At 41.2% G+C, this 41,320-nt stretch carries 35 protein-coding genes, 1 pseudogene and 1 CRISPR repeat array (1 of these 37 running past the window's edge); of the genes and pseudogenes, 28 read left to right on the top strand and 8 right to left on the bottom strand.

Annotated elements, in window-relative coordinates; all coding sequences use genetic code 11:
- The first annotated feature begins 167 nt into the window (after nt 1–167).
- The 7 genes from ICL16_RS11205 (at nt 168) to ICL16_RS11175 (ending at nt 8,140) form a co-directional block, all read left to right on the top strand.
- A complete protein-coding gene (locus ICL16_RS11205; protein ID WP_190827393.1) occupies nt 168–1,343 on the top strand; it encodes an ATP-binding protein in 1,176 nt (391 codons plus the stop codon).
- A gap of 1 nt (nt 1,344) precedes the next feature.
- On the top strand, nt 1,345–2,547 hold the full coding sequence (locus ICL16_RS11200) for a TniQ family protein (protein WP_190827391.1): 1,203 nt from the start codon (nt 1,345–1,347) through the stop codon (nt 2,545–2,547).
- 129 nt (nt 2,548–2,676) lie between these two features.
- Nucleotides 2,677–4,246: a CRISPR direct-repeat array (repeat unit 35 nt; unit sequence CTTTAAACTTCTTCGGAAGTTGAATTAATGGAAAC).
- A 1,269-nt stretch (nt 4,247–5,515) separates the two neighbouring features.
- Nucleotides 5,516–6,601: a CRISPR-associated endonuclease Cas1 gene (cas1, locus tag ICL16_RS11195; RefSeq protein ID WP_190827389.1), complete on the top strand. Its 1,086-nt coding sequence runs from the start codon at nt 5,516–5,518 to the stop codon at nt 6,599–6,601.
- Nucleotides 6,601–6,879 (top strand): CRISPR-associated endonuclease Cas2, encoded by a 279-nt coding sequence (gene cas2, locus ICL16_RS11190; protein ID WP_190827387.1) that lies wholly within the window; start codon nt 6,601–6,603, stop codon nt 6,877–6,879. Before cas1 ends, cas2 begins: the two co-directional genes overlap by 1 nt.
- A gap of 168 nt (nt 6,880–7,047) precedes the next feature.
- Nucleotides 7,048–7,317 (top strand): hypothetical protein, encoded by a 270-nt coding sequence (locus ICL16_RS11185; protein WP_190827380.1) that lies wholly within the window; start codon nt 7,048–7,050, stop codon nt 7,315–7,317.
- A gap of 95 nt (nt 7,318–7,412) precedes the next feature.
- The gene (locus ICL16_RS11180; protein WP_190827378.1) at nt 7,413–7,715 is read left to right on the top strand and encodes a hypothetical protein; all 303 of its coding nucleotides are present in this window, start codon (nt 7,413–7,415) and stop codon (nt 7,713–7,715) included.
- Nucleotides 7,716–7,948: 233 nt separating this feature from the next.
- Nucleotides 7,949–8,140, top strand: coding sequence for a hypothetical protein (locus ICL16_RS11175; RefSeq protein ID WP_190827376.1), 192 nt, complete (start codon nt 7,949–7,951; stop codon nt 8,138–8,140).
- 124 nt (nt 8,141–8,264) lie between these two features.
- Here ICL16_RS11175 and ICL16_RS11170 read toward each other — a convergent pair whose 3' ends face one another.
- Together ICL16_RS11170 and ICL16_RS11165 are read right to left on the bottom strand one after the other, a co-directional pair.
- Nucleotides 8,265–10,988, bottom strand: a complete 2,724-nt coding sequence (locus tag ICL16_RS11170; protein ID WP_190827374.1) for a tetratricopeptide repeat protein — start codon at nt 10,986–10,988, stop codon at nt 8,265–8,267.
- A gap of 81 nt (nt 10,989–11,069) precedes the next feature.
- Nucleotides 11,070–13,151, bottom strand: coding sequence for a WYL domain-containing protein (locus tag ICL16_RS11165; RefSeq protein WP_190827372.1), 2,082 nt, complete (start codon nt 13,149–13,151; stop codon nt 11,070–11,072).
- A gap of 422 nt (nt 13,152–13,573) precedes the next feature.
- Between ICL16_RS11165 and ICL16_RS11160 the strand changes: the two genes are divergently transcribed.
- The 7 genes and pseudogenes from ICL16_RS11160 (at nt 13,574) to ICL16_RS11130 (ending at nt 21,552) form a co-directional block, all read left to right on the top strand.
- A complete protein-coding gene (locus tag ICL16_RS11160; RefSeq protein ID WP_190827370.1) occupies nt 13,574–15,157 on the top strand; it encodes a Cas10/Cmr2 second palm domain-containing protein in 1,584 nt (527 codons plus the stop codon).
- Nucleotides 15,142–16,182, top strand: coding sequence for a type III-B CRISPR module-associated Cmr3 family protein (locus ICL16_RS11155; protein ID WP_190827368.1), 1,041 nt, complete (start codon nt 15,142–15,144; stop codon nt 16,180–16,182). The genes ICL16_RS11160 and ICL16_RS11155 overlap by 16 nt, the downstream gene beginning before the upstream one ends.
- Entirely contained in the window at nt 16,182–17,027 is an 846-nt protein-coding gene (locus tag ICL16_RS11150; RefSeq protein ID WP_190827366.1) for an RAMP superfamily CRISPR-associated protein, read from the top strand. The genes ICL16_RS11155 and ICL16_RS11150 overlap by 1 nt, the downstream gene beginning before the upstream one ends.
- Nucleotides 17,024–17,428: a hypothetical protein gene (locus tag ICL16_RS11145; RefSeq protein ID WP_190827364.1), complete on the top strand. Its 405-nt coding sequence runs from the start codon at nt 17,024–17,026 to the stop codon at nt 17,426–17,428. The genes ICL16_RS11150 and ICL16_RS11145 overlap by 4 nt, the downstream gene beginning before the upstream one ends.
- Nucleotides 17,418–19,094: a hypothetical protein gene (locus ICL16_RS11140; RefSeq protein WP_190827362.1), complete on the top strand. Its 1,677-nt coding sequence runs from the start codon at nt 17,418–17,420 to the stop codon at nt 19,092–19,094. Before ICL16_RS11145 ends, ICL16_RS11140 begins: the two co-directional genes overlap by 11 nt.
- 2 nt (nt 19,095–19,096) lie before the next feature.
- Entirely contained in the window at nt 19,097–20,713 is a 1,617-nt protein-coding gene (locus tag ICL16_RS11135; protein WP_190827360.1) for a hypothetical protein, read from the top strand.
- An 88-nt stretch (nt 20,714–20,801) separates the two neighbouring features.
- A pseudogene (locus ICL16_RS11130) lies at nt 20,802–21,552 on the top strand (IS1 family transposase).
- On the opposite strand, the gene ICL16_RS11125 reads toward ICL16_RS11130, so the two are convergent.
- Nucleotides 21,541–23,859: a type III-B CRISPR-associated protein Cas10/Cmr2 gene (locus ICL16_RS11125; RefSeq protein ID WP_190827358.1), complete on the bottom strand. Its 2,319-nt coding sequence runs from the start codon at nt 23,857–23,859 to the stop codon at nt 21,541–21,543. The pseudogene ICL16_RS11130 and the gene ICL16_RS11125 overlap by 12 nt on opposite strands.
- A 288-nt stretch (nt 23,860–24,147) precedes the next feature.
- Here ICL16_RS11125 and ICL16_RS11120 point away from each other — a divergent pair, with 288 nt between their 5' ends.
- The gene (locus ICL16_RS11120) at nt 24,148–25,188 is read left to right on the top strand and encodes a DUF5895 domain-containing protein (protein ID WP_190827356.1); all 1,041 of its coding nucleotides are present in this window, start codon (nt 24,148–24,150) and stop codon (nt 25,186–25,188) included.
- 95 nt (nt 25,189–25,283) lie between these two features.
- Here ICL16_RS11120 and ICL16_RS11115 read toward each other — a convergent pair whose 3' ends face one another.
- From ICL16_RS11115 to ICL16_RS11105, 3 genes are all read right to left on the bottom strand, one after another.
- Nucleotides 25,284–25,925 (bottom strand): hypothetical protein, encoded by a 642-nt coding sequence (locus ICL16_RS11115; protein WP_190827354.1) that lies wholly within the window; start codon nt 25,923–25,925, stop codon nt 25,284–25,286.
- Nucleotides 25,926–25,935: 10 nt separating this feature from the next.
- Nucleotides 25,936–26,457, bottom strand: a complete 522-nt coding sequence (locus ICL16_RS11110; RefSeq protein WP_190827352.1) for a hypothetical protein — start codon at nt 26,455–26,457, stop codon at nt 25,936–25,938.
- Nucleotides 26,458–26,570: 113 nt separating this feature from the next.
- The gene (locus ICL16_RS11105) at nt 26,571–28,949 is read right to left on the bottom strand and encodes a M23 family metallopeptidase (protein WP_202895494.1); all 2,379 of its coding nucleotides are present in this window, start codon (nt 28,947–28,949) and stop codon (nt 26,571–26,573) included.
- Nucleotides 28,950–29,256: 307 nt separating this feature from the next.
- Here ICL16_RS11105 and ICL16_RS11100 point away from each other — a divergent pair, with 307 nt between their 5' ends.
- The gene (locus ICL16_RS11100; protein WP_190827350.1) at nt 29,257–29,982 is read left to right on the top strand and encodes a hypothetical protein; all 726 of its coding nucleotides are present in this window, start codon (nt 29,257–29,259) and stop codon (nt 29,980–29,982) included.
- Nucleotides 29,983–30,528: 546 nt separating this feature from the next.
- On the opposite strand, the gene ICL16_RS11095 is transcribed toward ICL16_RS11100, so the two are convergent.
- Entirely contained in the window at nt 30,529–30,795 is a 267-nt protein-coding gene (locus ICL16_RS11095; protein ID WP_190827348.1) for a hypothetical protein, read from the bottom strand.
- Between the two features lie 779 nt (nt 30,796–31,574).
- A complete protein-coding gene (locus ICL16_RS11090) occupies nt 31,575–31,877 on the bottom strand; it encodes a hypothetical protein (protein WP_190827346.1) in 303 nt (100 codons plus the stop codon).
- A gap of 263 nt (nt 31,878–32,140) precedes the next feature.
- On the opposite strand from ICL16_RS11090, the gene ICL16_RS11085 reads away from it, so the two are divergent.
- The 12 genes from ICL16_RS11085 to ICL16_RS11035 form a co-directional block, all read left to right on the top strand.
- Entirely contained in the window at nt 32,141–32,704 is a 564-nt protein-coding gene (locus ICL16_RS11085; RefSeq protein ID WP_190827344.1) for a DUF3768 domain-containing protein, read from the top strand.
- 202 nt (nt 32,705–32,906) lie between these two features.
- Nucleotides 32,907–34,655 (top strand): bifunctional 3'-5' exonuclease/DNA polymerase, encoded by a 1,749-nt coding sequence (locus ICL16_RS11080; RefSeq protein WP_190827342.1) that lies wholly within the window; start codon nt 32,907–32,909, stop codon nt 34,653–34,655.
- A 201-nt stretch (nt 34,656–34,856) separates the two neighbouring features.
- On the top strand, nt 34,857–35,183 hold the full coding sequence (locus ICL16_RS11075) for a hypothetical protein (protein WP_190827340.1): 327 nt from the start codon (nt 34,857–34,859) through the stop codon (nt 35,181–35,183).
- Between the two features lie 134 nt (nt 35,184–35,317).
- Nucleotides 35,318–35,605, top strand: a complete 288-nt coding sequence (locus tag ICL16_RS11070; RefSeq protein WP_238360723.1) for a hypothetical protein — start codon at nt 35,318–35,320, stop codon at nt 35,603–35,605.
- 74 nt (nt 35,606–35,679) lie between these two features.
- On the top strand, nt 35,680–35,802 hold the full coding sequence (locus ICL16_RS46765) for a hypothetical protein (protein WP_273038635.1): 123 nt from the start codon (nt 35,680–35,682) through the stop codon (nt 35,800–35,802).
- A 47-nt stretch (nt 35,803–35,849) separates the two neighbouring features.
- A complete protein-coding gene (locus tag ICL16_RS11065) occupies nt 35,850–36,464 on the top strand; it encodes a PD-(D/E)XK nuclease family protein (protein ID WP_238360722.1) in 615 nt (204 codons plus the stop codon).
- Nucleotides 36,465–36,544: 80 nt separating this feature from the next.
- Nucleotides 36,545–37,009, top strand: coding sequence for a GNAT family N-acetyltransferase (locus ICL16_RS11060; protein ID WP_190827338.1), 465 nt, complete (start codon nt 36,545–36,547; stop codon nt 37,007–37,009).
- A 155-nt stretch (nt 37,010–37,164) separates the two neighbouring features.
- Nucleotides 37,165–38,250: an alpha/beta hydrolase gene (locus ICL16_RS11055; protein ID WP_238360721.1), complete on the top strand. Its 1,086-nt coding sequence runs from the start codon at nt 37,165–37,167 to the stop codon at nt 38,248–38,250.
- Between the two features lie 51 nt (nt 38,251–38,301).
- The gene (locus tag ICL16_RS11050) at nt 38,302–39,186 is read left to right on the top strand and encodes an SDR family NAD(P)-dependent oxidoreductase (protein WP_190827336.1); all 885 of its coding nucleotides are present in this window, start codon (nt 38,302–38,304) and stop codon (nt 39,184–39,186) included.
- A 109-nt stretch (nt 39,187–39,295) separates the two neighbouring features.
- Nucleotides 39,296–39,712 carry a hypothetical protein gene (locus ICL16_RS11045; RefSeq protein ID WP_190827334.1) on the top strand — a complete coding sequence of 139 codons (417 nt, stop codon included), beginning with the start codon at nt 39,296–39,298 and terminating at the stop codon, nt 39,710–39,712.
- A gap of 168 nt (nt 39,713–39,880) precedes the next feature.
- On the top strand, nt 39,881–40,729 hold the full coding sequence (locus tag ICL16_RS11040) for an AraC family transcriptional regulator (protein ID WP_190827332.1): 849 nt from the start codon (nt 39,881–39,883) through the stop codon (nt 40,727–40,729).
- 338 nt (nt 40,730–41,067) lie between these two features.
- Nucleotides 41,068–41,320 carry the 5' portion of a bleomycin resistance protein gene (locus tag ICL16_RS11035; RefSeq protein WP_190827330.1) on the top strand. The gene runs 110 nt beyond the window's last position, so only the first 253 of its 363 coding nucleotides appear in the window; its start codon is at nt 41,068–41,070; its stop codon lies beyond the right edge, outside the window.

Genomic DNA, 41,320 nt, shown 5'->3' with positions numbered 1-41,320 from the left:
CTGCGTGACCTGGAAGCAAAAGAAATTTTATCTGTAATTAATCCAAGTCAAAATCATGAGTATTTTTCTCAAACCGGGGAGCTACTTATACTGACTATCAATACAGAAACAGCAGAAAAACAACAAAACTTAGTTGAAGAGATCAAACCTTATGAGGAGTTTTGGTAATGTATCCTACCGCGAAATTTCCTGTAGAACTATTAACAGCAACCAATGCTGAAAAACTGAACTACTTCAGTAATTTTACTATTGTACATAGACGATTAAAACAAGCATATGAAAAATTTATAGATGCGGTGAATAATCCAGGTGGAGCATCCTTAATTATTTTATTTGGTCCAACTGGTGTTGGTAAAACAACATTATTGCATCAAGTGGTAAAGGTATTAATTGAGCAAAATCAAGCGAACATGATGTTAGATAGCGCTCATATTCCTGTTGCAACTGTGGAAGCAAGGTCTCCAGATAATGGTTCTTTTGATTGGAAAGATTACTACAAAAGTGTTTTAATCGCGTTAGGAGAACCATTCACAGATTATAAAATTAAAACGGGAAGCAGCAGAGTATATGGTAGCGGCGCTCAACAAAAAACAGTCAAATTAAAACCAACATTAGCAGATTTAAGGGCTGACGTAGAGCAGATTATTAAACTGAGACAACTAGTCGTTTTTCTTGTCGATGAAGCTCAACGTTTTACAAAAATAGCATCTGGACGGCGGCAACAAGACCAAATGGATGCAATTCAATCAATGGCAAGCTTTACAGCTACTAGATCCGGTCTTTTTGGTACTTACGAACTATTACAATTCCGTAATTTAAGCGGGCAATTAAGCCGGAGAAGTATAGATATTCACTTTCCTCGCTATCAAAATCATACGAGTGAAGATATTACAGATTTTCAACGAGTACTAAAAAGTTTTGCTCTGGCGATGCCTTTGGAATCAACACCTGATTTTGAGAAGGATTGGGAGTATTTTTATGAGCGCAGTATTGGATGTGTTGGAATAGTAAAAGACTGGTTGACACAAGCTTATAGAAAAGCATTATCGGAAAATTCTACTTCTTTAAAATCCGAGTATTTAAATTATTATGCGCCTTCTGTATCGAAGTGTATGCAAATGTTAACAGAAGCGATTGAAGGTGAAAAAAGTCTAGTAGAAGACGAAGTAATGCTGGAAAAGTTACGTCAAAAGCTCGGAATGAAAAACCCAAATGGACATCACAATAATCCCAAATCCCCACCGGCTCAAAATTCCAACGTAAATAATACCGAAGCAGCAAGAAAAAAACGTTCTCAACCTGGAGAGCGAAAACCTTACCGAGACACCGTAGGGGGTGGATAACATGCATCATGAATATATTTTGAGTGAAAGCTGGCTTCGGGAAAGTTTATCGTTACCAAAACGTAGCCGTTTATATCCCTTAAAGCCATATGGTTTAGGAACTCCTTGGGTCGAAAGTTTGAGTAGTTACATAACACGTTTAGCTGCTATTCATCAAGTAGCAACTGGTGTTCTATTATCTCAAGAATTAGCTCCTTTTCTCAATAAATGCGATCGTGAGCAACGTTTATCAACAAAATATTATCAGACATTTTTTAGTCAAACTGGTGCCTGGAACGGAACCGGGATGATGGCAACTGAACCGATGTCAGTTTTACAAAAACTAACTCAGCAGCCATCTTTAAGATTTTTAACGTTGATAACTTGGTCATCTGTTTTATCAACAAAAAATTTACTCCGCCCACATAAAGCATGGTGTCCTTTATGCTACGAAGAATGGAATAAAAATACTCAGATTGTTCATGACCCACTCCTCTGGTGTATCTCGGCAATTACAACATGTTCGCGACACAAGCAAATATTATTAAATTTATGTCCTAATTGTGGAGAAATGATTTATGAGTTATCTTGGAATTCCAAAGTCGGTTTTTGTTGTCGATGTCACTACTGGCTAGGTAACAATTGTCGTGTTAACAATAATATAAATATAAAATTAGATGATTGGGAGTGGCAAAATTTTATTAATCAGCAAATTGGAAGTATTTTAGCCAATGCTCCTTACCTAATACAATTACCTTGCCTAGATAAATTAGCTAATGCTATCGACTTCTGTATTCAAACTTATGGACGTGGGAATGCTTCTTATTTTGCTGAACAAATGTTTTTAAGCCCCACGGTACCTTTAGATTGGCGTCAGGGTCGCACGCTTCCATCTCTGAATCTACTTTTACGTGTATGCTATCGACTATCAATTCCTTTAATTGATATTTTAACTGGTAATGTTAAAGTACTGGAGCCGCAAGCTTTGAAAGAGCTACCACTTTGTCAGCAACAGAGAAAAACTAACCGCCCATTTACTTTAAATACAGTACAACAGTTGTTAGAAAACGCACTAATTGAAGAACCACCGAAGTCTGTTATGGAAGTTGCTGCCGCTATTTCTTATCATAAAACCGAACTATACCGACACTTTCCCGATTTGTGCCGTCAAATAACTACACGTTACAAACTATACCGTTATCAATCTCAACGAGAACGTGTATAATATTTAATATGGTTCTCAACACTTATACTTTCTAGCCTATATGGAATCATAAAATTGCACAACCTTAGTGGAAGCATAAAATTGCAAAAATGCAAATTTATGATTCAAGTAACAGTACTTGTTGTAGTACTTTAAACTTCTTCGGAAGTTGAATTAATGGAAACTCAGCCTCCTTGTCAGGAGATCCCGACGTGCCTCCTTTAAACTTCTTCGGAAGTTGAATTAATGGAAACTTTTATAGAAGCCTACACAATAGATGTAGGCAAGTTTATCCTTTAAACTTCTTCGGAAGTTGAATTAATGGAAACTTGACCGTCTGGCCCTTTCATTAAAGTGACTATTAAACTTTAAACTTCTTCGGAAGTTGAATTAATGGAAACAAGTAGTCTTTTACATCCTCGATCAACTCATCATAATTCTTTAAACTTCTTCGGAAGTTGAATTAATGGAAACTAGCTTGTTAACGTCAATAACCGAATGGAAAGCGTCAACTTTAAACTTCTTCGGAAGTTGAATTAATGGAAACAATAAAACCGGGATCGGAAAGAATAGTCATGGAAACTTTAAACTTCTTCGGAAGTTGAATTAATGGAAACGTGACATGGATCCTGCGCGAGATGGCAAGGATCAGAAACACTTTAAACTTCTTCGGAAGTTGAATTAATGGAAACGTTCTATAAGGAACAGAGCGAGAAACAATTGTCAAAGACTTTAAACTTCTTCGGAAGTTGAATTAATGGAAACTTGCTTGTGTCAAACCCCAAGCATGCTCTTACTTGGCTAACGCTCTTTAAACTTCTTCGGAAGTTGAATTAATGGAAACTCGGTCACACAAATGTGTATCTCTTCTTATTTGTCTCTCTTTAAACTTCTTCGGAAGTTGAATTAATGGAAACTTTTGGTCGCGGGAGGTTTTACGGCTTCCGAAGCCGGCTTTAAACTTCTTCGGAAGTTGAATTAATGGAAACGAACAGGCACATTATGATAACCAGATAGAGCAGCACCGAACCTTTAAACTTCTTCGGAAGTTGAATTAATGGAAACGTCTCCATCAGGCACGGGATCGTGCCCGGTAAAAATCTTTAAACTTCTTCGGAAGTTGAATTAATGGAAACGAACCGTCGTTGTAGGTTTGTCCGACGACGTTGCCCGTGACAGCTTTAAACTTCTTCGGAAGTTGAATTAATGGAAACTCTTGGAGGTTTGTCCGTTGATCAAGTTATTATCAACTTTAAACTTCTTCGGAAGTTGAATTAATGGAAACAATTGCTTTCGCGAGATCGGTACCAGAGTCTGGCTCAGCTTTAAACTTCTTCGGAAGTTGAATTAATGGAAACTTGCTTGGGAGCGGCGAGCCCTGCACAATTTGCGTACTTTAAACTTCTTCGGAAGTTGAATTAATGGAAACCCAAACATACAAGAACGAAGACCAGGTGGATCATAACACTTTAAACTTCTTCGGAAGTTGAATTAATGGAAACTTTGTTTACAGCTTGCGTAACTAATGGGTCTATACTCTTTAAACTTCTTCGGAAGTTGAATTAATGGAAACTTTGTTGGCCCAAAAATAACCGTAAAGACCAATGAAGCTTTAAACTTCTTCGGAAGTTGAATTAATGGAAACGTTCAACCGAACCCTTTTGGGGGTCGGTTTATCAGGGACACTTTAAACTTCTTCGGAAGTTGAATTAATGGAAACTTTTTCGGTACTCTTCGATGAAAAGTTATGTTACTTTACCCATAAATTTGCACAGGCGAGAAGGATAAATTTGCACAACTATGTTACTTAAAAGATAAGATGGCAGAAATTAAAGAATAAAATGGCAGAGCCTGGAGAGCTAGAACGCTTATTTTCCCGTTGTACTTGATTTACAAGCGATGTCTTCTCCTTCGGAGACGCTGCGCGAACGACAACCCCTTCGGGGAACGCATTAAAATCTCTCAAATACACTTCCATCTTAGGTTTTTGACTACTGCCACTTTATGGTTTTAAAACTGCCACTTTTTACTTTAAGTTACAACTGCTGCCACTTTATGGTTTTAAAACTGCCACTTTTTACTTAAGTTACATGTCAACTCTAACAGCAGGCTATTGTTAACCCGACAATTGCCTAGTGTAAACCCGATAATTGCCTAATGTAAACTCAATAGTTAGCTATTGTAAACCCGACAGTTGCCTAATGTAAACTCAATAGTTAGCTATTGTAAACCCGATAATTGCCTAATGTAAACTCAATAGTTAGCTATTGTCAACCCAACATTCCCAAATCTTTGTTTGACAGTTAGCTATTGTCAACCTGACAGTTGTTTAGTGTTAACCTAACAGTTAGCTATTGTTAACCCAATAATTCCTGAATGTCTGCCCGACAATTGCCAGGTGTAAACCCTATAGTTACCAGGTGTAAACTCAATAGTTAGCTATTGTTAACCCGGTAGCTGACTATTGTAAACCCAACATTCCCAAATGTTTGTTTGACAGTTAGCTATTGTCAACCCGACAGTTGTTTAGTGTTAACTTAACAGTTGGCTATTGTTAACCCAACAATTTCCGAATGTCTGCCCGACAGTTGACTAGTACATCATGGCGGAAATAAAACTACCATTCAAAATGCCGCAAAAGCTGAAAATATAAGACTTTTGACTTTTGACTTTTGACTTTTGACTTTTGACTTTCGCGAAGCGGTGCTAGTGTAAACCCGACAGTTCTATCTTGAAAAGCAACTAAGTATAATTTTTTATAAGGCGATCGCCTTTTATACCAGCGATATCAGTTCCGCCTCTTGAGTAAGTTCAAGGAAAGAGTAGAAGAAATTTAAGTCATATACAAAGTCATATACACCTATCTTGTACGCATATAAGAACTCATATACCAGCTTGAGAACATAAAAGTATCAAGTCAAAAGTAAAAAGTTAAAAGAATGAAATTTAACTTCTTTTGACTTTTGACTTACTTCTCGTAGGTGAAAATATGACCACAATATACGTAACAGAACCGGATTCACATCTGCAAATCAAAAACCATCAATTACTTGTCTTCCACCAACACAAACTAGATTACCAACTACCAGTTAATCAGGTCAAGCAGATTATCTTATTTGGTTCGTCACATATTGAGCGCGAAGTTAGCTCTTTAGCAATATTTCGCCGCATCCCTATCTTGATGTTAGATAAAAATGGCGAATACATGGGGTGCTATTACCACCTCTCAAAACGCCAGCCCAAACAATTCAAACGCCACTTTGACGATGAATTTACCTTCGCCACTGCCCAGAGTATGATCCGGGCAAAGCTGCACAACTCCTGCATTGTTCTCCAGCAGTTGACTTCAAAATATGCTGCAGTGGTGGCTAAAAGCGTTTTTAGTATGATTTCGCTACAAACCGCACTGGACGTGATGAAGCTGTTGATAGACGATTTATCAATGGCGACTTCTGTTGCAGAACTGCGGGAGTACGAAATCATGGCAGCAACTTTATATTACCCTGCATTGGGTTCTTTTCTGCCTAAAGAATTCGACTTTCAGCAGCGTAGACAGCAATCACCTACTGACTCAATTAACACCTTAATGAACTTAGGTTATACCCTTTTGGGTCAAACTATTTATAATACAATGCTGCAATTTGGATTGCATACTGATTTTAGCCATCTCGACCATTTCTGCACCCATAATTCACCTATGGTATGTGATTTTATGGCAGAATTTCGTTCCCCATTGGTGGATGAATTAGTAGCAAATTTGGTAATTTCTCAAACTTTGACTCCTAATGATTTTACTTTACCAGATACCATCTCAGGAGGATATTTATACCCAAAAGTACTGAAGATTTTTCTCAAACATTGGGAGGAGAAGTTAGACACACAGATCATTCATCCATACGCGGGAAAGGTAAGTTATCGCCGCGCTTTAGAATTGCAAGTGCAGGAGTATATTGCTTGCTTGCACTCTGATGTTAAATTCTACCGTCCAATGCTTTTACCACTGAATACGCCTTCACTAGTAGTTCATACCACCGATAAGCAGAAAACAGAACAACTAATGCTAGTAAAGCGGTAATGTTCTATCTCATTTGCTATGACATTGTAAGCGATCGCCGCCGCTACAAAATTTCTAAATTACTAGAAGCTTACGGCTTGCGAGTGCAAAAGTCAGTCTTTGAGTGCGTGCTAGACGATAAACAATACGAACATCTCTCAAAACGTTTACTCAAGCTGCTAAACAAACGACAAGACCAAATTCGATTTTATCCCTTATCTGCTCACTGTCGGTGCAAAGTCGTGGTGATAGGGATGCAGCCTGAGTTTGTAGTGGATGACGCAGCGTTTATCATCTAATCAAATTGGCATTTTCACCCTATTAAGTATACCAAAATGACTGCACCTGAAAAAGTGCAATTGCGCAGGCAGCGTCCTTGCGGGCGCTCGCCACCACCTAATTAGAAATTCCACGCTTCGGTTGGGGTGGGGTTTGTCTTGCTCTATCGGATGGTAAGGAACTGTTGAATGCAGCCTCAATTTTTTAAGTTCCATCTCATCTTTACGCCAAAAGTCAAACAACAACTTGACTCTCTATCACCTAAAGACCGTAAGCAATACGACAAAGCTTTCCAGATTTTATCAAAATCTGGACCTGCCTATAGAAGTTTAAGAACTCATCGTTATAAACATTTTGACTGTGATACTTGGGGTTCTTCAGCTTCTATGTCTAAAAGGTTCTATTGGCATTATGTGGAGGTACAAAACATCTTAGTGACAAATTTAGATTCTCATTAACAAACTTCCTTTCTCGTTCCTTGTCTAAAACAAGGAATGAGAAAGAATCATTCGGATGAACACAGCGTGAGTTAATGATTTAGAGAGGTTTGATTATGCCTAATCCTCGTCCTTTACAAACGCGAGAACTACACCTAATCTCACTCTATAGTAATTGGGAATTCGGCATGACACCACAACTATTCTATGCAAAATGGGCTGTCAGTTATGAACAAATTGCCTTTATTTGTTCTCGTTCTGATTCTACAGTAAAGGGCTGGTTTAAAACAAGTAGTAACAAACGATATCCCACCCGTAATGATTTACGCCACCTAGCATTGATGGATTTTTTGTTAGAGCATTTTGAGGAAATACCCGAACAGCTTTGGCGCTTGCTGTGTCAAGGTAATTCTGAGTAATACCATTTCACAAAAAATTTGATACAAATACAGACGGTGTAGAGACGCGAAATTTCGCGTCTCTACAGGGTTTAAATGTATCACGATTAACGTGAAATGGTATAAACACAAAAATATTAAATTGTCAATATCTACTAGACCTGTCTTTATAAATGCCTCCTCAACTAAGGTAATGATAGGCAATTTCAAAGCGCATTACAAAATTAATCAGTAACGCTTGTAAGGAGGCTAAATTGACTTACTGTAAGCAATTGCACCCGTGGTGCATTATTCGCACTTTGGACAACAAAGAGAGAATTGTTGTGGCACGATTTCGTCGTCGTGATGATGCGGTTGCTTATTTGTCAGTCTTACGACAGCAAGTCAAAAATGTCAAATTTCTGATATTTTTTGACAACCAAACCAAGCGTAAGCCTGATGAATGACGCTTTTAGCTTATGACTTCATTAGAAGTCGAATTAATGGAAACGTCTGCATTTTAATAACTTCTCTCATTCATCTCCAGCTAGCAAGTTTCTGTAGCTGGAGATTTTTTACTGATTAAATTTACTATCCCAAAAGTTCTTTGAGATATTCTCTCTCTCGTAGAGCATCAATGGAAGCAGGAGCAATTTCTAGACAGCGAGAAAACGCCTTATCAGCAGCAATCCACCTCAATAATGCATCCTGAATTTGAGATAAACTGGCGTATAAATCACCTAACTTTTTAAGTACCAGTCCTTGATTGTAGTGAGCATCGATAGAATCAGGGGCAAGGTGCAATGCTTGGTTGTAAAGTGCGATCGCACTTTCGTAACTCTCTCTAGCCAAATCCACTTGAGATTGCAAAAATTGCCAATCACCCAGACTGTGCAGTGTCCTGCCCTTATCATTATAAGCATATATATAGTTTGGCGCTAAACAAAGAGCTTGGTCAAAAGCTGAAAGCGCATCCTGGTAACTTGAGTAAGCATCATCGTACTGGAATAAAGCCAAGTGCAATTCAGCTAGTCCTTTTTTGGCTTTGCCTTGATTGTGATGGGCATAAACAGAGTTAGAATCGATTAACAAAACTTGTTGTGATACTGCCAGTGCTTGCTGGTAACTTTGCCAAGCCTCCTGATATTGACGAAGCGAAAACAGTAGCTCTGCCAAACTAAGACTGGTGTTTACCTTGTTGTTGAGAACATTGGTATCATCAGGACACAGACGTAAAGCTTCCTCATAAACTGCAAGTGCTTGCTGATAACTTTGCAACGCTTGATAGTGTTGAGACAATTTGCTTTGCAACTCCCCTAGTCTTTTCAAAGTTATCCCCCGATACTTGTGTATCAAGAAATCATCAACAGCCAAGCTCAAAGCTGCATTTGAAGTATCTAAAGCTTGGTTGTAACTCTCCAACGCCGCCTGATATTCACATAACCTAGAATATAATTGACCCAACCGCGCTAGTGCAATTACCTTTTCCTTATACGAATCAACGCAATCAGGAGACATTTGTAGACTGCGGTTAAAAGCAGCAACTGCACTTTGACATTGTTGCAATGCCTCATCATATCGCGCCAAACGTCCAAAATAATGACCTTCTACTTCTGCCACCTTACCTAAATGAAAGTCACTACCAATAATTAATTCATTTCTCACCTCTAGCAACTGACGGCATAGATGGTACTGACTCAAACGTAAGGCAGTTTCCATCACATCCACCCATTCATTCACACCAGCTTCCCAGTCTAAACGATTGGCGTGATAAATTGCCTCTGCTATTTCTTGCCGTTGTCGGTAGTGCTGAGCTAACACTCTATGGGCGTTACAAGTGGTAAGATTGCCCCTTTCATAGTCCAAACGGCGGAGTAAATTGTGAATGCTATACCAATTTTCTCCCCGCTGTTTGTCTTGCCACACGAAAGAAAAGCGGATGAGAATGCGAAACACTGGTGCGGTAGCATGGAAGTAGAGAGTTTGACCAAGTTTCAGGAAAAGCTGTAGATCAAAAGTGCGACAAGCACTCAAAGCGTGAACTGCTTCTCTTGTATCAGCATCAACATACCGCAACAAACGATCAATTAATTCTCTAGACTTGTTGGCAGTTTCTGGAATACTGGCAAAGTCCGCAGCATTAATGGTTATATTGTGCTTTGCCGCAGCTAACATTACATCGACACACAAGCCCAGGTAAAATGGATGCACGCGATCGCTCTCCACGCTAGCATAATTAATTAAAGATTCTGCTAGAGCCACATCGCTAATTCCAGCATTATGCAAATATACACTTGCTTCAGCAGTAGTTAGTTCCCTAACAAGTTGCTTATCAAGGTATTTCTGAGCAATAGGAAACTTTGGTGCTTCATCCCAGCGGGGTTCTTCTCGCCCCGCCACCACCACTACAATTCCTAATTGTAAATCTAACGCTCTAAGTAAACGTCGCAGCCATTCATCTTGGTAGAAAAATTTTTCCTCTGGTAGAGAATGCTGAGAACCCCAAAATGCCTCGTGAGTGTCGAAAAACAGCACGATTCGTTCTGGTGCATTCTCCCCTTTCATTGCTATATTCAAATCTTGGGCAAACCAGCGGGGTAATTCATCAATTAACTCAGTGTCTAACGCCATGCTCTGCAGTTGCTGGAACCACTGTTCGTCCAATCCTCGTTTATTCCAAGCAATCATCAATGAATCACTCAGATGCTTCGCCAGACTTTGCACTACAAGTCGCACTAAGCTTCCCCAAATACTTTGACTAACAGCATCGAACAAAGTGCTGATTAATTCTACTTCTTCCGAGGGAAAAAGTTTTTGAATTTCTTCCCGTGAATTACCTTTTCTGTACAAATACCAAAAGCAGGCAAAGTCATAGAGGGGAAATTGTAATCTGTAGCCCGATTTTGACGCTGATGTTGCTATATCGCGTCGCAACATCAGTAACCCATAAAACTGATCCTGCGGTTGGTTTTCTCCTCTTGGTTGTTGTCCGAAATCCAAAAGTACGGAAGGAACTGGCACACTATTCCAGTCATTCGCTTTCTGGATTTCAATCACAATATCATCGGGGTGAGATTTTAATTTAGTCCAAGTAGGTGCATTAAAGCGCTGACAACATTTCTCTTGCAAGAATTTTAGTAATAAAGACTTACCATTTCCTCCATCTCCATAAAAGTACAAAATGGTTGGTATAAATTCACTATCATTGAGGTATGCTGCAAATAAGCGGCGTAGTTCCAATCTGCCAGTGAATAATTCTATTTGGCGACTTTCTGGTTGAGATTCCCAGTAGAAATCGTTGTCGTCAATAGTCATGTTTGTTCAGTATAGAGTAAACTATTATAGCAGTGAATTTTCTGTATAATTTTATCTTATAGACTCAATTGTTTTTACTTTTTACTCCCCATAAACATCTACAATATCCTTACCAATTCTCTTAACTTTCTCTATTAACTCAAAAGGTTGCACTACTTTGACATTTCCTCCAAAACCAACAATCCACCGCAGAAATTCCACATCACCTAATGACCATTTAGGTAATATTACCTGAAAGCGATTACCAAACTGCTTATCCTCTGTCCTAGATAAACAAAAAATCTTTTTGGGAGTTCTGAACAGAGTACTTTGCACAGGCGGAGACATCTTCATCTGATTCGGTGGAAATCTTTTCGTACCCTCACTAATAAATTTGAACATGGTATCATTGAACCACAGTTCAACTGTCATACAAACTTGAGAACGTTCTTGTTTATCCTTGCTGAGAAACTGACGCTGGTCACTAGTATTATAACCTAAAAAAATTCCCGTACTTGCTGTAAAAAGTTTCTGCAACTTATGCAAAGACTTTTCTTGTTCTTCCTTACTTTGCACCCTTTTTTGCTGTTGACCAATAAATAGTCTATCTAAACGTTCAAATCTAAACAACCCTGAATACTTCCCGCTTTCACACTCAAATCCTAAATACCAAGCCGAGTTACAAAACACGATTTGCAAGGGAAATGCTAAAAAGAACCCTTCCTCATCAAGAGTGAATTTAGCACTGCCAGAAAAGCGATTGAATTCCAATAATTGTCTGTTGGCTATTGCTTCCTCCAACTGCTGTAAATTATTTGAAAGGGCATCTTGAGGAAGAAACTCAGGATCAACCATACAGCGATTCGCGATCGCTCGCACCGGATACACGTTACTTACTCCTAATTTACTCCGTGTCATCCGCTCGGTAAATGTCTCATAAATATCTAATGCTACTGGATCATTGAGACTTTTTGCCTGCGACTGGAGAACGTCAAAAACTTTTAGTAGTTCTTGTTGTGTCAAAATCGCCGTTCCCATAAAGTAGCCATCCCGTAGCGGAAAGTTAGGCAATATTTTATACGGCTTGAGAACTTTTTCAATATCCTTGCGCACAGTATCCAAGCCATCACCCTGAATAATCCCATTTTCTAACAAAGCAGTAACCAGAGTTTTCAGACTTCCCGAACCAGAATTTTGTAAAAATGGATGATGCAGAATAAACCGAATTACCTGCACTAGGCGTTGGAAAGTGTCTAAGTCGGAATAGGCGTGCGTACAAGTAAAAGGTAAAATTTCTTTTGACGTTTGAGTTTCGACTTTTAGCTTTTGATTGTAAGCTATAGTTCCGACACCAATAAAACCGTTTTGTTCTAACCAGTTTAAATCAGATGCGATCGCATCTCGATCTGCATATATTCCTCCGCACAACTTACCCATGATAGCGGTAACTTCCTCTACAGCACAAGCAAACTGGGGAACTGTGCCAAAAATACTTTCGATTAGACTAGGGTTATTAAATTGCAAATTTCCAATTCCCGGATAGTGAATAATCAGGGAAATCAGGTGCATCAAACGTTCAAAGTCTCGCAGTTTGCTGTAGGAATGTAAAGTAATATGACGATGTAAGGTACGGTTAGTGCGGTTAATAACGCTACGGGAAAGGCGTTTGATTTGAGTTTGGATTTGTTGAATGTCAAATTGTGGAGAGGTGACATCAATTTCTTTTACCGCTGCAAATCCTTCTGCTGGTATTGGTGGGAAGTCTTGCAGGGATTTGGACATCTTCTCAATGATGTTGTCGGGAACTATCCTGGTTCGGTTTTGGTTCCAAGTAAAGCATGTTTCTATAGGGGTTTGCAAGTGCCACGCCATCCATTGCACTTCATCTTCAACCCCTTTTGAATTCAGCTTCATCAGCAAATCCATTCGCCACACACGTTTGGCATTAGTAGCATCATAGATGACGGAATAACCACAAGCGATCGCATCTCTTATTTGTGCGAGCGCAATTTCTTCTATCTGACTCCACTCACCTTGAATAGCTGCATCGCCATATAAAGATGAACGAATTTCATCAGTAGAGACGATGCGATAATTACCTAGTGTAGCTAGGAGTACGGCAAAGGTAGATTTACCGCTACCGGGGACACCAATTAAGAAGTGGCAGATTCGAGGAGTGGACATTAGGCGGTGGTAGTGTCAGGATGTCTTGATTCTAGAATTACCCTGCTTTCTAGTCTAGTAAGTTCATGCGAACGAGAAAGTTGATGGGTGATTGAAATGCCAAATTTCGTCATTCGCATGGTAACTCATTTACATTCTTGTCCTTTAAGGCAAGATAAAAACAACTGCTTCTGTAATGTCATACCATAACTTGTAGCATATTTATCTCTATGCAACAGGTTTCAAGTTAGCGCTGGGATGCCGTTTCGCATAGAGACAATCTTTTTGTGTAAAACACATACAAGACTACTGATATGTTTTTTCTCTAGAAAGATCCGGAAAGCAAGTCTAAACTAACGAATATCTGACTATAAGCCTACTCAGTAAAAATACTTAATTATCAAAAATTATTCTACTCAGTAAACCCTTAATATACAGTGACTATGCCTAAATACACAGCTATTACTTTTTCACCAGTCCAAGGGTTTATCGAGAAATCCCGTAAACTTAGAGATTTATATGGAGCATCGCAGCTTCTCTCTCATCTTAGTAGAGAACTAGTTGAAGCTGCCCTTAAATCTAAAGTTGAAGTTATTTCTCCAGGACTTATTGAGGTAGAAAAGGGTATGCCTAACCGCATTCTTCTTAATGGGGAATTTAGCGAAGAACAAACTAGAAAAGCCCTGTTAGAAGCCTGGAAAAATGTCTTAGATGTCTGTCGCGTTTGGGTGGAAGATAATTTGCGTGAGTTTCGTCCCTACCACTGGGATAGAGAATGGAGAAACTGGGTTAATTACAGCTGGGAAATCTTTTGGGGGCAAGGGAATTCTATACCAGAAGCAATGCAGGATTTAGAAACCCTTAAACTTTCTCGTGATTGGATAGCAATTAACTGGATTGGGGAAAGTTCTAGCCTCACGGGTACGGATGCGATCGCTTGGCCTGGATTAGGTGCGGAAACTCGCAATCCTCAATATATAAAGTATAGTGATGAAAAGCTATACATGGAAAAATTTTATGAACAACTTGCCGGAATTATAGAAAATTCTGAGGAGCCGAAACCTGAAGGTAAATTTATCGCCCTTAATGAAAAACTAAGTATCCCTGAGTTAGTTAAACGTCTTGTTACTTTACCAAAAATAGCTGGAAGAATCGGTATACAAGAACCTTTAGAAGAAGGTTTTAGAGAAATTGAACGCAAACCAACCAAAGATACACCTGGACAATGGACAGGTTGGTTTATGGGAGATGGGGATAGAGTTGGCAAGCACCTTAAAGAAGTTGCCCAGACACAAGGGGATGAAGGTATTAAAAACTTTACTCACGCCATGCGGAGTTGGGGAAAAGATTTTTCTGATAACTTCCCCAAGGATAAAGGACGAGTCATTTATGCTGGCGGTGATGATTTTCTCGGTGTTATTTACAGCAATAATCCTGCAAAACCCATTTCACCTTTAACCGCATTTGAATGGTTAATGACTTTGCCAAAGCAATGGGAAAAGCATAAGCAGGATATTACCCTAAGTGTTGGTTGTGTCTGGGTAGCTGGTAGTGTTCCCCAACGGGATGTGCTTCAGCATTGCCGAGACGCGGAGAAACGGTCAAAATTGTTAGATCGGAACAGAGTAACAATTAGAGTAGTATTTAATAGCGGACAATACTTACAATGGACTTGTCCTTGGAACTATTTGCATATAGTGAAAAAATATTGCGATCGCGATGGTAAAACCTACGCAAAATGGGAGTGCAGTGGTAGAGATCCAAATCAGAAGCCAAACTGGAGTCATGTTTATAATGACTTAGCGCAACTCAAAGCTCGTCATGCTATCAACTTTGATACCGATGAAGATGTAGACGAAAGGCTAGCTTTGGCTCTCTTTAATATTTACTTTAATGACAAAGCATATTTAGAGGATAACTGCGAATACATTGTTGGAAAATACTCTTCTAAAGATCTACCCAAGCAACTCATTCGTTGGATTAATGACTTAATTAATGTAGGTTGGCAGCTATGTTCCAATACTTAATTATTATCAATCCTTTAGGTTTCATGTATGGTAGTGCAGGAGCCTTCCTTTCACCAGAGAACCTTGTGGGACGTTCTGGTGCAAAATTTCCTCCGGATGCTGCCACCCTATCTGGATTGTTTTTTAGTGCTAATAAAGTCAAGCGATTCATAGAGCATGAAAAACTGAGAGAAAATCTTTATGTCGCTGGTCCATTTTGGGCAGAATGCGATGATCCAGAATACTTTTATATACCTATTCCCTGGAGCAAGATTATCACTGAAGAGGTCAAAAAGTTAGATGAATGGAGTATTAAAGATAGTAAATGGTATCGTTCTCCTGAAACTGAAGAATTTAAGCCAGATTATCGCTGGCAAAAGGTGAATTCTTGGGAAAATACGCCAGATGAAATTAGAGATAATAAAGACGCAGCAAAAGATCCTTGGAAATACATACCTATCTTGCATCCCAAGATGAAAGACGACGAGCGCCATGTCCAAGAAGAAGACGGCTTGTTCCTAGAAAACTCAGTGCAGATGAGTTTCCATAAACTGGATAAAAGGCGTAAAGATACCTGTTTAGTTTATTTGTCAACACATGCGCTACCTGAGGGTTGGTATCGCTTCGGCGGCGAAAATCATCTAGTCGAAATTAGCAGTATGGAGCTTCCTGAAGACAGTCCCATACTAAAACTTTTGGGTCATAAAAAGAAAATTGAGCGTACTTTTGCCTTAATTACACCAGGAGTTTGGGGTTCCACCCGCTTTTCCTACCGCTATCCACAGCACCCAACTTTTCCCAAACCCACACATATCCTTACCGACCGACCTTCACCCTATCGCTACCGTGCAGGAGATGGCAAAGGACGCGGTCGTTTGGGACGGGGACGCTATGCTGTTCCTGCTGGTAGCGTCTACGTTCTCGACCAACCCTTAAACAAATCTTGGTGGGAGTGGGATGAGCAATGGTTTCCTAATGAAGGATACAGCCTCAAAAAAGTAGGATGCGGTCTGTGTCTACCAATAAAGATCGAAGGAGTTACCTAATGTATAACAAAGCTTACGGTATTATCAAAACCCTTGCCCCCCTTCATGTGGGAGCAACAGCGGGAGAAGAAAGTGGCAATTTAAACTTAATTTTCCGCGACCAATTTACTCAAACTGGCATTATACCTGGCAGTTCCATTCGGGGTCGTTTGCGAGCAGAGATGCGTCGCCAACAAGGAGAAACTCTGGCAAACAAATGGTACGGTGATGATGCAAAATCAGAACTTTCAGACAGTACCAGCGAGTCTCTTGTCAAACTTGAATACGCCTCTATTGTCTGGTTGCCAGTATTCTGTCCAGGTCAACCAATTGTTTGGGTAAGCTGTCCTCGCTTACTCAAACGTTACCAAAGACTGGCAGGAGATTTTATTAAGTTAGAAGATAATACGTTACTCAGAAAAGCGAAACCCCCTGCCGAATACACTAAGTCACAAACATTAAATGCTTTGGGAATAAACGGGGAAGAAAAGCTATTTTTCAACTTTGGCTTTTTAACCATTGAACATACTGCTGATTTATCCCCTTGGTTTCCTTTAGGAGAAGAACTGCCAGCAGTGGTAGTAAAAGACGATGAAATTGCCATGATACATGATATGGCATTGTATCGTCAAAGTCGAGTGGCATTGGAGAAAGACCAGAAAAAGGTGGCTGACAAGGCGTTTTTTAATACTGAAGCATTGCCAGAAGAAACTATTTTAGCATTTCCCATTGCTCTCAAGGATGATAAAGAAAACAAGAAATGGCAACCATTTAATGGAGATGAAACTACAGATATTTATCTGGGAGGACTTGAATCTATTGGTTTTGGACACTGCCAGTTAACATTTAAGGGGATATCAGTATGAGTTGGGAATCTTATAGTTTAGACCAACAAGCTCACGATTTAGTCATCAAATACTGCAACCAAAAAGAGGCACTTAATCAAGCTTATAAAATGCGTATTACTGTAGCATATGGCTTAGAGCGTTTCTGGGGAGAACAGCTACGCTTAGAGGGGGCAAAATCCCAATATTGGCGAGATACTTGGACAGCCCTAGTAAATATTATGGCGAGATCTGGTATTGAGATCCCTAACGATGATGTTAGCAGAGATAACACTCCAGCCATTAAAGATATGGCAGACAAACTATGGAGTTTCCCTCAAGATCAGCGCAAAGTTTCTTTAGCTGTCCTAACTCAACTATGTGACAGCATCGTTTGGTGGACTCAGCGTTATAAAAAATCTGGAGGTGGAGATGACGAGTGATCGAGTTCCCCTAATGTTTCAGGCACAAATAGAGGGGCGGGGGCAAATTCAGTATATCGGAGATTCAGATAAGGCTTATCAATGGGTTGACCAATGGATTAAAGGTACTTCTAGCCAACAAGTGCCTCAATTTGACCCCAATGTAAAAACTGATAAGTACAAAATCACCTGGCGAGTTGTTTCTAATAGTGGACAAGATGAGGGAGTCATTCGACCTATTATTGGTGCAAAGGGTTTTCCTTTTTACCCTGGTGCTAGTATGAAAGGAGCATTTTTGAGAGCTTGTACTGAAGAAGAAGCCCTTAAGTATTGTGGTGGAAAACTATCTAAAAATGTTACTCAACCAGGCATTTTGCGCTTCCACGGCGGGTATCCTAAAGATTGGAATAACTGGACTCAAAAGCCACTAGTGGATGTTGTTCACCCTCAGGAAGATTGGCAAGTTAAAGATAATAGCAAGCACAGCGCTTTTATTCAGATATCTTTGTATCAACCCATATTAGTATTTGGCATTTCCAGCATTGTAGAACTGAGTAAAGATGAATGGGATACTATTTGGAATATTTGGAAAAGAGCGATGGAGCGTGGTATCGGTTCTAGAACTAGTGCTGGCTATGGTCAAACTACTAAAAATCACGGTGAAAGTAATTTACTGAGTGTTTATCTTCAAGGTCAAGGTTTGGCATCTCTATTACCTAATAAAATAGGCGATCGCCCTAAAGGGGAATTTCGCCCAAATATGTTTAAAGCCGCGCTGCGGGGTCATACTTTACGTCTCTTTAGTGGTGTAACCGATCAAAAGACGGCTGAGGAATTAACAAAACAACTATGGGGAGGTATTAAAGGGGAAGGTGATGCAAAAGGTTCTACTGTGGGACTTTTTGGTATTGCATTTACTTTTACTCCTGACAATCTAGATATAGGTAGCTATGAATTCAGAAATAATTCAATGCCAACCTATGAATTAATAAATGGTACTCTCAATCTTCTCTGTATGCAAAGAGTTCCAGATAAACAGAGAAACTATTTGCGTTCATTGGCAACTCAACTGGTAAAGTTTTCCCTACTTATTGGTGGCTTTGGTAAATCTTGGCGACGAGTTGACCATAAGCTTTTCTTCGAGCATTACCTAGATGGTAATGACAACCCCATGATAGGGTGTCACTGGCAGTTTACTATAAAATCCAAGCGTTTATACGTTCCCGTCAATGACCTGAGTGACATTACAACTTTCCTAAATAATCTTCGCAATAATATTTTACTTCCCTGGCTTAAATTAAAGAAGAAAACTCAGAGTAATACAACCAGTGATTGGCGTGAAGCATGGCATCCTAAAAAGGTTCAAGTGTGGGGTCGAATTGCTATAAATCAGCAAGATAGTAAAGCGGTTAGATGGTTTCATAGTTTCTATATAGGAACTAAGTCAATTAAAGAAACAGATTTAACAGGTAGAATAGCTCGGCAAGGTCTTCCTACACAAATTGGTCGCATTTGGCATCGGATGTATCCACACTACATTACAACCGCAATAGGTGATCTACAAGCGACAGGGAAGTATGTAGAACTGTTGACCATTTTTCCTGATAATTCTGATACGACTAAAGAGTTTCTTGATTTTTTACTTGGTAACAATAGTGGATTTACAAAACTTTGGGGAGAAGAATAACTATGACAATATGGGTTGTAACTATAGGTAGCAATGATGTTCAGCTACAAACAGAGGACAGATGGAATTCTCTGTATTCGACAGTTAGGAACCAATTCAACAACCTTAGATTTATGCCTTCCCCAGTAGATGAGGAAAAACGTTTCACAGTACCTGCAAGAGTGATGGGGATTGTTTACGGAAATCAACCTGACTTTAATAATTTAGTATTCCCTCTACTGGATACTTTTTCTGAAAAACTTTTAGAGACAAGTAAAACTATTCCTGACAAAATTATAGTGCTTCTCACTGACCAAGAGGAGTTATTTGCTGAAAGCAGCAATAAGCGGTTAAAAAAATGTCCCTATTGGAAAGATACTTGTACCCTAAAACCCATTTTGCAAAGGTACTTTCAGGAAAAGTTTCCCAAAGCAGAACAAATTTACAAAATTCTCAAACCCGAAGAGGGAAGTAAAGGTTTAGACCATTGGGACAAGACACTCAAGCTAGTTCAAGAAACTCTATCGCATTTGGAATTTAACAAGTTGGAAGATATTTATGTTAGTCATCAGGCAGGAACTCCCGCTATTTCTTCAGCGATTCAATTTGTAAGTCTTGGCAGATTTGGTAAAAGAGTAAAGTTTTTGGTAAGCAATGAGTATAAACAAGACTCAGCGGAGGTGATTAAAAGTTCTGATTACCTACGAGGAATACAAATTCAACAAGTCAAGGGGTTAATTACTTCAGGTTCTCCTGGTGCTGCCAGGAAACTCATAGAAGTAGAGAAAATAGATGTTTCGGCGATTTCTGAACTAGATAACTTGGTTAATTTCTTTAACCTCAATCGTTCGGGTGTTAATAGTGGAAGTGAATTTGAGGTCGAATCAGCTACTCAGCGAATTGTTGATGCTCTTGATCTAATTGGTAAATTTCTTAAAAATAATAGTTATCTGCAGGGAATAACCCTCCTTACTGCTGCTCAAGAAACCTTTTTAAAGGCGGCAATTAAAAATGAGATTTCTGGGATAAGGCTTTCTTTATCAATTAATGGTAAACATCAGGAGTTTAAGGCTGAGGATTTGATTCAATGGCAACAAGCCGGCTTACTTTTTATTAAAAATACGAAAGACAAAGACAAATATCAAGATAATCTTTTGAAGCAAAGATTAAAAATTACTGGCACTGACGAGCATGAAGTAACTAGAATTAAGATAGAAGTCTTAAAACAGTTAAAATTCCCTGTTTCTGATTTCGATAAAAAATTTAATAAAAGAGACTTTAAAGTAATAAGTAGTAATTCTGGGTTACTAAAATGGTTGCGTCAACTCAGACCTGATTTTCAAGAAAAAGATAAAGCTTGGGCGATGTTAGAATGGACTTGTATTCTAAAAGATGATAATAGTCAATATGATGATGACATACGTAATCAGCTAATGCATAATTTGCTAGGGGTGGAAAAGGATGAGGTGATTAAATACTTGCTTGGAAATCAGGAGAATCCTACCGTAATTGAAGTTACCCAAGCTTATAATGACTATGTGAAAACACCATTTCTTGAGGCGCTAAGATTTTTGGGTCTTACATATAAGAGGGAGAAAGTAGACCAGAGATTGCAAGAGGTAGCAGATGCGATTCGTTGAAGCTGGAGATGTACTAAACTACTTGGTAGTCCTAAATATGTAATGATGATGTAAAATAGTATATGTTTAGTATGACTGGGAATCTCCTATGGCGATTTGTCCCGACTGTGGCTCTAATCAGACTGTAAAAAATGGTCATATCCACAATAAAAAACAAAGATTTAAATGTAGTGATTGCGGTCGTCAATTTATTGAGGCTCCAACTAAAAAAGTGATTTCACAGTCTATTAAATCTTTAATAGACAAACTTTTATTGGAGAGGATTTCTTTAGCCGGAATAGCAAGAGTGACAGGTGTTTCTGAAGTTTGGCTACAACAATACGTAAATGCCTTACATGAATCGGTTCCGCAACAAGTTCAAGTTCGCGCGAAAAAAAGGGTAAGCTGACGATTCAATGTGATGAGGCATGGTCGTTTGTAGGTGATAAAAATCATAAACAATGGATTTGGTTAGTAATAGATGTAACTACTAGGGAAATCGTCGGAGTTTACATTGGTGCTCGTAACAAAGATGCTGCTAGAGGACTATGGAATTCCTTACCTGCAGTCTATCGCAAAGTCTGCCGGGAAGAGAATCTTCCCGGCAGACTTTGCGTCAATGTGCCGTTTGTTATACAGATTTTTGGTCTTCTTATGAAGAAGTTTTCCCACAATCTAGACATAAAGCAGTTGGTAAAGAGACTGGTAAAACTAATTACATTGAGAGATTTAATAATACAATGCGTCAACGAATATCACGATTAGTTAGAAAAACTTTGTCTTTTTCTAAAAAGTTGGAAAATCATATTGGCGCTATCTGGTATTTTATACATCACTATAATTCATCATTACATATTTAGGACTACCGAAAAATCTAGCAAGGCACGGTTAAGTCCCACATGAGTAGCTGGTCCCATACGCTTTGTAGTTTCTAGCAGTTCCTCCCACCCCTGCTCTGGGTAACTGGCTAGTTGCGATTCGACAATGTAGTGCTTGTATTTCTTCAATTTTGCGCCAGACACATACTTGCCCATTCCATCGCCATCGGCAAGGACAATTACCCACCAATCAGCTGGACTACCGTCACCAAAGCCACTTTCTTTGTGAGCTTGTTCTACAAGCGATCGCAGAATTTTAACTTCTTCTTGGTGTAAATCCATGTCCTCCGCTAGCCACTTACTGGAGAACATAACACCGTTATAATCTTGACCATCTTGATTCTTAGGGTTGATTTTGGCATCAATTTTGGGTATTTGAAAGGAGCGACCACGAGTGCGGGAACCAAACTTAAGCTTGTACTTTTTTGGTACGTTGTCTCTAATCAATCCTGCTAGTACTCGCCAATACTGGCGTACTCGTTGCTCGTAGTTATGGGCAAACCTAGCGGCGGCGATGGAACTGAGGTTAGGAAAGCGAATCAATCGTTCATAGTAAATCTCTGGTGGGGCAATGATAGTAGCAGGTGTGCCTAGTGCTTCGGCATCTTCAACGTTTAACTCTAAGTTATTAGTCAGTTGTTCACTAGTACCCTCAACAACTACCTTAATACCCAACGATTCAGCCACTCCTCCATACACCCAAGCCATGCGCCTAGTGAGTTCCAAGGCATTGAGCTTTTCTGAACCGTTGAAAAGTCCTGGGTACGCTTCAGCCATCACCAGCCAGAAGAGGCGCATTGAACCTGCTGATACACCTGCACCTTCAGTGAACCTACCTTCGTAATGTAATTGGGGATGCACGGCACTAAATTGACCAGAAAGGGTGGAACGTTCTCCTGGCGCTGTAGGAATTTGCCAAGTACGAGTATTTTTGACTGATTGAATCAATTGTCCGAGACGAGATTGCACATTACCCCACCACGTCCCAACGTTAAGGGTTCTGTAAGCTATTTCTTCGGCTTTTGTTGGGGTAGGTTGAGCATTACGAGAGGGTGCGATCGCTTCCTGCGCCTCTTTCCATATATTATCAAAGCAACCTTGGTTATCTTTCTTGGTAGTCACTAGTTCTTCGTCTGGGTTGCCCAAAGGAACTGCTGTCCAGTAACTCTCCCAAGTGTTACTGATTTGGGCATCCCAAAGCTTGTTCCACTCCCAACAACCCCCAGAAAGCCATTTTTCTAAGTCTCGCTCACAAGCATGGCGATCGGCATCGGGAAACTCAGCTAAAATTGCGGATCGCTGTTCCTGTTTTTCAGGGTTTTTCAGGAAGTTCTTCACCTGCTGCTTAATCTCTGACCTCAATTTATATGCAATCTGTTTCCACTCACATCTAAGCTTTTGTGCTAACTTATCTCCTAAATCTTTAGCTGCTTTCTCTCCCGGCACTAAAACTGTAATAACATTTGGAAATCCAGCGGTACTCAAAGAAGTGGATTTTTTATTCTGAAAACGACCAACAGGATCTACCCCATCTTGCAACCGGGCAAAGTATGCAGCAAAATCTGGATATTTTTGGACTAGCAGCGCGTCAATAATTTCTTGACTCCAAAGCGAGGGAGTAATTACTGCATCTGGTCCATAAGTTTCAGCAATGTACCAACACAGCTTTACACTCAAATAGTGCAGCAGATAGGAACCCGCCCAGAAATCCAAAAACTTGCGTGACGACTTAATAAACTCCTGAACTGGTGAAAAGGTGAACAGCAACAAATAAGGATGTTCAGGTTTTTCTAACTGCCATTGTTCGGGAAACATGGCACCTACAAGAGCAGAAACAGTACTTTTATAACTGTGAAGCGGACAATCTGGGAGAATTTTGTGAGCGGGAATTAAAAGTGCATCAGGTTGTTGACTTGCCTGCGCCTCTGGATAAAACCGCCAAAACCACCAAAACACCTTTTCCACATCTGGTTCTTTAGCTATCTGGCTGATCTCAAATGCTGTATCAAATTCCTGTTCTGTAATTTCTTGAGACTCACCACTAATTGGATGGCGCACCTGTACATTATTACTTACAGCTAGTGATTTCAATTCCAGGTTCACTCGGTCGGAAGAACTGCCGATATCAGCCGCCTGCTCACCCAGTTTGCTTCCTTCACTCCACCACCAAGTGTCCAACTCGACTAAATGCTGTTGTAAGCATTGTAGCTGTTTGCACACAACATTGCACCGAACAGGTTTCGTTGGTTCGTGCAGTAGAGCATACAGCTTGCGGTGATAGACATTCATGCCCATGTATCCTTAGAGACTCTCCAAGTTTATAACGCCAGTATTTGAAAACAAGTAGTTTTCATGCGAATGACAAAATTATTACCATCATTGAATGCTCTTAAAAGTACATTTATTTATATAAGTATATAAAATTACATACATGCAAAATGATAGCCATCCGGATTTTTTTGCCCGTTGTATTCGCTTTTCACAAAATGCCTACGAGTTAACCAATATTATCTTGTTAAAATTTAATATCTGTGGCTACCGCCACGTTTGAGGGCAGAAACTTTAACTCTCACCCTCATGGTTAGAACTAATAACAAATCTACTAAATCTAGAACCAAATCAACTGAACAAGAAGTCACCCAAGAGGCAACTCAAGTTCAAGATCAAGATTTGGATTTCGATATTGACCCCGAATTACTCGGAGCAGAATACAATCAAGTTCGCCGCCCTGTTTTGCCCTATGGGATTGTCATCAATGATAACCCCGCAGGCATCCTCATTCCAGAAGATCAACTGGAAAAGGCGAATTGGTTAGCCATGCCTGATGATGACGATCTAACTACTGTCACACTTAGTGAAGACGTGACTGGTTTGCTACTTACTAAAGCCCGAATTCTCGTCTTAGGCTTCATACCTGAATACATTCGCTATAAAAGCGATGTCCCCGATGTCGGTGGCACTGTTGTTGGACTTTACGATGAGTACAAACTAAACCTCGACAAGAAAACAATGGACGTTGTAAGCGAACACGCCCTGGTGTTCCTGGACGAAAACAATCGCCCAATGCATTCAACTCCCATCGTCATCCGCTTTAAAAACGTGGCGCTGTGGAGCTTCAAAGCAGCTCGTGACGAGTTTTACCGACTGCTGGAAAAAACCTTTTCAGATTACTTCAAAGTACCATTTAGCGGTAAAAATGACAAATGGCGCTCATTGGGGGTGATCGATTGCCAGTTCAAAGCTGTCAAAGAAGGCGAAGGAAACAATAAATCCTACTGCTGCAAAACCGTCAGCTATACAAAGCCAACAATTAATAATCTACCGCAGCTTTATCTTGGCAAACCCCAACACAAAAATAGTATCTGGAATCTGCATGACACGATCGCTGGATTTACAGAAGCACCAGCCCTACCAGCTTCAGAAGAACTTGAAGTCAAAGTTCTCCCTCCAGCCGGGAAACCAGGAGAGAAAACGAAAACTTCTAGAGGCAGTCACAACAAACCACCTCGGAAAATCAGTCAAGTTGAAGAGGATGACGACTTCGAGGATGAACTTGAAGAAGAGGAATCGGAATTCGACGACGACTTTGATGATGATTTTAGCGATGATGAGGATTAAGCATAGTCCGAAAACCTAAAAAAGACCCCCAGCACCATTCGTGACTGGGGGAATCTTTTTTGGCAGCACCAAGAGTGCATCCCATGTGTAATACATTACTTGCTATTTTTCTCAAGTAATTGACTGCTGGCAAGCTGATAATTTTGACCATTGAAGCAAAAGAGCATTTGTCGAAGTCGATCGCCATCTAGCTGCATAACCTGCAAACAAGGCAAAGCCGCATCCGAGCGATCGCGTTGGCGGAGCCTCTCGTAGAGAAGCGGTTCCTCTGGAGCATCGCCAACTTGAAACAAAGGCTGATGCTGTGGTAAAAGAGGGTTGAGATAACTCGAAAAAACCTGGCTTAACTGCTCATTTTTACCAATTAGATAGCCAGTGTACAAACAGCCCGCTACTCCACAAACACCAGAATTATTGTAATCAAGGATAAGCAGTTTCCCTAAGCGTCCTTCTTGTGTCCAAGCCAGCACATCTGCATCTGCTTGAGTGGGATCAAGCTCAGTGTTCTGTTGGATAATTTGTTCTAAAGTCTTGACAGAAACTACAGATGATGCATTCTGCCAAGATACCGTTGCGGCACTAGAACTACAACCAACAGTTCCCAATAATAATGAAAGCAACAAAAAAACCCCAAGCCCAAAGCGGAACCAACGGGCAAGTGACATCCAGCAGCTTGGAGGGTTGGAAACGGGCGATGAAGATAAAACGTGATTTTTTGGCAATTTTGGTTTTGACACTGATATACCTCTATTTCGCTCTAACAACCTTGATATTTTTGGGTAGTGTAATTCCTACGTGTTGCAACGCCCAAATGTCCTCTTCAGCAAATTCCCAAGACGAGCCTTCAGATCGTGGTTGTAACGTGGCACGAAACTTATCCATTCCTCCTAACTTATTAATGGAGTAACGTAACTCGCCCAAAGCCAGTTGCCGCGCTACTTGCAACGGCACTACACGGTGGTAGGGGTAAAAGTCGTTCATGGGATTAGAAAGAAGAATCTGGCACGATTCCCCTTGGAGAGAAACCAGCAGAGAAAATGGCAGAGAGGCTTTTTCGGTATAAGCGTCCAGCAAGCGGTATTGAATGCCTTTTTCTGACACAGCCGTTACTGGTTCTGTCCTCACAACACCTTCAGGAACGCAGGCGCTGAGAACCTCTGTTGTTTGGCTGTAAGAAGGAGCAAACAACCCACCGATCAAGGAAATCATCAGGACAGTCAACGCGCCCCAAGTAAACTGCAACAACCTTCTTTTTGTTATTCTTTTCATTGAGACTCACTGGCGATCGCAACATTAAGTGGGAATTTGAAACCTCAACTGGGGTAAAGCCCAGGCATCCGAGAAACAAGAGCGACGAAGCGTCGGTTCTTTACTTCTATTGGCTAAGAAAGTCCAAATTGAGCCGGGTTGACAGGGCTACCAGAGGAGCAGGTTTCAAAATACAGATGTGGTTCTGTTGACAACCCCGTGCTGCCAATTCCACCTATCACTTGCCCTTGAGAAACTGTGTCTCCTGGGTTAACTTTGATACTTCCGGATTGCAGGTGAGCGTACCGAGTGGTTCTGCCGTTACCGTGGTCGATTTCAATCCAATTCCCGTAGCCGCCACCACAGCTGCTCTCACCTTGATTACAATTAGAGACAACTGACTTAACAACACCTCCATCAGCTGCTTTAACCGAGCTTCCAAGGGGTGCAGTATAATTAAGACCATTGTGCATTTTCCGCACAGCCGTGACTGGATGAGTCTGCCAACCGAAATCACTAGTCATTAGCCCATTTGAAGGTTTGACCAACTTGCCCGTCGCTTTAAGAACTGATGAAGCAGGAGGACTGGAGGACACAGATGAAGCAGTAGGAGTACAGGCAGCGCTAGTCAAAGTACTACCCGTGTCTGACTTGTATCGCTTCAAAACATCAAGCCCATAGTTGTAAACGGTCAGCCGACCATAGGTGTCGCTTGCACCAGAGTCAACTTTGGAGTATTCCCCCCCGAAGTGTTTTTGCGCTACTCGCTCAATCAAGCGATCGCCTAAGTAAGGTTTTCCAGTTTTAGGATCAATCTGCTTAGATGTAGAAGCAATCTTGTCTCGCAATGAAGCATTGAAAGCTGCTTCCTGATCCGCTGGCGGGTAAAACTCAAAAAGTTCTTCCTTCGTTATCTTCCCGCCGGAGCGAATCTTACTCAGCCACGCCTCACCACCTGGTTTACTGCTAATCGCCTTCACCGCGTAGGGGTTGTAGGACATATCTTGGTATTTTCCCAAAGCACGTCCGCAGTTCTGTCCTTTATCAGCACAAACATAAGGACCGAAACCATCAGACTGAGCGTCACTTCCGATAAGAGCGATCGCACTCCCTAAAGCATCTAAGTTGACCCCTTGCGAAGCAGCCTCAGATGTCTCCCCAGGAGAACAAGGTACATTAGCGGTTGAAACAGCATCTTGAACGGACTTGGGTGTCGATGCTGATGAAGACATTACTTCTTGTTGAGCCTGAGTCGGCATGGAAGCAGCAGTAACAAGCCTTTCATTCAAAGTCCCAATAAATATAGGAGAATTCACCCGATAAGTGAAGAAGGGGACTGGACCAATAAAGTAAGGCGTACAACCGCAAAGACTGCAAAACCGGAAAAATAAAGCAGTAGTAACGCTATCCGTCGTTTCATCTGTATCCCAAACTACCACTTTGAAAGAACTGCCAAACGGCAATCTCCCCGTTGGCTCTTTGCCACCGTTAACGCCTTTTAAACAACCCCAACCTCCCTCGACTTCCTGGTATTTACCGGAAATCCACTGCTTTCCTTCCAACGATCCGCGAGCTACTTGACCTTGATTTTCTAAATCGTCAAGCTCAATATAGGCACAATCTCCCTTACAGGGAACTGAAAAGCCTTGGACATCAGAGCCAGAAATGGTATTAGTCCGTTTAGCTTCAGCTTTGCTATAAACAGTATCGATCCGCATCACCAAACTGCCCAGTTCAGCAATGGGATTAGGCATGGCAGCCAAAGGTACAGCATTCAGCCCTGGCACGTCTTCAATGAAAGTGTTTTGCCAACCCGTAAACTGTTGAAGTGGAGTACTGTCTAAATTAGGAATGGAAGAAACTGAGTAACCACTCAAGTCTGTTTCCCCAAGCTTTAGTTGCCCTAATTGAGGATTTTGAGCTAGTACCTGAGCAATTTGAAGACTAGATACATCAATCCCCACGGCTTTAGTAGCAAGCAAAGTATCCACCGGGGCGACATCCCGGACATTGAATTGTCCCAAAAGCGGCACTGCCTTAACTAATTGGTCTAAAGTCTGCTCCGCAACCAGAGTAAAAGTACTCAAAGCAACCTGATTTAAATTCAAATTCGTAGCTTGTGCGATCGCTCCAACTGAAAGCAGTTCGGGTTGCAGTGGGCTGATATCCCCTAGCTTCATATACTGATCGGGAGTTTGCCCAGCCTGCCAACTACGGCTTAAGTCGTAACCAACAGCTTGCGTATACTGACTGGCATTAATGCTACCAGATTTACTTATCGGTGGCATCTGACTGAATGTTATTTGCTTCCAATCGGGTAAAAGAACATTCGTTATGGTGGGATTTCCTTGTTTATCAGCACTCCTAACTTCCCAAATCCGTGTTGGCAGACTTCCATCACTAACAGTTTGTCCTATCGCAGTTACCGGAGATACTAAAAAACTTAAAATGATTAAAAATGCAGAAAATATCCAAGTCAGAAAGCGCAAACATTTAAATGATCTTCTGTTCATTGTCTATTCAAAGCTTTCTTCAAAAGTTGTTTTTGATATCAAATCCGGTAGGATCTGAATGATTAAAAAACCGCTCCAGACGCTGAGGACGCGGAGGGAGTGTTGGAGAAATAATTCCGCCCCAAACGAATTTAATATGATTCGGCAAAATTTCATATAAAATCGCCATAAATTTGTAGCTACAAATCATTCAAAATTGACACACTAAATTAACCAACTCTCTTGAAAAATTGGTTCTGTCGATGGAAATAATTTTCAGTTAAGCTATCAGCCTAACGGCTGAGTTTAAAAAAATTCAGCCTTCCCTATGAACCATCAAAAAGTTGAAATCAATAACGCCCAACTTAGCCTTTTGCCACCAGACATACTAGAACAAGTCAACAGCACTAAAACTGAAACCAAGCTTAAAACCAGTACCTTACAGGCATTGAAGCTTCTGGCGGCAATGGAAACTAATAGGGAATTCTTAGCATTATTACTCGAATTGGGAGAGTTCCGCGCCGATCATTTGCGATACCTGATGGGACCACTGGTATTTCACCGATCGCCTTGGGCAGAAACTGTCCCCGATTGGCTAAAAGCCGCCTGTATCCAAGATCGCTTTGAGATTATACTCGACGAGTATGAACGCGACGAAGTGGGAGAACACGCAACCGCAACAGAAATTTTAACCTACATGATGCCCGCTACCTACGAGGCTCCCTTGCATTACAGCTACTACCAGATCTATATGTGGGTTGGAAATCAGGTAATGACTAAACATAATCGTCTACCAGAGGGGTACAGCAACTTTTACGAGTTCACCGGAGCGTCTCCCATTGACTTTGACTCAATCAAGTATGACTACAACGACCTAGCCAGGTCAATCAGGAGAAGCGTAGTGCGTCATGCCGCTCAACAAGGCTGGGGCAAACGTCCAGCACGAAAGTCTTCTCAATCTGTAAGCTGCCAAGTATCACCGAACCTTGCCAAATCACCTCCCAGCACCTCAGCAGCAAACCAACCGTCAGAAGTCCAACTCAAATTGTTTTAGCCCCTTTAGCCCCAATCCCTGCAGGGCATTAGCCCTCTAGAATTAGCAAGCGCGTTCTGTAGGCGATCGCGCTTACCAATGCCTCAACATTATCGCTTTGAAGCCCGTTCCTCTGCTATCAGTTCACCAGCTAATCTTTTGATCTGTTAGTGCTTTTCCTGTAGCAGCAGCTCAAGCTTTTCCCTTAAGGTCAATTCCATATCTAGACCTCTCTCCTCTCAAGTGACCTGGCTATGAGGTACGCGGTATTTACATCGTATTCTTGAGCAATTCGCCGCCCAATTACCCGGTAAGTGGTCTTACTCCTGTCCGCATAATCATCAAACAACTCACCAGCCCACCGTTCTGCTTTCGTGCGATATTCGCCATACTGCGTGTAATTAAACGCTGCTTCTTCCACAAACCACACAGGGACGTCCTGAAACTGATATAGAGCGAATATCCTAGCTGCATAATGCGCTTTGTCAGCCTCAGACTTAACTGGGGCAACATCAGCGGTTTTCTCTTCGGATTGGTCAGGCGATCATTCTTCTGGGTTTGGATTAGTCATGGTTGCCGCTCCTCCTCTGCCCCATATGCCGCATCTAATGCTTGTTCCCACATCTTCCGTGGTGCCAGCTTGACAACTTCCACCAGTCCAAAGCACTGGAGAGACATTGCCAGCAATTCTTTAGCATCCATCTCACCTTTGCCCAAGTAGCCCTCACGTAACTCTAATTTCTCTGGGCAACGGCGAGCGTATTCGTCAAACTTCAATGGGTTGGGCTTTAGTCCAATCTTCTCTAGATCCGAGCGCTGAACCTTATACGGCATGGCTACCACCTAAGAGTTGTTCGCAATTCCCTTATAGTACAAGCGTATTGTTACGCACACAACGGTCAAAATGACATTTCTACCCACGATTTAAAGGCACTTTTTGCCACTAGTTACCCGAATTCTCTGCTTTGCTGCATAAATCTGAAAATTTCGCGTACTGGCACAGATCCAAAAATCGGACTTGTAATCCGCTCACTCCATTAAGCACTGTCTACACTGCCTTGCTTTAGTAGAAGCGCTAATAAAGGCTAAAGATAGAGAAGCTATTACCTTGTGCAAGTAGTTGAAAACATTGATAACACTAGCTTTTAGCTGTTATCTACCGAAGTATACAAAAGTTTACACGGTTCCGGGTTTCAACGGTGTAGTAACTTTTTCGACGGTTGGGGTTGACAAAGTGTAATTTCAAACCTCATTTTCTAGAAGAAAAAAGTAAAGTTCCAATTCCAACAGAAAATTCGGAACTTGGCAGAGCGTGACAGCAACTCTTGCATTGCACCTACCTAAGGTTGTACAAACCTATAGAAATTAATTTATACTACAATTTTTATAACCGTTTTATCAAGAATTTTTGGTTTAACAAATGTATTAACATCATAAATAAAAAGAACTAACAGGAAAATTAATAAAGGAGTTGATATCATCCATCGAAATGGGAACAGTAATCCAATAACTGCTAGTACCATGACTACAAATGTAATACCTAAGTTGCCAACGAAAGAAAGGCTTTGTTTATACTTAGTATAACCTACAAATTCTTCCCATAATGGAATCATTTATAAACTTTTGTATGAGCTTTTCAAATTAGGCTCAAGGTAATTGCGACAATAAAAAGCAATACGGTCAATACCAAAGTTGTAATTATTGATTAGAAGGTCAAAGAATATTGAGGCGAGAGCTAAAACAGTCCAAATTATATTGGGAAGCTTGTCAAAATTGGCGATGACTAATCCGGCGGCAGTGCTAATAAAGGAAATCTTAAACCCGATGATCTGGGCACGTATCTTCTGAAGCTCAACCATCTCCTTACGAAGATCCATCATCAAATCCCATTTCTTATCAGGTTCGTTAGACTGCATAGATGCTCCAGATTCGTAACTTATTAAAACAAAGGGAGTTACAACGTTAATCTCCTAAATATCTTGTATTTTACTCTATTGCTAAGCGCTTTGATAAAAAGCACTTGAATGGACAACTTGAATGGATAACTTGGCACAAGGTAACAGCTTCTCTATCCTTAGCCCAATAATCAGAAAGAAATCAGGGCTAACGCCCTTTAGGGTTAACCAGCAGGCGAACGCGAGGACGTAGCTGGATGTAACCCTATATTTGATCGAAATCAATGAAACAAGCAATAGAGCAGCTGTGGCAGCAGCATGGTGAAGACCATTTTATCGAAGTCTTAAGTGACTTTTTAAGAGAAAAACAAAGCGCAACATTTGAAGGCACTTCATACTGGACATTGCTCAAAGTCCCTGCTGAATTTGATCCAGACAGTGTAATCGAAGCAGCTTATAGTTGCCGAAAGCCCAAACTTAAAATATCGATTGCAGAATTAAATGACCGCTTTCGCCAAGGTGACGCCAGTCTGGGCATAACTCGCATAACCCGTGGCGTTCAAGCCCTCCCACCAGGCAAATTAGTCCAACTCATTCAACTTGTGCGTAGCTTTGACAAATTCATTCCTAAGAATGACCCGTATGATGAACACGATCTAGCGGTGGTGGAAATGGACGGGATTCGATATTTTTATAAAATCGATTACTACGACCGTGAAGCATTCAACAAAGGTCAAGATTTGAGTTCTGATGATCCAAGCAACCCTGATAAGACTTGGCGGGTTGGGATGTTAATGCGTGCAGACGAGTCTAAAAACTTGGTACTTTCAATTCCGCGCTCATTCTAAGCAGTTCTCGACCACAACACTTAACGCGAATGACAAATAACCTTAATTCTTTACAAACGAGAACAAATGTAGCGGGGGGTTTTAACTAGAAGTTGATTCATAAAACTAGAACATATGTTGACTTCTGTTGAAGTCAATTTTTTTGACTTTTTAATTTTTTCATTTAACCAAATATACCATCAACTCTGATTAACAAAGCGCCATGAATTTAACTTTAAATACAATTGATATGCAGTACCAGCTGGTACAGGATGCCCAAACTTTGGAGTCGGTATGTCAGTCCTTAGCTGCCGCCAAAGTGATAGGAATTGACACAGAAACAACCGGACTAGACCCCCGAACTCATCGACTTCGGCTGGTACAAATAGCAGCAAAGGGAATGCCCGTGATGATTGTGGACTTAGCCGCCATTCCCGTAGATAAACTGAAACCCCTAAAACAACTACTAACTAATGGTTATACTAAAGTTTTCCACAATGGCAAGTTTGACTGGTCTTTCCTCTCAATGGCTAATCTACAGCCCACTGGTCCTTACTTTGACACTCAACTGGCATCTCAAGTCCTTTTTGCTGGTTTGAAAAAGAGCCATACCCTAGCTGCCCTAGCCTCTAAATTCTTGAAAACAGAACTTAATAAAGATCTACAACACAGCGATTTTTCTGGGAAACTGTCGAATGACCAACTAGAGTATGCTGCCATTGATGCTGCCATTCTGCTCCCATTGCAAAAAATTCTCTACGCTCATCTCAAACGCGCTTCTTTGCTGCCAACCGCCTTTTTAGAGTTTGAAGCAATGCCCACCGTGGCACAAATGGAGCTAAACGGAATGCAGCTAGACCACCAAAAGTGGCTTGCCGTAAGTTTAGACTTGGAAGCGAAAAAGCAAGTAGCAGCTTTGCAGTTAAAAGAACTAAAAATCAGGCATTCATCTCAGCTTTCCTTACTCCCAGAATACACAGACCGTGTGAATCTTGAGTCTCCCCAACAAGTCCTGGCTGCCCTACAATCCAAGGGCATCCCCATTGACTCAACTAGCAAAAAAACCCTAATCCCACTAGCTAGCCAATACCCAATCATCCGGGCGCTGTTAGACTATCGCAAACTGTCAAAAATCACGTCAACAAATCTACTAGAATATGTTCATCCTGTAACAGGTAGAATACACGCCCAATATCGTCAATGCGGTGCCCGTTCGGGTCGGTTCAGCTGTCGCAGCCCAAATTTGCAAAATATTCCGCGAGAGAAGGCAATAAGAAGCTGCTTTGTTGCTTCCCCTGGCTACAAAATCATCAAAGCTGATTACAGCCAAATCGAACTGAGAATAACAGCCGTACTCAGTGGCGATCGCCGCATGATCAAAGCCTATCAACAAGGGCGAGACTTGCACGCGCTTACCGCTGCCTTGATTACTGGAAAATCTCTGACATCTATTACGGCAGAAGATCGGCGGCTAGCCAAGGCAATCAACTTTGGCTTGATCTATGGAATGGGAGCAGCCAAGCTGCAACTGTATGCTGAAACCGAATACGGTGTCATGATGACACTTGAGGAAGCACAGAGGTTCAGAAAACGTTTCTTCCAAGCTTACTCAGGCGTAGCCAAATGGCATGATAGGATTCGTTGCACTGTCTACGGCAGAGGAATTAGAGAGATTCGGACAATTGGTGGACGGCGACGACGCTGGGCAAATAAACCTCGTCTTTCTGAACTGCTAAATCACCCTGTACAGGGAACCAGTGCTGATATTACCAAAATCGCCATTGCCAAGCTATTCAAAACTTTGGGTAAAACGGGTGCGAAATTGATTGGCACGGTACACGATGAAATTATCTTAGAATGCCCCGAACAACAAGTTGCACCAGTGAGCAAGATTTTGCACAAATGTATGCTTCAAGCAGCGGCAAAATTCCTCAATCCCCTACCTGTGTTAATTGAAGTCCACATTGCTTAAAGCTGGAGTTAATCGACCAGTTTTAGCTGTACCGCTTGTTGCCCCACGCCAACATTTGACCATTCACGAGCGCAGGCTACTTTCTCCTGGACTAGATCGGCATCCAAGGCAAATCTTCAGGTGATACTATCATATAAGTTAAAACATACTTTCACCCCTCAGTTTACCATAAATTATCAGGTAAATTGGGGCGTTTTTATAGTGAGAGTTTTAAGGAGAAATCTGGAGCAAATTGTTAAACCAGTGAAGCCAAGAGAGTTTTGCCGTCTTTGGTTCGGTGCAGATGAAGAAATGGAGAAATCAAGGGGCTATCGTGCTGAATGCGTCCGGCTACTTTCGCGGATTCTAAGCGTGAAGCCAGAGACTATCAGCAGTAAATGGGGCGAGGGTATTGAGTTTGAGAAGATGCCAGTGCAGCACGAGAAAACCTTATCTTATGCAAACTCTTTACGGGACATCATCGACGCCGCTGGTAAAAATCCGGAATTAGTAAACATCATCATGGAACGCATCAAGAAATCACCGTAAACAATCACCGTAAAATTTACGGTAAACCTCTTGTCCTAGTCTGGCTAAATTGGGATGATGAAAGCATGACCGATTTCTGACCAGAATGTGAGCGTTGCCCACAGGTGGCTCACCTGATATGGAGACCTATCACAATGAACACAGATGATCAAAAAGCAGTTTCCAAGGCTATGACCCAAAATTTTCTATCCAGTGAAAACCCTACGCCACCTAAATCTGACCACCAAGCTGCTTCCCAAATAACTCCAGACAGAGAACCCATCAAGCATCTGCTAATTGGTTCCCCCAAAGCCGTGAAAACTACGATTCACACTTTGCATAGTCTTGGATATGTCGAAGTTGGAGCTTGGAGTCCCCTAGTACCAACTGCCAACCCCGGCGAAGTAATGAGTATCTTGAATCGGTACATTTTGGTACAGTAGCGGCGATCGCGATGTGGGTGAGGGTGATGCCGCCGTCTTGAAAGTCAACTGTTGATGGAGGCAACCCTTGCTGTGTGACAAATAGTATGTTCACACAGCGCACTCCACCTTTAGGATTAGCTAACCGATGCCGAAAATTAAAGCTGGAACTGCGCTATGCTGATGGCAAAATTATTCACATAACTTGCGATGACTAAGATTCTAGCAATTTCAGCTATATATCACTACGTTTAGACAAGTTGAGGTGAAACTCGGTCTAACACTAGCTGAAGATCGGCAGTTTTTCACAGAATGGATGGATGAGTTACCGTCATTAAGTGAGTTAGAGCAAGCACGACTTGATCAGGTGCGACGAAATTACCTTTACCAAATTTCTGATGGCATTCTTCTAGAGGAAACAATTAAAATGGTCGTGCTTTCTCCGTTACTAGAGCTTGCTGGTTTTTATCAAGCTCCTTACAAATTTAGGGCAGAATATCCGGTGGAGATTGAGGCACTTGGTGACAATGATGAAATTTTGCGCGGGCGGATTGATGCCTTAGTGTTGCTTGACAAGCTTTGGGTTGTTTTGATTGAGTCGAAAAAGACAACGTTTGATTTAGAGCTGGCAATTCCCCAAACGCTGGCATACATGGCAGCTCATCAAAAACCAGAGCAACCGCTTTATGGCATGATGGCAAACGGCAGCAGTTATTTGTTTATCAAAACTTTGGGTCATCTGTACGGAGTTTCGGATTTGTTTGCTACGCGTAGACGCGAAGCGGCTTGTCGTCAGACATCGCCTCATCGCAATAATCTCTATGAGGTGTTAAAAATATTAAAGCACTTTGGGGGTTTGATTACTAGAAATGAGGAATGAAAGTTGCTACTGGATCACCAAAATATAGAATAACTAATAACAATTATCAACCAAAACTTGGTAATTTGGAGGTGAATTCAATGTCCCAGGAAGTTGTAATTCGGAGGGCTGAACTTAAAGATGCTGCGGTTCTTGTGGAATTTAACTGTGAAGACGCTCGTGAGACTGAAGATAAGGAGCTAATTCACGATGTCATTTCCTCAGGGGTCAAAACTCTACTCGAAGATTCCAATCTCGGATTCTATATTGTAGCGGAGCGAGATGGCGAGATTATTGGTACTCTTATGATTACAACTGAATGGAGTGATTGGCGAAACGGAATGTTTTGGTGGATTCAGAGTGTTTATGTCCGTCCAGATTGCCGCAGACAAGGTATTTATCGACGACTCTATCAGCACGTTCAAACCCTCGCGCTTGCAAATCCTAAAGTTTGTGGATTCAGATTATATGTTGAACGGGAGAACACAACAGCTCAGCAGACGTACAAGTCTCTCGGTATGGAAGAAACCCACTATAAAATGTTTGAAGATATCAAGGACGGGTAATGGTACTTTAATAAAACGACATAACAGGCATCCCACAGTGACCCCTGATATGACACCGCAAGATTTTGATATAACCGCGCAAGAATCGGGGCTGTAATCGCCTTGGTAATTCCCTAAATTGGATTTAACAAAGGAAAACCAACGGAGAAACAACCATGAAACTGATGAATAAAGCCATCCAAGCTTGCACTCTTTCTTTGATTTTATTTGCCAATAGTGCTTGCGCTCAGAGCCAGAATATAGGAAAAAACAATAATTTAGCGCTACCACAGGTGCAGCAAGTTGACGATAGTGCGATACTCCAAGGAGTAGCTGCTGCCATCGCAGGTGTCAATAACTATAAACCTGGTATAAATCGCGTTACGTTCCCAAGCTCCGGGGAAACCCTGGTGGGAAATCTATATTTACCTGCAAACTACAAAGCTGGTGATAAATTACCTGTGGTAGTTGTCACGGGTGCTTGGATGACTATCAAAGAACAAATGCCTGCTACCTATGCTCAAAAACTTTCAGAACAGGGATTTGCAGCATTTACATTTGATTTTCGCACCTTTGGGGAAAGTGGTGGGAAGTTGCGCGGGTTTGAATCTCCGACCGAAAAGATGAAAGATATTAAAAATGCAGTAAGTTTCTTGCAGTCGGTAAATGCGATTGATAGTAATAAAATTGTTGGGTTAGGGATTTGTGCTAGTGCTGGTTATATGGCGCAGGTAACCGCTGAAGATGGACGCATCAAGTCATTAATTACCGTTGCACCTTGGATTCATGACCCAGCAATTGTTAGTGCTGTTTATGGCGGAGAAAAGGCAGTAGAAGACAAAATTAAAATTGGTAAAGCGGCGAGAAAGCAGTTTGAAAAAACTGGAAATGCCGAAGTTGTTCCCGCAGCTAGTAAAACCAATCCCAAAGCACCAATGTTCGGTGAAATTCCTTATTATACGGACTCTCAACGGGGGGCAATTCCTCAGTGGAGTAATGAATTTGCGGTAATGTCATGGGCAGAATGGTTGACTTTTAACCCAATGCCCCAAGCTAAAAATATCAATGTACCAACATTATTTATTCATAGCAAAAAAGCGGCGATTCCTGAAGGTGCTAGTCAATTTTTCCAGAAGATTCCTACTAATAATAAAAAGTTTGCTTGGTTAGATAATCGCACTCAGTTTGATTTCTATGACCAGGATGCCACTGTAAAACAATCGGTTTCACTCATCGCCAATCATTTGAAATCAGCACTTTAAATTTTGGCGATTTCAAATGCAACCCAAATTAATCATCTTAGGAATCACATCATGAATACAGGTCGCCGTAAAATTTTAGCAGGATTGGGAACAGCAGGTTTAGCAGGTGCAATTTATACAAAAGCTACTGCCAATGACAACACAGAAAAACCCATTGCACAGAAGCCTGTCACTGTAGAACCACAAGGGCGATTCGCAAACAAGGTAGTTTTGATTACCGGGGCGACTTCCGGAATTGGCGAAGCCACTGCTAAAGCTTTTGCGAAACAGGGTGCGAAGGTCTTTTTCTGCGGTCGTCGTGAGAAACTGGGGGCAGAGGTGGAAAAGGAAATCCGCGCATCGGGTGGAGAGGCAACCTATATGCGTGCAGATGTTCGCAAACCGGAGGAAGTAAAAGCTTTTGTGGATGTCTGTGTTACCAAATATGGTCGTTTGGACATAGCTTTCAATAATGCAGGTGTTGATTACCCCCCAAAACCCATTGCCGACACAGCGATCGCAGAATTCGACGATTTGATGAATACTAACGCCCGTGGTGTTTTTCTGGGAATGAAATATCAAATTCCCCAGATGTTGAAAACGGGAGGTGGTGCGATTATTAACATGGCAAGTATTGGTGGCCGAAGCGCTTTTCCTAATATCGTCGGCTACGGAGCTAGTAAAGCTGCCGTGATTCACATGTCTAAGGCGGCGGCTCAAGAATACGGTAAAACCATTCGTGTTAATGCTGTCTCGCCGGGAGCGATTGATACAGCAATGCTTGACCGTGTTAAGCGCGATTGGAAGGTAACAGAAGAACAACTCCTCGCACCCTACCCTATTAAACGGGCTGGCAAAGCTGACGAAGTGGCAAGCCTAGTAATGTGGCTTGCCTCCGATGAAGCCTCCTACGTTTCGGGTGGCAACTTTAGTGTTGATGGAGGTGGACTTGGTTAAAAAATCCGAGTTTCGACCTTTGGGAAAACGAGCCAACTACATTTTGGTGACTTGAAACCCTGTTTCTCGTACCACCCCAAGACTTAATGTTCACTTTAGGAGTTTAATTATGCATCCCAATTTTATTCTTGAAGGTTTCTGGGATGGGCTGAGTGTCAAGTACATACATTCAGGGAATGCGATTAGAAAAGCTTTAATTATGTATGTTGCAAACACAGAAACTTTAGAAGCTAATTGGTTGAATTATATTCCGAAAAATCGACGGAGCGATTACTTACTAATTAGCCTTACCCCATCTCTCCTAAAGCAAATTTTTGGTAAAGAAATCTTTGTTTCCCATTATCCATTTTTCTACCAGATAAAAATTACTAATCCCTCAATACTTTACTTAGCACACCTACTACAAATAGAAATGGAAACACCTAACATTTTAGGTCAAGACTTTGTGTCTGCAATTGTGACTGCGATGATTACATCTTGTGAGCTTTCTAATCTAGAATTACACAAACAAAGCCCGCATCTGTAATAAATTATGGACATAAACAGTAATGCCAAAACTGAAACAAAACATAGGCAGAAGTAAAAGGTAAGCATTAGAATCTGTATAGGTTTAGCTTGTATCGCTGCTAACCATGTTTATTGGGCGTTGATATAATTGGTATAAAGTGAATTGACGTAAGCAGTATAGTTCCCAATGTCACAACCCAAACAGCAAGCAGCAGCTACCATTATCAAAGCTGAATGGAGCGATTTAACTGTAGAATACGGCCGTTTGGTTCAGGCTGGAGATTTTGATTTTGCGATGCCAAAAAATGCTATTAGTGTGGCATTTGCTCCCCACGAGCGCGTTACTTGGTCGGTAGATGGAAAAAAACCACAAACCACTACCCTACCCGCAGGAAGTGTGTTTATATATTCATCCTGTGAGTTTGTTTGGCATCAACGGGAGAAGGAAAGCGAATATGTAAATTTACTGCTCGAACCACAAATAATCAACCAATTGGCAGATGACAATGGAATATCAACTCCAGTTGAGTTAGAACACCGGGTAATCTTCCCCGACCCAACGATTTTACATGTGGCACAGTTGTTAAAATCAGAGGTAATTAATGACGGTTTAGCTGGTAATTTGTACGTAGAATCATTACGAAATTTGCTAGCGGTGCATTTATTGCGAAGTTATGGTGGAGTTAGCAAAAAGTCCCCTGCACAATCAGGTATTATTGATACCCTCAAACTCAAACAAATCAAAGATTATATCGAAGAAAATTTAGCAGAAGAACTCGCGATCGCAAATTTGGCTGCATTAGTACCAATGAGCGAGTTTCATTTTGCCCGTACCTTTAAAACTCTCACAGGAGAACCACCACATCAATACATTCTCAAGCGTAGAATCGAACGGGCAAAAGTACTATTACAAGTAACGCGATTTTCGACAGCGGAAATTGCTTATCAGGTAGGCTTTTCCAATCCCAGCCATTTTACGGCACAATTCCGCAAACTTTTAGGAGTGACACCAAAACAATTTCGCGATGGTGTTTAAATAACCGAGAAAAAGGGGAGCATTTAGATGATACAGCAAGGCTTTTCCGACCCGGAATGCTGGTTTTTACTGTATCTCGGCTCAATCCCTCAATAACACAAACACGGTATCAAAAAGTAACATCACAACGTGCCGAAGAAGTGGCACAATTGGCGTTAAAAAACGTACCAAATTTTTCTGAATAATTCCAGTATATAATTCTTAAGCGTGGCAATAAAAAATACTTTTGCCAAAACATACTATCAAGGTGCAGAGAATACATACTACTCTGCACCAATGAACTAAGGATATATGCTAGCTAACTGTTACCCCTATTATCCAAATTGTGAGATTCCTCTATGACAGCAAGCTCGGTGTTTTACAATGCCATTCCGGTACTACCAGCGCAAGACATTTCAAAGAGCATTATTTTCTATGAACAACGGCTTGGCTTTACCAAGAGATTTGAGTTCGATGACTACGCCGGACTCACACGCGATGCCATTGAAGTTCATTTGTGGCTGTGTGAGGATTCTCACATCCCAAAAAATACAAGCTGTCGTATCAATGTGAAAAATATAGAAGAGCTTTATGCTGAATACCAGCGAGTGG

It is taken from the genome of Iningainema tapete BLCC-T55 (assembly GCF_014698965.1).
In the GTDB taxonomy this organism is placed as follows: domain Bacteria; phylum Cyanobacteriota; class Cyanobacteriia; order Cyanobacteriales; family Nostocaceae; genus Iningainema; species Iningainema tapete.
The sequence above is the reverse complement of the archived record's forward strand: the minus strand, read 5'-3'. Positions and strand labels throughout refer to the sequence as shown.

Bases quoted from the DNA above. Each gene is read 5' to 3' on its own strand.
- ICL16_RS11135 (WP_190827360.1), top strand. From the start codon at position 19,097: ATGACAATATGGGTTGTAACTATAGGTAGCAATGATGTTCAGCTACAA.
- ICL16_RS11100 (WP_190827350.1), top strand. From the start codon at position 29,257: ATGAACCATCAAAAAGTTGAAATCAATAACGCCCAACTTAGCCTTTTG.
- ICL16_RS11180 (WP_190827378.1), top strand. From the start codon at position 7,413: ATGCCTAATCCTCGTCCTTTACAAACGCGAGAACTACACCTAATCTCA.
- ICL16_RS11105 (WP_202895494.1), bottom strand. From the start codon at position 28,949: ATGAACAGAAGATCATTTAAATGTTTGCGCTTTCTGACTTGGATATTT.
- ICL16_RS11085 (WP_190827344.1), top strand. From the start codon at position 32,141: ATGAAACAAGCAATAGAGCAGCTGTGGCAGCAGCATGGTGAAGACCAT.
- ICL16_RS11200 (WP_190827391.1), top strand. From the start codon at position 1,345: ATGCATCATGAATATATTTTGAGTGAAAGCTGGCTTCGGGAAAGTTTA.
- ICL16_RS11155 (WP_190827368.1), top strand. From the start codon at position 15,142: ATGTTCCAATACTTAATTATTATCAATCCTTTAGGTTTCATGTATGGT.
- ICL16_RS11160 (WP_190827370.1), top strand. From the start codon at position 13,574: ATGCCTAAATACACAGCTATTACTTTTTCACCAGTCCAAGGGTTTATC.
- ICL16_RS11055 (WP_238360721.1), top strand. From the start codon at position 37,165: ATGAAACTGATGAATAAAGCCATCCAAGCTTGCACTCTTTCTTTGATT.
- ICL16_RS11090 (WP_190827346.1), bottom strand. From the start codon at position 31,877: ATGCAGTCTAACGAACCTGATAAGAAATGGGATTTGATGATGGATCTT.
- ICL16_RS11125 (WP_190827358.1), bottom strand. From the start codon at position 23,859: ATGAATGTCTATCACCGCAAGCTGTATGCTCTACTGCACGAACCAACG.
- ICL16_RS11045 (WP_190827334.1), top strand. From the start codon at position 39,296: ATGCATCCCAATTTTATTCTTGAAGGTTTCTGGGATGGGCTGAGTGTC.
- ICL16_RS11070 (WP_238360723.1), top strand. From the start codon at position 35,318: ATGAACACAGATGATCAAAAAGCAGTTTCCAAGGCTATGACCCAAAAT.
- ICL16_RS11145 (WP_190827364.1), top strand. From the start codon at position 17,024: ATGAGTTGGGAATCTTATAGTTTAGACCAACAAGCTCACGATTTAGTC.
- ICL16_RS11040 (WP_190827332.1), top strand. From the start codon at position 39,881: ATGTCACAACCCAAACAGCAAGCAGCAGCTACCATTATCAAAGCTGAA.
- ICL16_RS11060 (WP_190827338.1), top strand. From the start codon at position 36,545: ATGTCCCAGGAAGTTGTAATTCGGAGGGCTGAACTTAAAGATGCTGCG.
- ICL16_RS11150 (WP_190827366.1), top strand. From the start codon at position 16,182: ATGTATAACAAAGCTTACGGTATTATCAAAACCCTTGCCCCCCTTCAT.
- ICL16_RS11170 (WP_190827374.1), bottom strand. From the start codon at position 10,988: ATGACTATTGACGACAACGATTTCTACTGGGAATCTCAACCAGAAAGT.
- ICL16_RS11080 (WP_190827342.1), top strand. From the start codon at position 32,907: ATGAATTTAACTTTAAATACAATTGATATGCAGTACCAGCTGGTACAG.
- ICL16_RS11165 (WP_190827372.1), bottom strand. From the start codon at position 13,151: ATGTCCACTCCTCGAATCTGCCACTTCTTAATTGGTGTCCCCGGTAGC.
- cas1 (WP_190827389.1), top strand. From the start codon at position 5,516: ATGACCACAATATACGTAACAGAACCGGATTCACATCTGCAAATCAAA.
- ICL16_RS11095 (WP_190827348.1), bottom strand. From the start codon at position 30,795: ATGCCGTATAAGGTTCAGCGCTCGGATCTAGAGAAGATTGGACTAAAG.
- ICL16_RS11050 (WP_190827336.1), top strand. From the start codon at position 38,302: ATGAATACAGGTCGCCGTAAAATTTTAGCAGGATTGGGAACAGCAGGT.
- ICL16_RS11140 (WP_190827362.1), top strand. From the start codon at position 17,418: ATGACGAGTGATCGAGTTCCCCTAATGTTTCAGGCACAAATAGAGGGG.
- ICL16_RS11110 (WP_190827352.1), bottom strand. From the start codon at position 26,457: ATGAAAAGAATAACAAAAAGAAGGTTGTTGCAGTTTACTTGGGGCGCG.
- ICL16_RS11205 (WP_190827393.1), top strand. From the start codon at position 168: ATGTATCCTACCGCGAAATTTCCTGTAGAACTATTAACAGCAACCAAT.
- cas2 (WP_190827387.1), top strand. From the start codon at position 6,601: ATGTTCTATCTCATTTGCTATGACATTGTAAGCGATCGCCGCCGCTAC.
- ICL16_RS11185 (WP_190827380.1), top strand. From the start codon at position 7,048: ATGCAGCCTCAATTTTTTAAGTTCCATCTCATCTTTACGCCAAAAGTC.
- ICL16_RS11120 (WP_190827356.1), top strand. From the start codon at position 24,148: ATGGTTAGAACTAATAACAAATCTACTAAATCTAGAACCAAATCAACT.